Consider the following 57,671-nt stretch of genomic DNA (forward strand, 5'->3'; position numbering starts at 1 on the left):
GGGGGGGGGGGGGGGGGGGGTATAAATATCCTCTAACTCCAGATGATGAATTCTCTTATCTGGCTGAAGCGATCGACCAAGCGCTTCACAACCATGTTCTCGAGTTTGTCTATCAACCGATTGTGAACCACGTTCGTGGAGAGGTTTGTGCCCACGAGGCCTTGAGTCGTCCTCAGATTGACGGCCACGCAATTGCGCCAGATGTGTGGTTTCGTGCGGCGGTCGCGTGTAATCGGGCCCGAGAAGTGGACCAACTTGTTGTGACCCTCAGTATGCAATCTTTCGCCCTAGCGTGGTCCGAAACACCCCCTACTCCCTTATTTGTAAACGTAACTCCGAGCAGCTTGACGGAGAAGCTGTTTCTCGAGCACTTGGAATTTTTGTTTGAAAAAGGTATATGTTACCCTGAACAGTTGGTTATCGAAGTCGTCGAGTACATTCCCTATGATGTCGCTCATTTGTCTGCGGTTATTCAAACAGTTCGCTCACGAGGTGTGCGAATTGCGTTGGATGATGTGGGGATGGGTTCAAATACTTTCTCTTCGGTCGCCGTATTAGAACCAGACTGGGTCAAAGTAGACCGGACATTGATTCGCGGAATTTCAGGAACGCCAGCTAAGCAAGAGTTTTTATCACGACTCGTTCAAATCATGGGGTCAGGTGAACGGATTATTGCGGAGGGTATAGAGACGCATGAGGATTTAGAAACGATTAGATCTATGGGTATCTTCAAGAGTCAAGGATACTATTGGTCCGCGCCCTTGTCGGTACCGCAGATTCAGTCTTTGCTTCAAACCATCGAACAAAAAAGACATGAGTTACTTAAACTCGTGGAAACCACTGTATGGACCGATCCGACGGTACTAGCAAAGAGTGAGGAAGTCGACCGGTTGGTGACGTTATACTACCGGCTATGGAACAAGGCAAAGACAATATAAGGTGGATCTAAGGGTGTAGTATTGCTTGTTTCGGATTGAATACAGCATTCCGAGTTGGGGGCTATCATGTCGATGATGGATTCTGCAAAAGAGTTGATCGATCGCACGTTTCATTCGATGACGCAAAAAATGATGAACATGTTTCCTTCGATGCGCATTCGCCAAAAATTCCTCATGAATACTGGACTCGTGACGGTCCTTCTTATCGCAATGGGGGTTCTCAATGCGATCCTCATCACTCAAATACATCAATCGGTGAATCAATTAGAACAAGCTGCGAAAGTATTAAACCTTGTCCGCAAGTTTGACTATGATATCGTCACATCCGATAACGATGCAGCTCTGTATCTGCTGTCACCAAACGGACAAAACGCACAATACAACCTTCAAGATTACCAGAATGATTTAACTCAGGTAAAACAAGATTTATCTCTATTGGGATCTTATCCGATGGATGTTACAGATAAAGCCATTCTAAATTTATTTAGTTCGCAGTGGCAGCAAATCCTTGACCAGAACGAGAGTGCGTTTCGATTGGCCTCAACCAGTCTGTCGAATGCACAAGCAATGTTCACCAACAACACGTTACAACCGTTGATTCAAAGTCTTGCACAGTTAACGAGCGATGAAGACAGCGTGAAAAATGCCGCGGTTTCAAACGTCAACCATTTGCTTGCGCAAACTTTGATTTGGGATATGATCATCGCCTTCGTTGCCATCATGATGGGCCTCATAGGGAGTACGACACTCTCCGTGTCCATATCTCGGCCTATCATGCGCTTAAGACGGGTCGCGGATGAGATTGCACGCGGGAATTTGCGTGTCGATTCGGTCGAGGTACATACCCGGGATGAACTGGAGGATTTGGCGCGCGTCTTCAACGAGTTGGTCGCGAATCTGCGTTCACTGATTAAGGCGATTGCAGATGCATCGGAACACGTAGCTGCCAGCGCAGAAGAGTTGTCGGCGAGTACGGACGAACTTATGAAGGCGTCCGAGGAGATTACGCATTCTATCGAGCAAGTAGCCGCGGGCGCCGACCAGCAAACGAGGCAAATTCACGATACGTCTGAAGCTGCAAGAAATGTACGAGATGAGATCAGTCAGGTTTCCGAGTTGGCCGATGCGCTGAACAACACGGCAAGGCGAACAGAACAAGAAGCTGAAAATGGCATGAAGGTTATGGAAGACATGGAGTCCCAAATGATGACGATCCGAAGTCGAACGACGGAAGCTGTAGACGTGATGAGCCGTATGGAAAGAGAGTCGGAGAACATACGTCAAATTGCATCGACTATCATGCGAATCGCAGACGAGACCAATTTGCTCGCGCTCAACGCAGCCATTGAAGCCGCGCGAGCGGGTGAGCACGGCCGCGGGTTTGGCGTTGTAGCAGATGAAGTTCGCAGTCTCGCCAATGCTTCATCTGATGCTGCACGTGAGGTTCAAGAAATTGTACGCAAGGTGATGCAATCGGTATCCAACGTGTCTCAATCCATCGAAGCGGTCACGACGGAAGTTCAAGAGGGGGCGTCAGTAGCAGATGAAACGAAACGAACCTTCTCAAGCATTCGCCACGCGATGGGAGACGTGACGTTACGTATCAAGGATGTGGTTGATGTCACACGAAATATCGTCACGCAAGCCGAGCATATGACACATGATATGGCGGTTGTCGTGGAATTGGCGGGGCAAGCGGCGCGTGAATCCGAAAGTGTGGTGGCATCTGCACAACAACAGGCCGGATCCATGCAAGAAATCGCGTCGACCGCTGCGTCGCTAAGTCAACGTGCGCAGGAATTACAGATGATGATTGGGCAGTTCCGAGTGTAGGGGCTGTGTTGTTCGAGGTCGTCGACAAGAGTGTTATACAAAAAACAGAGTCACGAGCAGGATTCCGAACGAGCCAAGGATATATCAGATTTATTTTGCTATTATTTATATAAATTCTATTAGATAGGGTGAAGGTTCATGGCGCGTATTTTGGTTGCCGATGATGCTGCATTTATGAGGATGATGATTAAGGATATCCTCGTGAAACATGGACACGAAGTGGTTGGAGAAGCCTCTGACGGGGAACAAGCAGCGACGTTATACCAAGAATTGCATCCCGATTTGGTCACCATGGATATCACCATGCCGAATGTGGATGGAATTGAAGCAGTCAGGAGAATACGAGCAATGGATCCGCAAGCTCGCATCATCATGTGTTCAGCTATGGGGCAACAAGCGATGGTACTGGACGCAATTCGGGCCGGAGCGAAGGACTTTGTGGTGAAACCCTTCCAAGCAGATCGGGTGATAAACGCTGTCGAAAAGGCCTTACAATAAGGCCCACAGAAACACTCTGATATCTCTTGCGCTCAGAGGAGCGGCAAAAACGATAGTGAAACGAAGACCGTTTGGCGGCAGGCTGCGCAACGTTGGCCATGTAGGGATTCACGTTCATACATCAAGGAGGTTTCGTAGGTGCCACAAGCTGTGTTACCTGAGGTATTGAACACGTCGTTTGAAGCTGCGAAAGTGGTCTTTCCTGTACCTTTTGTTAGAGAGAAATTGGAGATCGTCAATCAATATATCCATAGCGAAGAACTTGGGGTGCTGATTGGCCTCACGCACGATCTGCAGGGTCGGCTGATTATCGAAGGTCGTGCACCCGTGTTTCAAGCGCTAGGTGTCGCGATGTATGGGATGGAATTAGCGGAAGCCATGTTGGAATCTTTTGTTGGCGAGATTGGGAATATGGTGGCGGGTAATATGTCAACGCGTCTTGCCGAGAATGGGATTCATGTGGAAATTAGCCCACCAACGGTCATCGTGGGTTCCACCAAGCTGACGGGTTTCGTTACGGCAGCGAAGGTTCCGCTACATCTGGAGAACATCGGGGTCATTTATGTGATTCTCATATTGGACGAATCAGAGTAAATGGACAGGCTATTCGTTGAACAGAGGACCGAGAGGAGATCACGCGGGTGTTTCTCAAGCAAAAGACGAATGTTGTTTTCGCTACGGAAAACAAAGATGACTATGTACATACAGACTTAGAGGCATTGAATGAAAAGCTGTCTTTTCTACAAGTCACGCAAGAGGATCTTGCCCGAGTTCGAGATGTTTCTTCATGGATAGAGCCTTATCTTGAACAGATCGTAAAGCGACAATACGACATCATTGAGAAGTTCCCCAACCTGAACAAGATCATCGTAGAACATAGTCACAGGGATCGCCTGGAACGTACCTTTGTCGATTATTTCAGAAGGCTATTTCGTGCGGATGTCGCGGACGGCGTATTTTGGCAAGAGAGAAAACGAATAGGTCGTGTTCATAGCCGTATTCACGTGACCGCGGACTGGTACATTGGTTCCTACATGCGGTTGTTTGAATATCTCATTCCGGCAGTCGTGAATCAATGGCACGGGAAACCGCGAGAACTGTCGGATACCTTGCTTGCGTGTTTGAAGATGGTATTCCTTGATATGCAGGTCATCATGGAAGCGTATGAAGAGGAAGAACTACAAGTTGGATATATAGAAAATGTATCAAACGTGTTAGAGCTCATTTTAGGAATCGAGGACATTCCCCCAACAAAAAATGCGATTGAAAAAGCCGTTTCGGATTCTGAAAATATCTCGGCTGCAACAGAACAACTATCTGCTTCTGTTCGCGAAGTGGCAGATTACGCTGTGAAGGCCGCGGAACACGGAGACCGCGTGATGCGGGACGCGCAAGCGGGCGGTGAAGTCGCGCGTACCGCTTTGGAAGGGATTGTTGCACTACGTCAAACGTTCGACCAGTTGCAACATCAATCGACTGCAGTGGTTTCGGCAGCTGAACGCATTTCAAGCGTCTTGGAGTTGATTCAAGAAATCGCAGAACAAACGCATGTCCTTTCGTTGAATGCCGGAATTGAAGCCGCAAGAGCAGGTGAACACGGCCGTGGCTTTCAGGTCATTGCCTCAGAAGTACGGGCCCTTGCGAATCAAACGAGAGACTCGATTCAGGAAACGATGGATGTCATTCAGAACGTCCAAGACGCAGCTCGAACGATGAACCAGGTCACCCAAACGGTCTCCTTGGAGCTGGCCGATAAAGTGGGTACAGCCCAACAGGCAATGGGAGTGATTGAGAGCATCGTTTCTGAAATCCACCACATCGTCGAATACATGGGGAATATTGCGGCGAGTGCCGAAGAACAAGCTGCAGCCACGGAAGATATAGCTACACGCGTGGTCGATATCATGGACGGTGTGACAGATGTCAAGCGAAGGATAGATGCTTTAGGGCAAGACATGTATCGAACCGGTGTGCAAGTCAACGATCTGCGCAATGCGATGGTCGAACGCATCGCGAGTGCCCGTCACGATCGGATGCTCCTTCGGATCGCCAAGACAGACCATCTTTTGTGGAAGTGGTGGTTGTACAACCATATGATGGGCTACCACGCCATGGAGGAGGAGCAGCTGAAAGACCACCACGAATGTCGTTTAGGAAAATGGTACGATGCCGCGAAGGGATATTCGAGTTTCGCAGCCAACCCGTTATTCCAGCGTCTTGACGAACCACACCAGAGGGTGCACCGACTGGCGTCCGAAATCTATCACGCGCTTCAGCAGGATATTCGCTCAGACGTCAGCGCAAAGATGCACGACTTGGAGGAAGCCTCGCAAGAAGTTGTACGACTTTTGGATGCCCTGTATGAAGAACTAGAGAGGCAATGATGATCATGATAGATACAGTCGTCAAACTCGGAGGTTTTATCGTTACTCGACTGCTGCTCCATCTCAAAGAAAGGGGGGAGCCATGTGAATCGTGAATACCTGGACGCGTTCTTGGCCGAGTCGACGGAAAATGTCGAGAAACTAGAAGATGGGTGCCTGGAGCTTGAACGCCAAGGTCCGGAGGCTAACCTTGTTGCTGAGCTTTTTCGCGCGGCGCACACACTAAAAGGCATGAGTGCCACGATGGGATTTTCTCGCCTGGCGGAGCTCACACATCGAGTCGAGGATGTGTTCGGTCTGTGGAGAGATCATCCTGAGAGCTTTCAGCCAGAGCAAGTGGATATCCTGTTCCAGGCGATTGACCGAATGCGGGTTCACCTCGAGGCCATTTCGACGTCTGGGAGTGAGCCCGATCTCAAAGACGACGATGTGATGGCTTCTCTACAAACTGCTTTTCAAGCGAGAGAACCATTGCACCCGAGTCAAAAAAACGGGTTAGAAGAGGACAGAGCGCGGTATGCAACGGAAGCCGAACGACAAGGCAAGGTCGCCTATCGGCTTCACATTCAACTCACCTCTGATTGCATGATGCCTGCCGTTCGGCTTGCGATGGTGTATCAGACGTTGAAGGATGCCGCGGACATTGCGGCAGCGGAACCGACGGAAGATGCGGTCTGGGCAGGAGATGTGCAAACGACAGAAGCGTATGTCGTCGTCTATTTAGAACGCGACGAGATCGAACGGATTCAGGAAAAGGTGCTCGACATTACGGATGTCGCTCGCTGCGATGCTGAAAGATGGGTTGCATCAAGAGGAAGCGCAAGTCAGCAGGATTCACGTGGGAAGTTCGCTTCTCAAGAAACCCGGTCGCAATCTATGTCAACCACTCCCGCAGAATCCGCGGCACGTCCCGGAAGCAACGATAGTCGACCCGACAGGTCGATCCGCGTTTCCGTGCGCCGAATGGACGCGCTTCTGAACACCATGAGTGAGATGGTCATCGCAAAAACTCGCCTGGATACGATTGCGGCTGCTTCGAACGATCCGGCGTTACGGGAGGCCGTGGAACGCTTGGATCGATTGACGAAGGACCTCCAGGATGAGGTGATGCAGCTGCGGATGGCTCCGGTTGAGTCGGTATTTCATCGTTATCCGCGAATGATGCGAGACCTGGAGCGGAAACTGAATCGGGAGTTCGACTTTGTCATGACGGGGCTCGAGACGGAAATGGACCGCATCGTGCTTGAAGAGATGGGCGAGGTCATTGTCCATTTGCTGCGCAACGCGGTTGACCACGGTCTTGAGCCTCCGGAGGTGCGTGAACAGCAGGGAAAGTCGCGTCGTGGAACCATTCGTTTGTCGGCCTATGCGTCTGGCGGACACATCTACATCGAGGTAGCGGATGACGGCGCGGGCATCGATCGAGCGCGCGTTCTTCAGTCCGCGATAACAAAAGGTGTGATCACACCCGAGGCAGGCGCGTCCATGTCCGACGAGGCCGTGTATGAACTGCTGTTTCAATCCGGGTTCAGTACAGCGAAAGAGGTGTCGGACATTTCCGGTCGGGGCGTTGGTCTTGATGCGGTGCGCGATAAAGTGGAGTCGCTCGGTGGGAAAATCCGCATCGATACGGAACTCGGTCGCGGCACGACGTTTGTGATCGAATTGCCACTTACACTCGCGATTCTTCCGGCGCTTCTCGTCTCCGTGCGAGGGCAGACGTTTGCGATTCCCACGGCGAATGTGGACGAGGTAGTGCGACTCCGAGAAGCAGACGTGCGGTATGTGCAAAACGAGTCTGTATATCCAAGCGGGGACAGGATTGTGCCGATTATCGACGTGGCGGAGTGGCTTGGACTTGGCGTGAGACGGTGGGTGTTTCCGCAGACTGCGGTGGTATGTCGGAATGGGGAGCAGAAGTTCGTGATGGTCGTCGATAGGGTTCTGGATGAATTGGAGATTGTGAACAAGCCTCTTGGTCGTTACCTGGAGGGTGTCCGTGGTTTTTCGGGAGCGACCATTCTCGGCGACGGCAAAGTGTCGCTCATTCTCGACGTGCGGTCCATTGGGCAATCCGCATGAGGGAAATCGAATGGATCAAGGAGGGATGCATGGTGGAGTCCTATGTGATCATGCGGGTGGGTGACCAGCGCTATGGCGCGCATGTATCACAGGTCCAATCGGTGGAACGGCTCGGGGAGATCACGCCTGTCCCGCGCACGTTGAGCTTCATCAAAGGCGTAATACACCTACGCGGTGCGGTCGTGCCAGTGATCGACCTCGCAGAACGCGTGGGATTGACGCACCGAGCGCAGGACGCCGACGAAATGCGTGTTGTGATCGCAGAAGTCGAAGATAGAGTTGTTGGCATGATTGTTGATGGCGTGGAAGACGTCGTTCAGATTCCACCAGAGACCATTGAACCTCCACCGGCCGTGGTAGGTGGTTTACAAGCGGTGTATCTCAAAGGCGTAGCTCGCGTAGGAGGTGGCCTGCTGGTTCTGCTCAACTTGAATCGCGTCTTTTCTGCGGCCGAATCGGAACAGCTGCAGCAGATTGAACAGTTCATCACGAGTTAAACCGGATCACATGTTTCGCAACAGATGGAAATACATAGTATGGGGGTTAACATGGCTCAACATCCATTCTCAAGACGCCAACTGCATCAGCAATGGCAGTCCGTTGAACGGGCCGCTCGAGAGGTCGAACGACTTATCACACACTACGGGGGACTGACGGACCAAGCCAAGCACGATATCCGAGCGAAACTAGATGAACTCTTAGGCGAACTCGAGTATTTCTTCCTCATTCGGAGAGATGGATATGCGGAAGTGCATACGAATCGACTGCGAGAAGGCGTCTATTTTACGGACGAAGTTGGGTTGAAGTGTGCCTCCATCACGGAGACGACCGCATTTGATTATCCTCGTAACACCGGAGAACGGATTATCGATATCTCCACACCGGTTTATGTCAATGGACAATCACCTTATGTCCTTCGTTCCGGACGTGTATTTCCAACTTTGAGTCGACGATTCAAAGGGCCTATCCCTTTTTTCTTAGCCCAATTAGCCGGCATTACATGCGCTCTTGTTGATCCCTCCATGCGTGCCGTATCTGTCGGGCTGTTTGGTGTTGCGACGGTTTTTGCGCTCATAGAGTTTGCTCGATTCGAAGTTCATTACAACAGCTGGCTCAAGTTCATGCGTGAAATCAGTCATGGTCGCCTCGGCAAACGTATGCATCCCAAGACACGTGATGAGTACGGACAATTGGCCTTTGAACTGAATAAGCTGGCGATCGGATTCGAAGATATGCTCCATAGGATGATGAATGCCTCAAGTCAATTGATGGATAGTGCTCAAGAACTCGAAAGCAGTGCGCAGCAAAGTACTGCTGCTCTGCAAAGCATTGCCGCTTCCATGCAAACCACCAGCGTCAGCGCTGAAGAACAAACGCAGCATATGCGAGACACGATGACCGAGGTGAACCATGTTCAGAAACAAATTCAGGAGCTCAACGATTTTATACAAGCTGTAGCGTCTACGGCAAAAGATGCAATGCAGCGAGCCGAAGAAGGAAATGCTTCGTCCGCACGTTGGGTAGAACGTTTGCAAGCCATTGTGGACCAAGCTACGAGCCTTTCGCAATCCATTGACTCGCTCGATCACATTATGTCCGTGATGGTGGATGCTCTCTCGACGATTCAGAAGATCACGCGGGACACGCATCTATTGGCCCTCAATGCATCCATTGAAGCCGCTCGAGCCGGCGAACATGGGAAAGGCTTCGCAGTTGTCGCAACGGAAGTGCGTAGGTTAGCCAATCTGTCCTCGGAGCATACCAAGCAAATCGAGACACAGGTTGCTCAAATACCCAACATTCTTGAGCAGGTACGCAATAACATGAGTCAAACAGCGACGTCTATCCAAGAGGGTATGACTGCCGCCACCGAAACAGGTAGTGTCCTGACAAATATTCATCACGCGATCTCAGATGTTGCAGAGGATACAGCGCATCTTCGCTCAGTGATTCACGATATATTCCAAAGCGGAAAAAATATGATCGAGATCTTAGAAAGCACTCATGCACTCTCGAACGTCGTACGAGAGCAAACCGAGTCAGTCAGTGCATCAACCGAAGAACAGTATGCGATTACGGAGGAAGTCGCACGAGCGGCATCGGTGGTATTCCAGTCAACGCGAGATCTACGCGCTATCATTGAACGTTTTGAGTTTCAATCGCCATAATGCATCGTTTACAGGCCGCTAGCACTAGGCAGGGCTAGCGGCACAGCACTACCCAGTGAATCGATGAATCGATGGATGGAACGGAGGGATAGGAGTGGCACTTGCCAACTGCCGCCGATGTGGGCGACTCTTCAATAAGACGGGCCACGATGTATGTCCGAGTTGTATCCATGAAGAGGAAAACAAAATTGCCGAGATCCGCGACTACCTGAGGCAACACCCTCTAGCCAACATCTACGAGGTCTCACAAGGCACTCGTGCGACATATGAAGAGATCGTCGATCTCATCCGTAGGGGCAAGCTTTTGCTACGTCAATATCCGAACATGACGTACCCATGTGAAAGATGTGGTGCACCAACGCAGTCTGGGCAGTTGTGTATGAATTGCGCACAAGAATTAAGCGCAGAGATTCAAATGGGCGAGAGAAAATATTCCGCCAAAAAACCATATAAAGAGAACCGTAACACGGGATTCTATAGTAAGGAATAAACTCTTTTGTTGGAAATTAGGGATTGTTCATGAACTGGAGATACACTGAGGAATCCGATGGTCGGCATCCGTACCACTGGTGTCTGTTAGACAACATTTAACCTACGCTCTGGCGTTCTACATGTGTGCGTAAAATCTCCTCGAGTGCTTGGGAGGATACCTGAAACGTGATGTTTCGCCTACGCAAGTGACGTATGAACTGAATCTTGCTATCTCCAAGCAAAAAAGCAGTGAGGGAAAATGTGTGATTTCCTTCCTTGATGTGTATGATTATAGGGGTATAATTTGATTCTGTAAATGATGTGTGTTCAGTGATATAGATAGCTTGATTCCAAGCTTGAATGAACTGCAGGCGTTCATCAGAAGACAGTTCTGCGCCATTCAAAGACACAGACTGAGTTTTGGATGATTCCAAGGTCGGATAAATTGACACGGACGATAGCCATCGATTGACCCATGCATTCGCTGGATTGATTAGAAGCACCAGCACAGGGATTACCACTGCAGCTAAGTATGCTGTCCAGGCTGGAATCGCCAAGTTCATAACTCCTTTCGGTACATACATGAGTCTTTAAGACGTAAAATGCCCCTTTCGCCCGGCTACGAGCAAGGTAAATAAAGGTATGAGCAGAAAACGCGTTCAAGATGAGAGGCTCCGTGTCAAGCATTGTAAAGGTAGCGCATGCCCGACTTCGACAGTTGGACATAGCACGTAGACTCATGGATGGATGTGGGATCCTATTGCGGCGCGGCTTGTCGGACTTATCCACAGGCATGCGCCGTGTTTTCATTTGTATTTTTGTAGGCATGCGTTTTGTTGTGGATAACTTTATTTTGTCGTTTACAAGTTCGTAGTACATGCCGTATCATGTGGGCATGTATATCCGAGTCATTCGCCGAAAAAACAAGAACGGTTCTGTCACCGGTTACGTTCAGTTGGCCCATAACTATCGCGATCCCAACACCGGCCAGCCCAAGGCCAAGGTCCTCTACACCTTCGGCCGCGAAGACGAAATCGACCTCGAGGCCCTCCGGCGCCTTGCCCAGAGCATCCATCGCTTCGTTGGCGACGAGTTTACCGCCGGACGTGGTCAGTCGGAGGGCATCCAAACCACGCTGCTGGATAGCCGTCCTATGGGAGGGGCGTATCTGCTAGACGAGCTGTGGCGACAGCTTGGATTGGATGAGGTCCTGCGAGAGCGGCTTGCCGACCGGAAGTTTAAGGCGGCTGTCGAGCGTGTCATCTTCGCCATGGTCGCCAATCGCGCGTTGGCGCCAAGCAGCAAGCTGGCCATGGAAGAATGGGTCGACCGTGAAGTGGCTCTCCCCGGGATGACCGAGTTGGACGTGTGGCAGGCATATCGGGCTATGGACTTTCTCCATGATGTGGCGGAAGACCTGCAATACGAGGTCTTCCGGCGAGTGAGCGATCTCTTGAACCTGGACGTGGACCTTCTGTTCTTTGACACGACCTCCACGTACTTCGAGACGGAGGACGAGTCGGACGACAGTCTGCGACGCAAGGGGTATTCCAAAGACCACCGGCCCGACTTGCCTCAGGTGGTGATCGGGCTTGCGGTGACGCGGGACGGCATCCCCGTCCGCTGCTGGACGTGGCCTGGCAACACAGCGGACATGAGCGTGGTCGAGGAGGTCAAACAGGACCTCATCGGTTGGCGGCTTGGTCGCGTGATCACGGTCGTGGATCGAGGTTTCGTCTCAGAGAGCAATTTGCGGATCCTGCAACGCGCCGGGGGTCACTACATCGCTGGGGAGAAGATGACCTCCGGGAAACCAGCGGTGGAAGCGGCGTTGGCGCGCCCTGGACGTTTTCGTGAGCTTCGTCCCAACCTGAAAGTGAAGGAGGTCGTGGTGGGAGACGGAGAGGCCCGGGTCCGTTACGTGTTGGCGTTCAATCCCGAGGAAGCCAAACGCGATGAGGCGCGGCGGGAGGCCATGTTGCGCGAGCTTCGGATGGAGTTGGAACGCCTCAAAGAGCTTCAGGGCGAAGCGCACACGAAGGCCCACTGTCGGCTTGCGAGCCATCCCACGTTCAAGCGTTATCTGAAACAGGACCGATGGGGGAACCTGCGAATTGACCCGGAGGCCGTGCGGCAAGCGGCTCATCTGGACGGGAAGTACCTGATCCGCACCTCCGACGACACGCTGTCGACGGAAGATGTCGCGCTGGGATACAAGCAGCTCCTGATGGTGGAGTCCGCGTTTCGGACGCTGAAGACGACGTTGGACATCCGTCCCATGTATCACCGGAAGGACGAGCGGATTCGTTCGCATGTGCTGCTTTGCTGGCTGGCCTTGTTGTTGGTGCGCATCGCGGAGGTCCAAACGGGGCGCACATGGTCTGACATCCGCTCTCACATGCAAGCGATGCATCAGGTGACGAAGAGCACGCCGGACGGGATGGTCGTGCAGCGCACGGAGACGACCGAGGCGCAGCGGGAGATCCTGCGAGCCTTGAGGATCAAAGAACCACCGAGGATCCTGAAGGTAGAACCTCGGGCACGAGGGCTGTAGACACTACACGAGTTATCCACAGGTCCCACGAACCTGCATGGGCAAAGGGTTCGTGGGACTTTGTATGACTACGAAGTGTCGAAGTCGGGGCATGAGTCGGGTTTTGTGTAAATTATAGTATTAGATGTGTCTATCTTCCCATTCACATCCAGCCCGCAGCAACGTTCATGTACGACTTTCATTCCAAGGGCATTTCCACCGAGCGAACAATCGCAACCGCGTGGCGACCGATGATCCGAATTCTACTGTGCGTGCATCCCATAGGGGAGCGACAAACCGTGGCTCTCACGGTCGCCGGCTCCGTCTGACGATTGGGGTTTAGGCACCACCGTCAAGCGAGCTCTGGCGGATGCTGACGCGATCGTATCGCAATATCTCCTCATTTTCGTGCTCCCGTGGCGTCGAAGTTCGATATGGATGTCTTGCGATTGCGCCTTGGGCCGCTCGCGTCATGAGCGCGCCGTGGGCTCGTCGGGGTGTGCATAGGGCGATGACGCCCGGTGCTCTTCAAAGAACGGCGCCAGGCGCGTCAAGTCCGGTTCTTGAAGCGTCTCTTCGATGAGCGGAAAGATGACCTGCTCCTCGAGATGGACGTGCGCCCGCAGGGCTGTCCCCAATTCCACCAGCACGGATGCGTCTCCGTCTTCGAGCGCGCGGCTCACCAGGCTCCTTATCTTGACGTGATCGAGGAGCATCTGCGCGATCTCGTCGCGATCGAGCGGACCATATTTGGCGTAGGAGGGAAGCAGGACCTCTTCCTCTTCCCGGAAGTGCGCTTGTCCCCCCTGTTCCCAGAACTGGCGAAGCTCCCGAAGGAGCGCCTCGGTGGACTGTTCCTGGCGGGTGAGGTGCATGGCGACGACGAGCGCGTAGTGGTGATGGCGAGACAGCGGCTGCAGCGCCTCGTGGCGGCGTTTCCCCATGTCCAGTCCTCCCTCGTGTGGCTTGCGGGACTTCCGTTATTCCGACATTTCGTTCATCGGATAGGGATCCGTCACGCCCGCATACTGGACCATGACGTCCATGCCGGATGCGGCGTGTTCGAGATCGTGACAATGGAACATCCAAAGCCCCGGGTTGTCGGCGCGAAATGCGATATCGTAGGATTCGCCGGGAAAGACGTTCAGCGTGTCGAGAAAGATGGGGCTCCCTTGGACCGGCCGTCCATCCCGGGTCAGCACCTGAAAGTCGTGCCCGTGCAGGTGCATTGGGTGGATGTAGGGGCTGTCGTTCACGATGTGCACGAGAACCGCGTCGCCCTTGTGCACGATGATGGGCGGGATGTTCGGGAACACGCGCCCGTTGATGGCGTAGACCATGCCGGTCTGCGACATGCCGACCGTGAGTTTCATGTTGTACCGGACCTGATACGCCTGATGGAGGCGGAACACGTTCTCGCCGGGTACGCGACCGCGCCCGTAGTCGGTGAAGTCGAACCAAGGTTCGTGCTCGATCGCGGCCGCCGAAATGCCTTGGAACGAAGCCCATGCGCCGGGACCGCCGATGGCCGCGCGCAGTTCCTGGCGCGCGGTGGCGTCGGGATCGGCCGATACGAGGTACGCGGCGCCGGACGGTGGAACGCGAAATTCCACGTCGTAGCGCTCGGCCGCGCCGATGGGCAGCAGGACGCCTTTCAGCCAGCCGGGGTTGGCGATGTCGTGCCCATCGAGCGCCACGACGCGAAAGGGCGCGCCGACGAGGGTTAACAGGTGCGTCATGTTGCCACTGTTCACGATGCGAAGCCGGACGAGATCGCCCGGTTTGGCGGGCAGGACGGTGTTCCCGTCCGCATTCTGGTTCACCGTGAAGGCGCCGTACATGCCCGCCATTTCGTCGAGCGCCGCAACGTCGTCGGCGGTCGGCGCGAATGTGCCCGTTCGGAGGAGAGGCCCTGGCAGCACGTGCAGCATGGAGGTGCTCGCCTTGTTCCCTGCGGCGGATCCCATCATGCCCATGCCGCCCGTCGAGCCTGTACCGCTCATCATGCCCTGGCTCATCATGCCACCGGCGGAGCCCGCATCCCGCGCACCGGAGTCGAGATTTTCCATCATGGCCTTGGCGGTGGACGCGTTCGGCCATTCGTGCAGGACCAGCGTGTAGTCTCGCTGAGCCGGATACAGCGGGTGCTTGGGCAGGACGACGATGGCGCCGTAGAGTCCCAGTCCCACCTCTTCGAAACTGTCGTCGTGCGAATGGTACCAGTACGTTCCGGGCTCGGTCGCCACAAACTCGTACGTGTACGATCCGCCTGGCGGGATGGGGTTCTGCGTGACACCCGGCACACCGTCTTCGGCGGCTGGGACCGGGATGCCGTGCCAATGCACCGTCAAAGGCACCGACAGGCGATTGTGCACTGTGACCTCCACCACGTCGCCTTGGTGCGCCATGAGCAGCGGGCCAGGCGCCGTGCCGTTGAAGGTCATCGCCCGCAGGGTTTCGCCACCGAACGTCAGGGTCCGGTACTCGGCGGTCAGCGTGAAGTGGTCGACCCGCGCGCCTTGGGGAACCCGCGGCTCAAACGCGCTGACCGGCGTATACGTTCCGCCGGGCCCGGGCACGCGGGCGAGCGGGGCATCGATGGCCTGGGTCGCCGTCCCGCGATGTGCTTCGTAAACGCCCATCACGCCGACCGCCACCGCGAGCGCCGCCGCTCCTGCAGCAATGCTGAGCTTCGCTCTGCGCCGCACCTTCGCACCTCCTGTCTTCCCTTTCTCGTCTGCCGTCGTGCGTCATCTTAAGCCCAGGTCTGGCGCGGATCAACGCGTACGGGTCGAGGGCGCCTGGTTCATGGCAACGAATTCGCCGATTTGTAAAGCTTGATATGTCTATCTGTTCGATCTCTTCTTGCGGGAGCATCGATGGATCATCGACAGTGGCTCGAGCACCATCGCTCTCCGAACGTGCTCCGCTCTGGGCGGGCGGTGGGATGCGCGGAACATCGCCCCGTGCTACCATGGACGTGAAGGGCGCTCCATTCGAAAGGGCGGATGAAAAGAATGCGCACGCGGACTGTTTTGGCTGTGGCCGCTGTGGCGATGGCCTGCGCGGGATGCGGGGCGACACCGCAGCCTTCAAAACCGCAGGCTCCGCTCATCACCTGGAACGCCGCGCATCGCCTCGTCGAGTGGACGGTGGTCGCTGGCGACGGCGGTGAAAATGGCGGCATGAATTTCGACGGCTACGCGAACGGCGAGATGACGCTCGTGGTGCCTGTGGGCTGGCGCGTCGAGATCCATTTCCAGAATGCGAGTTTCACGCCCCACAGCGCCATGGTGGTACCTGAATCCGTTCGCAATCGGTCCAGTTTTGACGCAAGTTTGATGGCCTTCCCGGGTGCCGAAACGCCGAATCCATCGGAAGGGAGCTCGAAGGGTGCGGCGGCAAACGTGGCGTTCACCGTTTCTCGGGCGGGGGACTATGCGCTCGTGTGCGCCGTTCCCGGTCATGCGCTCGCGGGCATGTGGGACAAGCTCGTGGTCTCGAGCCAAGCGAAGCAGCCGTCGCTGCTCGTGAACCGTTCGCCGTGAACGGCTCGACGGAGACGGGATGCCTGAACCGCGCCGAGTCTAAAATTTGGCCCCCCGCGCTGGCGAAAGGCTTGCGCTGCACGATTCGATCCGCCCGCCCCAACGCCTGGTCATCCGAGCGCCGTTTTGCTACACTGTCTTTGGTACGTCACAGCAGTGAAGGATGAAACACATGGCGCTCGAGAGGTTGAACGAATCCGAGGTGCGCGAACTGTTCCGCGCCATTCTGGCGCTTCAGAACGAGGACGAGTGTTACCGCTTCTTCGAGGATCTTTGCACGGTGGGGGAAGTGGAGTCGCTGGCGCAGCGGTTTGCGGTGGCGCGGATGCTTCGCGCGGGCGCCACGTATCACGCCATCGAGGAGGCGACGGGCGCGAGCACCGCGACCATCAGCCGAGTCAAGCGCTGTTTACATTACGGAGCGGACGGGTACCGCATCATCTTGGATCGGCTGTACGGGAAGCCCGCCGAAAGCGGATCCGGGAAATCGTAAAGGTGTGTTGGTTCCACTTGCATAATGACCAGTGTTTGGTGCAAACTGGTCCTAGCGGGCGATGAGCTGCGGCAGACATCCGCGTAGGCGCGGAGTGTTTGTCGCAGTTTGTTCATTTGACAAGTGGACAAAGGTCTAGTAAGCTCATTACGCGTGGATAAATTGTCTGTGTTATGGGGATAATTTGAACATCAGAGACAATTCTGCGAATGCGGAGTGCGCGGGAAACCCCGCCGCCCGAGTGGTCGGCGGTCAGGGAAGGTACAACACCGGCCGATGCCGGGGGAAGGACAAGGTGACGAGATCGTGAGTTTGTTGGAACAAGTGCAGGAACTTGGGCAACTGCTCCATCGCTCCAATGAGCAGGTGGAATTTCAAGAAGTCGCGGAATTTTTGAGCCGCCTGATGGAGTCCAACGTGTACATCGTTGGGCGCAAAGGCAAGATCCTCGGTTATGGTGTCGCCGAGCACGAGCTGACCGAGGAGTGGCTTCACATCATGACGCGGGACCAGCGGTTTCCTGGTGACTTCAACAAACACCTGCTGCGCGTCGAGCAGACGATTGCAAATCTGACGGACGAGCAGAAAAAGCCGCTCTACGTGTTCTCGCCTGAAGAAAACGAGTCGTTCCGCTCCAAGCATCTGATGATCACGCCCATCATCGGGGCGCGCGAGCGGCAGGGCACGCTTCTGTTCGCGAGATCGCAGCGGCCCTTCAACGAAGATGATCAGATCCTCGGCGAGTACGCGGCGACGGTTGTGGCGCTCGAGATTGTGCACTCCCGGCAACAGCAGAAGGAAGAGGAGAGCCGGCAGCGCGCGCTCACCCATCTGGCGGTGGAATCGCTCAGCTTCTCCGAGCTGCAGGCCGCCAAGTACCTGTTGGACGCGGTCCGCAACTCGCCAGAGGGCATCGTGGTGAGCAGCCAGATTGCAGATCAGCACGGTGTGACGCGCTCCGTGATTGTCAACAGCATTCGGAAGCTGGAGAGCGCGGGCACCATCGAAAGCCGCTCGCTCGGCATGAAGGGCACGCACCTGCGCATCCTGAACCCTTACGTGGAAGAGGAGATCAACCGCCAATTCGAGCGATGAGGCGGATGAGATCAGGCGGCCGAACCCCGCGACGGGATCGGCCGCCTGTTTGTGTACGCCGGTTTATTGACCGCGCATGACCGCGGGAAGCTGGTGGTAGTAATACGTCAGCGTCCGCAGGCCCTTGTCGAAGTTGTCGAGCGAGAAGTGCTCGTTGGGCGCGTGGAAGTTCTCGTCGTTCAGGCTGAAGCCCATCATCACGATGGGGATGTGCAGAAGCGTCGAGAACGTCTCCACCACGGGGATGGAGCCACCCATGCGCGTGAATACGGCCTTTTGGCCGTACGCGTGTTCGTAGGCGGAAGCGGCGAGCTGAAGCGCCGGGTGATCGTAGGGCGCGACGTACGGCTTGCCGCCGTCCTGGCGCACGAACGTGACGCGCGCACCCTTCGGCGCGTGCGCTTGCACGTGCCGCTCAACGAGGTCCAGGATCTCCTGCGGGTCCTGATCCGGCACGAGCCTGCACGTGATCTTGGCGTGTGCCTCGCAGGGGATGACGGTCTTCGTGCCTTCGCCCTGGAAGCCGCCCCAGATGCCGTTCAATTCCAGCGTCGGTCGGGCGCACATGCGCTCGAGCGCGGTATAGCCGGGCTCGCCCCAGACATCCGCGAGCTGCAGGGAACGCTTGAGTTCCTCTTCGTCGTGTCCCAGCTTGGCGAACTCCTCCCGCTCGGCTGCGGTGAGTGGGCGGACGCGATCGTAAAAGCCCTCCACGGCCACGCTGCCGTCCGGCCGGTGGAAGGTCGCGACCAGCTCGGCCACGGCTCGGGCGGCATTCGGCACGGCGCCGCCGTAGAGACCCGAGTGGAGGTCGGATGCGGCTGTGCGGACGTCAATTTGCGCCGCGGCAAGGCCGCGCAGGCCGTACACGACGGCGGGTTGGTTGGGCCCCACCAGGGTGGTGTCGGAGATGAGGACGAGATCGGCCTGAAACCGATCCCGCGTCCGCTCGAGGAAGCTGTGCAGGTGGGCCGAACCCACCTCCTCCTCGCCTTCGATGCAGAACTTCACGTTCACGGGCAGGCGCCCATGTACCTTCAGTATGGCGGAAAGGACGGCGATGTGCAGAAACGTGGGGCCCTTGTCGTCGCTCGCACCGCGCGCGTACAGCTGATTGTCCCGCACGGTCGGCGTGAAGGGCGGCGACTCCCACAGCTCGACGGGATCCACGGGCTGCACGTCGTAGTGGCCGTAGACGAGCACGGTGGGCTGGCCCTCCGCGTGGAGCCAGTCGGCGTATACGAGTGGGTGGCCGCCCGTCTCCATGAGTTGCACGTGTTCGAAGCCGGCGGACTTCAGCCGCTCGGCAATCCACTCCGCCGCGCGCCTGACGTCGCCGCGGTGTTCACTCAGGGCGCTCACGCTCGGGATGGACAGGAGTTCTTTCAGTTCCTCAAGTAGCGCGTCGCGCTCTCGCGCCAGATAGCTCTCGACCTCGCGAATGGCATCCAACGTGTCACGACTCCTCTCTCTGTCCTGCGTTCCAGTTCGAGCATAGCGTAATCTGCGGCGGATGGGAATCGACGTCGCAACGCATCCCTGGCCAGGGAAATTCTCATTACACCTTAAGGTTTACAGAGTTTTTTGCGATCCGGCCCGGGTGTATACTGTCTTTCGAAGCGAGAGCCGCTGGCGAGGGGAGACGAGATCGGCATGGACACCCAAGCAATTGCGAGTCATCTGCTGCAGCAGAGCGTCTGCATGTTCAAGGGGCGCATCTGCCATCCTGAGCCGCGGGCCATCCGAGAGATCATCGAGTGGACGCGCGCGGCCATTCTTCCGAACTATTTCGATGCTGAAGGTGGAAAGCACCTTTCCCATACCCTGGACCGCCTGCGCGCCGAGCTCGCCGAACAGGTGCACCGGGCGACGTATCAGTCCTGTTTGTCCTCCGGCACGCCAGACACGCAAAAGCGGGCCTGGGAGACGGCGGACGTGTACATCGAGTATCTCCCTCAGCTTCAGAGCCTCGTGTACGAGGACATCACCGAGACCGTGAATGGCGATCCGGCCGCGACGGGGTGCGACGAGGTCATCCTCACCTATCCCGGCATCTTCGCGCTCCTCGTGTATCGCGCGGCCAACGTGCTCTACCGCCACGGCGTGCCCCTCTTGCCCCGCATGATGACGGAATACGCGCACCGCGTGACCGGCGTGGATCTGCATCCGGGCGCCACCATCGGGCGGAGTATCATGATCGATCACGCCACGGGCATTGTCGTCGGCGAGACCGCCGTGGTGGGCAATCACGTGAAAATCTACCAGGGCGTCACGCTCGGCGCGCTGTACTTTCCAAAGGACGAGGAAGGCGAGTATCAGCGGCATGTCAAGCGCCACCCGACGGTGGAGGACTACGTGGTTTTGTACGCCAACTGCACCGTGCTCGGCGGCGAGACGGTCATCGGGCATCACAGCGTGATTGGTTCGAACGCGTGGGTGACGCAATCCGTGCTCCCATACAGCAAGGTGATCTACGAAGCGGAGAGCGTTGTGCGCACGCGCAATGCACATTCCTGAGCGCTTGTGCCCGTTTCCTTCGCCAAATGTGTGGCACTTCGACTGGACATGTGTTACAGTTGAAGTACCCCTTTACCCCTATATTGGGCCACCCAGGTGTGGGTGTGCCTTTTTTTGTGTGCTCATGCAGGGAGGTTGAGCCATGCCGTTTGCGGAACGATTCGACGCGCGCCTCTATTACGAGGTCCGCGGCGAAGGGCATCCTCTGCTTTTGATCATGGGCGTCGGCGGGAACATCCGCTGGTGGGGCTCCGGATTTGTGCGGCGACTGGCGGAGAAACACGCCGTGATCGCCTTCGACAACCGCGGCGCGGGCCAGTCGGAGGCCGATCCGGCGAAACCGTGGACGCTTGAGCAGATGGCGGACGACGCCCGCGCGGTGCTCGATGCTGCAGGCGTGGAGCGCGCGCACGTGCTGGGCTATTCGATGGGCGGGATGATTGCGCAGGAACTCGCGCTTCGCCATCCGAAGGCGGTCTCAAGCCTCGTGCTTGGCGCCACTTCGTGCGGAGGACCGCAGATGGTCCAGCCTGACGAAATCCAGCGCGAGATGCGATCCCGTCCGGCCAGCGTCGCCGAGCGCGCGGAGTGGTACATGCGTCTTTTCTTTCCGGAGGCGTTTCGCGCGAAGAACGAGGCGTACCTGCAAAGCGCCTTTCGACTGCTGCTTCGGGCGGACATGCCGGAGGAGGTGTATCAGGCGCAGCTCGACGCCGTGGATCGCTGGCGGGGGAGTTGGGACAGGCTGCCGGGCTTGACGTGCCCGGTGCTCGTGATGCACGGGTTAGAGGATCGCGTATTGCCGTACATCAACGGAGAGCGCCTCGCGTATCGCATCCCGGCCGCCAAGCTGAAGCTGTACGCGGGCTGCGGCCACGGCTTTGCCATGCAGGCGGGTGGCGCCGTCCTCCGCGACGTGCTGGCATTTTTGGACGGCGGTGGGGATGGTGTCGGGCGCGACGGCTAGGCCGTTCATGGTTCCCGCGCCTCGAGATGCTGGAGCAGCACGCGCTTCAACGCAAAGGGCATGAACATCTTCCTCCTCGCGAACGTGCCTATCCAACCAAAACGGGCGAGGACATCACTGCCCTCGCCCTTCTCTCTCAGCGCGCCACCGACAGCGTGAGCTTCTTGCCGTTCACGTCCCACTCCTTCGTCAGATCCGCGTCGGCGAGCGGCGCGTCGCTCCACTCGCGCACGAGCACCGTCTCGTCGATGCGCGCCCGATTCCTCGCGATGATATCGAGGAGTTCCGGCTCCCCTTCCGCGTGAAACCGCACGTGGTGCGTGACGCCGTAGTCGACCTCCTTGCGCATCATCTGCATCTTCGAGATGACCTCGCGCACGTAGCCCTCCTCAATGAGTTCCGGCGTGAGCCGCGTCTCGAGGCCGACAAACAGCCGGTTGTCCACCGTGACCAACCCCTCGAACTTGGCCTCAAAGCGTATCTCGGCGTGCTCCTGCGTCAGGGTCTCGCCTTCGAGCACCACCGCGCCTGTCTCCCGGAACGCGCGGATCTGCGCCTCGTCCGCGTTCTTCGCCGCCTCGTTCAACACAGGCGTCTTTCGGCCGAACGCCTTGCCCACCGCGTTCAGATTCAAATACAACGTCGGGCGCGCGATCTCGTCGAGATCGACGAAGCGGATCTCCTTCACATTCAACTCGTCCTGGATGACGTCCGCGAACTTGGCGATCACGTCCTGCTGCGCCTTCGGCACATACAGCGCCGCGAGCGGCTGGCGCGTCTTCAGCTTGCTCTCGTTGCGCAGATGCCGCCCCATCTCGACGACGCGCAGCACGAGCGCCATTTCGCGGATGAGCCCTTCGTCGATGAGGGACGCATCCGCCACAGGGAAGTCGCACAGGTGCACGCTCTCCGGCACGTCCGCCGCGTCGCCGCCCAGGCGCACGACGTTCTGGTAGATGTCCTCGGCCAAAAACGGCGTGATGGGCGCCGTGAGAAGCGCCACCGTCTTCAGCGCGTCGAACAGCGTGAGATAGGCCGCCACCTTGTCCTTCTCCATGCCGTCCGCCCAGAAGCGGTCGCGGTTGCGCCGCACGTACCACGTGGAGAGCTCGTCCACGAACGCCTGCAAGAGCCGCGCCGCCTGCGTGGCGTCGTAGCGTTCATACGCCTCGTCCACGCCCTGGATGGTCTGATGGAGGCGCGCCATGAGCCACCGGTCCATCAGCGGCCGCTCGGCCACCGGCACCTGCTCCACCTGATACGGGTTGAATCCGTCGATCCCGGCGTACAGCGCGTAGAACTGATGGATGTTCTGCAGCAGGTCGATGAATTTCGCCTTGGCCTCGGTCACCGCGCGGTGGTAGAAGAGCTGCGAATTCCACGGCTGCGTGTTCGACACGAAGTAGAAGCGCACCGCGTCAGCGCCGTGCTTGTCGAACGCCTCGAACGGATCGATCACGTTCCCCTTGGACTTCGACATCTTCTTGCCGTGCTCGTCGAGCACGTGGCCGAGCACCAGCACGTTCTTGTACGGCGCCTTGCCCGTGACCGCCGTGGAGATGGCCAGCAGGCTGTAGAACCAGCCGCGCGTCTGGTCGATGGCCTCGCAGACGAAGTCCGCCGGGTACAGGCGCTCGAACAGCTCGCGGTTCTCAAACGGATAGTGAAGCTGCGCAAACGGCATGGAGCCGGAGTCGAACCAGACGTCGATGACCTCCGGCACGCGCACCATGGTGCCGCGGCCGCAGCGGCAGGGCCACACCAGTTCGTCGATGTACGGCTTGTGCAGCTCCTGCGGCAGGCGCCCCGCCTTCGCCTCAAGCTCCGCGCGCGATCCGATGCACTCGATCTCCCCGCACGCGTCGCAGCGCCAGATGGGGAGCGGCGTGCCCCAGTAGCGCGATCTCGACAGGTTCCAGTCGATCACGTTCTCCAGGAAGTTGCCCATGCGCCCGTCGCGGATGTGCGGCGGGATCCAGTTGACCGACTGCGAGTTGGCGATGAGCGCATCCTTGAACTCCGTCGTGCGGATGAACCAGGAGTGAATCGCGTAGTAGATAAGCGGCGTGTCGCATCGCCAGCAGTGCGGGTAGCTGTGCTCATGCTTGTGCTTCTCGTACACCAGGTCGCGCGACGCGAGATCCTTGACGAGATCGACGTTCAAATCCTCGTCCTTGACAAACCGCCCCTCATAGTCGGACACGTCCTTTGTGAATCGGCCCGATTCGTCGACGAAGTTCACGAAGATGAGCCCCGCCGCCTGGCACGCCTTGTAGTCCTCTTCGCCGTGCGCGGGTGACATGTGGACGATGCCCGTGCCGGATTCGTCCGTCACGTGCGGCGACGCGATGACGATGTGCTTCTTGCCCTCCTGCACGACGTACGGGAAGACGGGCGTGTAGGCCGACCCGACGAGTTCGCGCCCGGACTTCTGCGCGATGATCCGGTCGCCATCCTCGAGATACTGACCTTGTAGCCCCTCGGCCACCCAGACGTTTTCATCGGTTTTCGCCTTGTGGATGAGGACGTAGGTCAGATCCTCGTTCACCGCGAGGCCCACGTTGGATGGCAACGTCCAGGGCGTCGTGGTCCAGGCGAGGAAGTAGGTCGGGCGGCTGTCCACGTCGTCCTTCGCGCGGAACTTGGCCGTGACGGAGAGATCCTTCACGTCCTTATAGCCCTGCGCCACCTCGTGGCTGGAGAGCGTCGTCTCGCAGTGCGGGCAGTACGGGCTCACGCGGTGGCCCTCCACGAGCCAGCCCTTGTCGTAAATGGTCTTCAGGAGATGCCAGACGGACTCGATGTAGTCGTCCGTCAGCGTCATGTAGGGGTGGTCGAGATCGATCCAGTAGCCGAGCCGCTCCGTGAGCTCGCGCCACACCTCCTCGTACTTGAACACGCTCTCCCGGCACGCCTGGACGAAGCGCTCGATGCCGAACGCCTGAATGTCCTTCTTGCCGCTCATGCCGAATTTCTTCTCAATTTCGATCTCGACGGGCAAACCGTGGGTATCCCATCCCGCCTTGCGCATGACGTGGTACCCCTTCATGGTGCGGTACCGGGGATATAGGTCCTTGAATACGCGCGTGAGCACGTGCCCGGGGTGCGGCAGACCGTTGGCCGTCGGGGGGCCCTCGTAAAACACCCACTCTGGCCGCCCTTCGCGCGCTTTCTCGCTCTTTTGGAAGATGTCCTCCCGCTTCCAGAATTCGAGGACGCGCTGTTCGCGCGACGTGGCCGGTTCCTTGGCGTCGACCTTCCGCATCGCCATCTGCATGGTTCACTCCTTGTTGGGATTTCGCCGGGGTTTTGCTTTTCACCGGACCTCACTCTAAAGAAAAGACAGGACTTCACTTAAAGAATAGGCAGGACTTCACTTACAATGAAGTTTCGAAACAAAAATTCACTTAAAGTGAAGTTCAAAACAAAAATAAAGATGCAACACAAAAACACTCGTCCGCCGGGGACGAGTGTTTGGGCAGCCGTATCCGGGCCTGCCGCTTTCGTCCGTTTCCTATTTTCGACGTATAGTATACTGTGGAGTGCAAAGATTGTACAGGGAAGCGGGGGACTTCGCGTGCAGGTGAGCGAGCGGGCGGTTCAAGAGCTGTCACGCCTTGCGCGGGAAGAGCTGGCGCGGGGCGAATTTCTTCGGATTGATCGCGCCTTTCGGTGCGGCGGGCCGCGGTTTCAGGTCGTGATCGACGACAGGACCGCGCCGCTCGATTCGGTCATCCGCCTGAGCAGCCCGGACGGGGACGTCGAGGTGACGGTGGGGCATGCGCTCGTCCAGTTGCTGGAGGGCATCACGCTGGATTACAGTGAGGAAGGCTTTGTGTTCGGGGAGTCGTCGCCGGTGGGCTGCTGACGCCCGGGTGCGGCGGACAAGCCGAGCACAGGAACTCATTCGCGACAAGGGCGTGTGGGCATGGCAAAGGCTGTGGTAATTCTGAGCGGGGGGCTCGACAGCGCGACGTGCATGGGCATCGCGCGCGCCGCGGGCTATGAGCTTTGTCCCGTCACGTTTGACTACGGGCAACGGCATCGGGTTGAACTGGAGTCGGCGAAAAAGGTCGCGGCGTTCTACGGCGTCAAGGACCACCGCATCGTGTCCATCGACTTTCTGCGCCAGATCGGCGGGAGCGCGCTGACCGATGAATCCATCGACGTGCCGACGGAGGGCGTGTCCCGCGAAATTCCGGTGACATACGTGCCCGGCAGAAACCTGCTCTTTCTCGCCATCGCGGCGTCGTACGCGGAAGTCATCGGCGCGGAAGCCATTTACATCGGCGTGAACGCGCTCGATTACAGCGGCTACCCGGACTGTCGGCCGGAGTTCATCGAAGGCGTGGAACATGTGTTGAGAATCGGCACGAAGGCGGGCGTCGAGGGGCGGCCCATTCGCATCGAGACGCCGCTTCTGCACTGGACGAAGGGCGAGATTGTGCGCAAGGGGCTGGAACTTGGGGTGCCATACGAGCTCACCACGTCGTGCTACCAGGGCGGCGAGGTGGCGTGTGGAGAGTGCGACAGCTGCCGGCTGCGCCTGAAGGGGTTTGCGGAGGCGGGCGCGAAGGATCCCATCCCGTATCGCCCCGGCTTCAACGACTAGCCCTGGAACGCCTGGATGAGTCGCCACGCCCGCTCGAGCTGGCGGCGCTTGTCGGGATCGGCCGTCACGTACGACTGGAGAAACGGCATGGCGTCGGGATGCATGCGGACGAAGAGGATGAGCCGCGCCTCGTCCTTGGTGAGGACAAGCTGCGTCACGCCGGGCGCGTCGCTCATTTCCTGTTCCGTCGGGCTCGGTTCCCAAGACGCCGGCCTGTCGCTGCCAGGCTGGCTCTCGCTCGGCGACGGCGTGGTCCGATGCGTCCCAGCGGCCTTTGCGGCAAGGTGCGGCGCAATCTGCGCCATCTCCACGCCGAGCGCCTCGGCAATTTGCGCGAGGGTGCGTTCGTCCGGTTGCCGCCGGTTGGTCTCGTACATGGCGATGGCGCTCGTCGAAAGGCGGGCGCGCTCGGCGAGCTTGGCCTGTGTCAGGCCGCGCTCCTTCCGCAGATGCGCGATGCGCTCGCCAACCGGGGGCGTGGGCGAGGACTGCGTCATGCCTGTTCCTCCTCTCCGGGTGTGTTGACCATGTGCAGCGCGATCCCGCCGAGCCGCTCGAGCATCGCGGCGCGCGCCGCCGGAGGAATGCCAGCCTCCTCGAGAGCTTGGGACATGCATCGGAGCCAGTGCTCCGCGTGGCGCACGGTGATGGGAAACGGCAGGTGCCGAGCCCGAAGCATCGGGTGACCGCGGCGTTCGGTGTAGAGCCTCGGCCCGCCGAACAGTTGCGTCAAAAACCAGTACTGCCGCTCTTTGACCTCGTCAAACGTCGGCGGAAACAGCGGCCTCAGGAGTTCGTCTTGTGCGACGCGATCGTAGAAGGCCTCGACGAGCCTGCGAAAGGTGCTCGCGCCGCCCACGGCGTCGTAAAGCGTTGTGGTTTCCACAGAGGTCCACCCTCCTCTTCCGAACAGTATACCGAAAGCGAAGATGTTGCGCAGCGAAGGGCTTCTTCCGAAGAACCTCATGTCCCCGAGCTTTTTCCCATGACTACTTCGGGCGGTATAATAGACCTGTACTGCAAGGAGGGACGGCGCGTGAACCCGTATGATCATGCGCATGCCCTGGCGAGGGCCATTCGCGAGTGGGAGCCGTATCAGCGCGCGAAGCGGGCCAAGGAGGCCATCGAGCGGGACGAGCCGACGAAGCAGATGGTGATCGACTTCTATCGGCGCCAGTACCAGCTCGAGGTGAAGCGGCTCCGCGGCGAAGAGCCTGCGCAGGAGGAGCTTGAGACGCTGCACAAGCTGTTCGAGATCGTGCAGTTGAATCAGGACGCGCGGGCGTACCTGGAGGCCGATCTCGAGCTTCAGCGCCTGTGGATGGACGTCCAGCGCATCGTCTCCGAGCCGCTGGAGGACGTCCGCCTTACGTCGCTGGACGAAATCATGAGGGAAGTGGGGCGAGAGTCGTGAAACTGACGTACCATGGTCAGTCCTGTTTCGTGATCGAAAGCGGAGAACATCGCCTGGTCATCGATCCGTTTTTGAGCGGCAACCCGAACGCGGTGGCGAAACCGGAGGACATCAAGGTGCAGTGGGTGGTCCTCACGCATGGCCATGCCGATCACGTCCTCGACGCGGAGACCATCGCGCGCAACAACAACGCGACCATCATCGCGGCGAACGAGCTGGCTGTTTACTACGCGAGCAAGGGGCTGAACGTCCATCCGATGGGCATCGGCGGCAAGCGGGACTTCCCGTTCGGCCGCGTGAAGGTCACGCTCGCGTTCCACGGTTCCGGCGTGGAGACGGAGAACGGCTTGGTGTACGTCGGCCCGCCGGTCGGCTTCCTGCTGACCCTGGAGGGCAAGACCATCTACCACGCCGGGGACACCGGGCTGTTTGGCGACATGAAGATCCTCGGCGAATTGAACACCATCGATCTCGCGCTGCTCCCCATCGGCGACAACTTCACCATGGGCCCGGACGACGCGCTGATTGCCGCGGAGTGGCTCAAGGCGAAAAAGGTCATTCCGATGCACTACAACACGTTCCCGCTCATCGCGCAGGACGGTGCAAAGTTTGTCGCGGACTGCAAGGCGCGCGGGATCGACGCGCTGGAGCTCAAAATCGGCGAGACGTTCGAGTTGTAATACGTGGAAATGGACGGCAGGTTCCGCGAAGGCGGCGCCTGCCGTTTTTGACGTTGCCTCCTCCGTTTTCTCGCCCCGGTCCTATCCCTCGAACCGCCCCTCATTCCAATCTTGGATATTCTTGTTGATCTACGAGATTCCATCGCGTAGAATGGGATCCAACAACAACCGATGATGCGCGCGGCGAGAGAGGTCCACGCGCATCGGAAGAGAGGAGCGTGGCGAATGGCGCGTTGGGTTCGCTGGGTCGCCGCAGGGCTGTTCGGCGTGGCGGTGGCAGATGTGGCGTGGTTCACGTACGCCGCGCCGCGGCACGCAAAGCTGACGCCGGTCATGAGCGAAAGGCAGGCCGTGGATGAACTGCACATCGAGCGCATCACGTTCCGGCCAGCGTCCGCCCCGTACGGTACGGTGCATCATCTGTCACTGCCGGGCTGCCAGGTCTGGTCCATCGACGGGCACGCGCTCTGCGTCGTGCAGTATCCGTCCATGAAGGCGGACGGATCGTTCACCGGCGCCTCGCGCATCGACGTGGTCGACGCCGATACGGGTCATGTCGAAGAGGCCATCTCGATGCCGCGGGGGCTGCAGGCGAACGCCGCATACCTCACCGATCGTTGGCTGGTGTGGCAAACGGGACCCGACGGCGGCAGTGGGATGCGGCAGCTGTGGGCGGAGGCGCGAGCGACCGGCACGCGCTTTGTGATTCGGTCCGCCGAGCGCGGAGTGCAGGAAGGCGATGTCGTGGGCCTCAAGGTGGTGGGGGATACGGCCTATTGGCTGAGCGTGCAACAGGACAAGCGCGACGTTCAGACCACCGTCTGGGCGTACAATCTCACCACTCGCACAGGGCACCAGATTGTCACAGAGGACAGCGAGCGGGACGGGCGGGCCGTGCTATCGATGGCCGTGGGAGAGCGGGCGCTGTGGTTGGTGGAGGCAATATCGAAGCATCCGTTCGATCCGTCCACCTCTGCGCGACTGGTGCGCATTAGCCTTTCGTCGTCAGGCCCTGTGAACCGGACGGCCGTCCCCCTCTGGCACCCGGGCACGCTCTACGCGGCGACCGACGAGACCGCCATCTTGCAGTTGAACGCGAATCCAAAGCTGAACTCACCTGAGAACCCCGCGCCCTATCCCTTGTTCGCGTACAGGTTGGGCGCATCCGTCTTGGAGCAGTGGACGGATGGAGAGGCGGGGACGGCAAGCGGCGACGCCACCTGGCTCGCCGTCGATCAGAGCGACGCAGGCGGAGGGCGCGCGCTTTTGCTCCACCGGCCGTCGCAAACCGAGACCGCGCTTCCGGCACCCTTTTCCTACACGGACGGACATTGGGTCGCCTGGTGGGACGGGGCCGGGCATCTCGCGTGGGCCGCGCTCACCTGACGCGAACGAAAAGGCGCCGCCTCGGGCCAACGGCCCGGACGGCGCCTTTTCGTCAGTGCGCGCGATCCGCCATCTTCACCATAATGCTCGCGATGGAGCGGCGCTCTTCATCGTCCGCCACGTTCCACATTTCCTTCAGCAGCTGTTGCTCGGGGTTTTTGGGATCCACCTTGCTCGCCAAAAACTCGCCCACCTTCGTGGCGATGTTCGCGAGCTGATCCTGATTTAGACCGGCTTCCTTGGCGCGATCGACGTGTTCTCCGAGAAATTGCTTCCAGTTCTCGAAGGTCTCCATGACGCCCATGGCTCATCCTCCTCCAGGTGCATTGGTTTCGTGCTCAATGTTCCCCGATGGCGCGCGGGTCATGCGGTGTGGCGCTGTGCATGTTTTGAAAGCGCAGCGCATATATGTCGGACAGGCAAAGGAGGAGGACGGTATGCGGAGAAAAGTGGGCGTGCCGAGACAGGTGCGGACGTACTCGGCCATCTATGGGCTTGCGGCGCTCGCGCTGGCGGCGTACGGCGTGCCGCGCCTGCCGAAGCTCGAGCACGGCGTCGCGGGCACCTTTTCGGCGCTTTGGCTGCTTCTGCTGGCGCTCTACATCGCGGCGAATCTGTACTTCTGGCTCGGGGCGGATCGCGAACGGGCGCGGCAGCTTGAAGAGGCGGCGGTTCAGAGCCCCGATCGGGACGAGCGCCCGGGGCGCACGCGGCTTCGCGCGCGGGGATGAGAGCAGGCGGCTCGTCACGACCGCCTGCTCGTCCACGCCACCAGGCCAATGGCCAGGGCGAGGCACGCCAGAATCGTCACAATCGGGTCAAGGTTGCCGTGCAAAGGATCCGTCACGGTGTTTCCTCCTCATCATCCAAACGTTCGAGCGACGTGCCGCGGGCGTGCACGTCGTCCCTCTGCCCGGAAAGCGAGCGGCCCAGGCGGATGGCGCTCGGGCCGAACTTGGCCCGCACTTCGTCGATGGCGCGCTCGAGCTTCTCCAGTCGCTCGTCCCTCGGCTCGGTCGCGATGGGCACGGCGTCCCACAGGTGAAGCTGCACGCCCTGCCCGTCGCGCGGCACCAGGCCCTCCACCGAGACCCCGAGCAGTCGAACCGGCTCGACCGGCCAAATCCGTTCAAACAGTGCCCTCGCGGCTTGAAAAAGTTCACCGGTGTGGCGCACGTAGGTCGCCAGGGTGTCCTGGTGGCGCGAGGTGCGCATCCGGCGATCCCGCACGGCCACGGCGACCACGCGGCCCATCAGGCCGTAGCCCCGCATGCGCGACGCGACGCGATCGCACAAGTCCATCACGACGCCCTCCACCTCGGCAAACGACCGCGCGTCCTTGGCCAAGGTCATCGAGTGGCCCACGCTCTTCGGCGGCTGAGGCTCCGTCTCGAGCGGGCGCGGATCGATGCCATTGGCGCGCGCCTTCAGCTCGGCAGCCCGCGGCCCGAGCGTGCGGGCGAGGACATCAAGCGACTGCACGGCGAGATCGCCAATGGTGACGATGCCGAGGCGCTTAAGCCTCTTCGCAGTGCTCGGGCCGACGCCGTGCATATGCTCGATGGCGAGCGGCCACAGTAAGCTGCGAATGTGGTCGGTGCGAAGCTCCGTGATGCCCATCGGCTTTTTCATGTCGCTCGCCATCTTGGCCAGGAACTTGTTGGACGCCACGCCGATGCTTGACGGAAGCCCAAGCGAGTCGAGCAGGCGGGCCTGAATGGCGCGGGCGAGACGGACCGGCCTGTCCCCGCCCGGCACGCGCGTGACGTCCGCGTAACACTCGTCAATGCTGACGATCTCGACATCCGGCGTGAACTCGCGCACGATGGCGAACACCTTGCGCGCATAAGCGCGGTACAGCCGAAAGTCGGGCCGCACAAGGATAAGCTCCGGGCAGCGCGCCAGAGCCTGGTGGACCGGCATGGGCGGCTTGACCCCTCGGGCTCGGGCCTCGTAGCTCGCGGTGACGACGATGCCGTGGCGCGTGGCCGGATTGCCCGCGACAGCGATGGCCTTGCCCGCATAGCGCGCTGGATCGACGGCGGCGTGACACGAAGCATAAAAGGCGTTCATGTCGATGTGAAGGATTTGCCGCTGCGAAATGCGAAATCACCTCTAGGCATCAGTGTACCGCAAGCCAGGGATATTCGCGTACGAACTTCGCGCAAGCTTTCACGGCCTCCGCGACAGATGTTCGGCTCCCATGCGGACGCATGCGGTACAATGCGTGTTGGACAACCTGATTTGAGCGACAAATTGAGCGATAAGTCGCACGTATGAAAAGGAGACTGTGTGTGCAGAGCAAGGAACAGCGCTTGATGCGCATTCGCGAGATTGTGAGCCAGAACGAGATTGAGACCCAGGAGGACCTGGTGCACGCGCTCGAGGAGGCGGGATTCCCCGTCACGCAGGCCACCATCTCGCGGGATATCAAGGAACTGCAACTCGTGAAGGTGGTGGGTTCAAACGGCAAGTACAAGTACGCCCTGCCCACCGCGGTGAACAAGGTCTCGGTGGATGCGCTGCAGCGTCGCTTGGCAGAGGTGTTCATCTCGCACGCGCGCGCCAACAATCTCATCGTCATCAAAGTGGCGCCCGGGAATGCGCACGCCATTGGCGCGCTGATGGACGCGCTGGATCCGCCTGGGCTGCTCGGCACCATTTGCGGGGACGACACCATGCTGCTCGTGTGCCAGGACGAGGAGGCCGCCGTCCGGCTGCTCCACGAGACGTTGAACATCGGGTGACGCTGGCGTTTCGCGTTTTCCGAGTTATACTATAGAAGTTGGCATATTTCTGCTGCGGCCTCGGCTGCGGTGCGTGAGGAGATTGGCCATGCCATTGTACAACTCGATTCTCGATCTCGTCGGTCACACGCCGGTCGTTCGCCTGAACCGCCTGCCGGACCCGAACGGCGCGAGCGTCTACGTGAAGCTCGAAGGCAAGAATCCGGCCGGCAGCGTGAAGGATCGGCCGGCCTTGAACATGATTTTGGAGGCGGAGCGGCAGGGCAAGCTCATCCCGGGCAAGAGCACCGTCATCGAGGCGACGTCCGGCAACACGGGCATCGGACTCGCCATGGTCTGCGCCGCCAAGGGGTATCGCTGCATCATCACGATGCCCGAGAACGCCACAGAGGAGCGCGTCAAATTGCTCAAGGCGTACGGTGCCGAGGTGCACCTGACGCCGGAGTCGAAGCGGATGAAGGGGGCCATCGATCTCGCCGAGGAACTCGCTGCGCGCATTCCGCACAGCTTCATTCCGGCCCAGTTTGACAATCCGTCAAATCCCGATGCACACCGCAAGACGACGGCGCTCGAAATCATCGAGGACTTCGAGGGCAAGCTGGACGCGCTTGTGTTGACCGCCGGCACGGGCGGCACGGTGACGGGCACGGGCGAAGTGCTGAAGCAGCGCATTCCGGGAATCAAAATTTACGTCGTGGAGCCGAAGGGCTCGCCCGTCCTTTCGGGCGGTCAGCCGGGTCCGCACAAGATCCCCGGAACCGGTCCGGGTTTTGTGCCGCGCATCCTGAACCGCGAGGCGTTTGACGAGATTCTGCTGATTGAAGATCACGACGCGCAGATGATGGCGCGCCGCGTCGCCGCCGAAGAGGGAATTCTGCTCGGAGCTTCCGGGGCCGCGTCGGTTTTTCACGGACTTCGCGTCGCGGCGGAACTGCCGAAGGAGGCGCGCGTGCTCTGCATGGCGCCAGATACCGGGGAGAGGTATCTTTCGTCCGATTTGTACCAGAGTTGACGCGCCTTGCATCGAAATTTCCGCGCTACAAGCGCAAAGATAGGTCTCAAGACTCATGTGACAACCGGGCGGACCGGATATACTGTCGGTGTGGTGTAGTTGACCTTGTTCTACACTGTACCTATCCCTGACTGCCCGGTCGTGCGGGAAACCCCGTCTCAAGCGAGAGACGGGGTTTTTGCTGCTTTGAGGTTCGAGTGACAGGACGCGGAAGCCTGGCGTCGCATACCCCTACCCGGGTCTCCTGTCCCGGGGGCATGGCGCAGGAACGGAATTGCGAGATGGGCCCGCCGCACCTGAAAAGGGCGCCGCATGTAGCGGCGCCCGCATCCTAGCTCGACAGTCCAGCCTGGAGCGTGCCGGTCATCTTCGCCAGGATCTTTGTGGCCGTCTTCAGGTCCGACACCTTCTGTTGTTCGAGTTGCGTCATATCGAGCAGTGCGGCGAGAAGTTCGCTGTTATCGCCGGCGGCGTGGGCCTGCTGAAGGAGCTGGAAATCGGCAGAGACCTGCGCCTGTGTGTACAGCGCATCCTCGAGGTACGAGACGACGGCGGTGGAATCCGGCGTCTGCTGCGTCAAAATGTCGAGATCGCCCACCTGGACGAACAGTTGAAGCGCGTCGATGTACGCGTTGACGGCGGCTTGCAGTTGAGCCTGCGCCTGCTTGTCGCTCTGCGTGGCCTGCTTGTAGGACTGGAGCGTCTGCTGAAGCGCCTGGTCAATGGCCTCGGGCGACGTGGGAAGCGACTGCGTCGGCAGCGGCGGATGCGAGATCTGCGTCGGATGAATGTTTTCATACGGCGCTATGGCCTGCTCAAACTGCGTGATGATCTGGTGGATGTTCGGCCGAGTGCCATTGCCCGCGGGCGCACCGTCGGTTCCGTTTCCTGTGGTGTTGGCGACGGCCAAAAGCACGGCGCCTGGCGTGGTGTACGCTTGGGCGACAGGCGCTCCGGTGAAAGACAGGAGACTGACGGATGCCGCGATGGCAAGAAAAAGACCCCGATTCACAGAAGTCACCTCGATTGTGTGGTATCACATTCATTCGTCACATCGAGGTGAAACTGTGGGGGTCCGTCGCAGGACTCTGTCACTTTCCGGCGGACTGGCGCAGCCGCTCGACGCCATACGCCGTCAGAAATGCGGCTGCCGTGATGGCGAGGTGCTGCGAGAAGTGGGCCACCGGCTGCGCGTCGTCGATCACGCCCGGCAAATACGTTGCAGCGAGCGCCGCTGCGCCGACGTAGGCTGCACCGGCGTGAAGCCAGGTTGAACGCTTCATGAGCGCGCCACCTCCTCCGCATCGGCGGCACTGTACTCGCGCTCTTCGGTCCGATGGCGCGCCGCGCTCTGCGCCGCATAGCGGGCGGCTTCGAAGCCCAGCAATCCGCCGGATACGAGGAACAGCACGTGCGCCAAGGCGTGATGAATGATGGATGCGTCCGCCCACGCGTCGACGCTGGGCCATACGCCTACCGCCCATGCTGCGAGGGCCGCGACGATGGTCAACGGGATCTTCAAAGGCAATCGACCTCCCTGCGAGTGTTTCAAGACTGACGCTCCTTACAAGTTTGCTCGCAGAGATGAAAAGTTAAACGTGGTGGCCGCTCACGGCGCGCTTTGTCGGAATCGCCCGATGACCTCCGTCGTGTCGAGGATGGTGATGAATGCGTCGGGATCGAGCGACTGGACGATCTCCTTGAGATCCGCAATTTCCAGGTGCGTCATGGCGCAGAGCAGCACGCCGCGCTCGCGCTGTGTGTACGCGCCGTACGCGCGCATGACCGTGGAGCCGCGCACGAGCCGCTGGCCGATGGCGCTCGCCACCTCGCTCGGCTTGGACGTCACAATGAGCGCCGTCTTCCGCTGCTGGAAGTGCATCAGGCCGGAAACGACGCGGGAGGCGGCGTACATGCTGACGAGCGTGTACAAGCCCGCTGGCACGCCGAACACCAGCATGGACAAAAGGACGATGGCGGCGTTCATCACGAAGCTCACAGAGCCGATGTTGCGCCCCGTCAGGCGGTGCACCACGAGGCTCACGATGTCCGTTCCGCCCATGGAACCGCCGACGCGGATGACGAGCCCGGACGAGAGCCCGGTGAGCACGCCGCCGTACAGGCCCATGAGCAGGGGATCCGTCGGCGTGGCAAAATGGAGCCGCACAAAATCGGCGAGCGCGGAGAAGCCGAGGATGGCAATGCCGGTCTGAAAGATGAACCTGCGCCCGAGGTATCGATAGCCGAGGATGAAAAGCGGGATATTGAACACGAAGTACATGGTGCCCACGCCGAGCGCGGGAGCGTAGTGATGGAGGATCTGCGCCACGCCGGTCACGCCGCCGGCGAGGATGTGGGCGGGGGTGAGGAAGTTGTTGACCGCGACGGCGCCCACCAAGTCGGAAAAGAGGATGACCGCGATGCGCCACGTCCAATCGAGCACAGGATGGGAGGCGCCGCGCATGCCGACCATTCGGCGCATGTCTTCATATACGCGCATGACTCATGTCTCCTCGTCGCTCATGCTTTGCCACCATTCTACACGGATTTTGAAGGCAATTGACGACAGGTTCGTGAAAGCTATGATCAAGCTAGATTCTAAGCCGCGAGGGACCGCGTGGCGGTCCGAGGAGGATCCGTGACGACCAAACATCAGCAAATCCTGGAGTACATCCGATCGCTGCCGGTTGGATCCCAGATTTCCGTCCGCAAGATCGCGCGCGTGTTGAACGTGTCCGAGGGGACGGCCTACCGCGCCATCAAGGAGGCTGAGGCGGAAGGCTTCGTGTCCACCCTGGACCGGATTGGCACGGTGCGCGTGGAAAAGAAGGAGAAGGAGCAAATTGAGCGCCTGACCTTTGCCGAGGTGGTGCGCATCGTGGAAGGAACGGTGCTCGGCGGCAAGGAAGGGCTGCATAAGACTCTCAGTCGCTTCGTCATTGGCGCCATGCGCACCGAGTCCATCAGCCGGTACCTGAGCCCCGGATGTCTGATGATTGTCGGCAACCGGGAGCAGGTGCAGCGGATGTCGCTCAAGAGCGGCGCCGCGGTGCTCATCACGGGTGGTTTCACGGCCTCGCCCATGGTCGAGAAGCTCGCCAACGAGTACCAATTGCCGCTGATCTCGTGTTCGTACGACACGTTCACGACCGCTTCGCTCATCAACCGAGCTCTTTACGATCGGCTGATCAAAAAAGACATCCTGTACGTGGAGGATGTGCTTCAAGATCAGCCGCTCGTCAGCCTGCGCCCCGACGACACCGTGCGCAAGTACTATCACCTTGTCGAGGAGTCCGGCCATTCGCGCATGCCGGTGGTGGACGCCAACGGTCGGCTCGTCGGGATCATCAGTCCGCGCGACGTCGCCGAGGCGGAGCTCGACGCTCCGGTCTCCCGCTACATGACGCGCAACCCGGTGTCCGTCACGCCGAAGACCACCATCGCCTCTGCAGCGCACCGGATGGCGTTCGAGGGCTTCGAGATCATGCCCGTGGTGAAGGACAAGGACGTAATTGGCGTGATCACGCGCCAGGACGTCATTCGGGCGCTCCAGATCATGAACCGACAGCCGCAGGTGGGGGAAACCGTCGAGGACGTTGTGGTGCGTGACTTCAGCGTGGCCCAGAGCCCAGACGGCTCCACGGTGTTGCGAGGCCAGGTCACGCCGCAGATGACGACTTCAGGCGGCACGCTCGCGACGGGATCGCTCACGACCATCATTCAGGAGGCGGCGCGCGTCTGCCTGCGCAGGGCGCGGCACGTCGATATGCTCATTGAGAACGTGACGTTGTACGTGCTTCGGCCCGTGCCGGTCGATACCACCATCGACGCGCGGGCGCGCGTGCTGAACGATGGACGGCGCTACGCCAAGGTGGAGGTCGAGATCGCGGACAAGAGCGACGTGTTCGCGAAGGCGCTCGTCACCGCGCAGTGGATCGAGAGGTGAGCACGGTGGACTTTGTGCACCTGCACGTGCATTCCGCGTTTTCGTTTCGCGAGAGCCTGTTGCGCGTGGAGGACGTCGTCCAGGCTGCCAAGGCCTGTGAGATGCCGGCTGTGGCCATCACGGACACCAACGCGATGTACGGGGCGCTTGGCTTCTATCGACGGGCGCGCGCGGAAGGACTTGCCCCCATTCTCGGCATGCAGATGTCGCTCGCAATCGGCGAGGAGGAAGTTGCGCCCGGGCGGGCGGCCGAATCGCTCGATACGGTGGTGGTGCTCGCCATGGGCACCTCGGGCTACCGCCGGCTCACGCGCCTTGCGACTCGCGCCCGCTGGAAGCGGCAGGTTCCGCACGTGACCATCCGCGAACTCGCGGAGTGTTCGGATGGGCTGGTGGTGCTCTGTGGTGGACCGGAATCGCGCCTGTTCGATCTCCTCGCCCGGGGCGAGACGGATGCGGCCGAGCGGCGACTTTTGCAGGTGGCCAATGCCGTGCCCGCCGGGCAGTTGTTCGTCGAAGTGCAGGATCACGGCCTTCGGCGGGAGCGCGAGGGACTGCCCGGGCTCATTCAGCTGGCCAAGCGCTATGATGTGCCGCTAGTCGCAACGCAAGACGTCCGCTATCTCGCGCGCGAGGACGCGCCGTGGCACCGCGCGTACGCGCAGCTCGCGCGGGCGGATGCGGCCGAGCGGTTCGCGACGGACGAGTTCCACTTTGCGACGAAGGCGGAGATGGCGGACCGGTTCGCCAACTTGCCGGAGGCCCTCGAGCGGACGGCCGAGATCGCCGAGATGTGCGCGCTCGACCTGCCGCTTCATCAGGTGCGGATGCCGCGCTACGCGACGAAGGACGGCCGGCCGGCGGACGAGGTGCTGCGCGAGGCCGCGCGCGCGGGCGCCGCGAGGCGGTACGGGGCCCTTGCGCCCGAGGTGGAGGCGCGGCTCGAGCGGGAACTGGATGTCATCTGCCGCATGGGCTACGCCGATTACTTTCTTGTGGTGGCGGACTTCATCCGACACGCGCACCAACAGGGCATCTCCACGGGGCCGGGCCGCGGATCGGCGGCGGGCAGCCTCGTCGCGTACGCGCTTCGCATTACGGACGTGGATCCCATTCGACACAAGCTTCTGTTCGAGCGGTTTCTGAATCCCGCGCGCGTGTCGCTGCCGGACATCGACACGGACTTCGAGTTTGAGCGGCGCGGCGAGGTCATCCGCTACGTGATGGAGAAGTACGGGCGCGATCGCGTCGCTCAAATTGGCACCTTCGGCACGCTGCAGGCCCGGGCGGCCTTGCGGGATGCGGGCCGCATGACGGGGGCAGATACGGCGCTCGTCGATCGCCTGGCGAAGCTCGTGCCGGGTGTGGTGCACGCATCGCTCGACGGGGCGTATCAGGAGTCCGCGGGGTTTCGGGAACTCGTCGACGGCAGCCCGGAAGCCAGGCGGCTGTTTGAGGCGGCAAAGCGGATTGAGGATCTGCCGCACCACACGTCGGTTCACGCGGCCGGCGTCATCATCTCGCCCGAGCCCATCGCGGACTGGATTCCGCTCGATCTCGCCGCGGACGACACGCCCGTCACGGCGTATCCGATGGAGGACGTGGAGGCGCTCGGGTTCGTGAAGATGGACTTCCTCGGCCTCAAGACGCTGACGCTCATCGATCGCTGTCTCGAGTCGATTCGCAAGCGCACGGGCGTGACCATCGATTGGCGGCAGGTGGACGAGGGCGACAAGGCGACGTACGCCCTGCTTACCCGCGCGGATACCAACGGCGTCTTTCAGCTCGAGTCTGCCGGCATGCGGCGCGTGTTGCGGGAGCTTCGCCCCACCAGCCTGGACGACGTGATCGCCGTCATTTCGCTCAACCGCCCGGGGCCGATGGAGAACATTCCCGCCTTCTGCGACGCGAAACACGGGCGGCGCCCCGTCACGTATCCGCACCCGGATCTCGAGCCCATTCTCGCAGACACCTACGGGGTCATCGTGTATCAGGAGCAGATCATGCAGATTGCGAGCCGGATGGCGGGGTTTTCCCTGGCGGAGGCGGATCTGTTGCGGCGGGCGGTGTCAAAAAAGAAGCGGGAGATTTTGGACGAGGAGCGCGCCCGCTTTGTCGATGGGTGCGTGCAGCGCGGGTACAGCGAGGATACGGCGCGCGAGGTGTACGATCTCATCGTGCGCTTCGCGGATTACGGATTCAATCGCTCCCACGCGGCGGCGTACGCGGTGCTCGCGTTTCGAACCGCGTACCTGCGGGCGCACTTTCTGCCGGATTTTCTGGCGGCGCTCCTCACGCTCTCGATGGGGGCGCCCGACAAGATCCGGCTTTACGAGCAGGACGCGAGGCGCCACGGCATCCAGGTGAGGCCCCCGTCGCTCCTGCGGAGCGGGCGCGGATACACCGTGGAAGAGGACGGGAGCCTGCGCGCCGGACTCATCTCCATTCGAAACGTCGGGGAGGCGGCGGTCGATCACATTCTGTCTCTGCGGGCCGAGCAGCCATTTGCGTCGCTGATCGATTTCCTGCGGCGCATCGAGCCGCGCATCGTCAATCGCAAGGCGCTCGACAGCCTCTTTGCGGCGGGGGCGCTGGACGAGTTTTTCCCAGACGACGCTACGCGCGACGTGCGCCGCCAGATGTACGAGGAGGCGCTTCTGCGAGCGGAGGAGAGTCGGCAGTGGGCGGCGCTGGACCTGTTCGTCGAAGCGGAGGCAAAAAATGCTCCCGACGCGGGCGGGAGCGCGCGAGCCGCATCCGCCAAGCGACTGTACATCCGGTACCGCAGCCGGGGCGGCGCGCAGGTGTTGCGGGAGATCCAGCGGCTGCTCGCGATGTCTCCCGGGGAGACGGAAGTCGCGCTCTACGACGCATCGACGGGTCGCGCGCGGCTGCTCGGCCCGCGCTACCGCGTCGAGGTGACGCAGGACCTGGTGGCGGCGCTCGAAGAGCGCGTGGGGCTCGGCAATGTTCGCCTGAGATGAGTTCATCAGCTCGCGCCCTGGTTTCTGCGTGCCCCTGTTCGGACAGACATGGTATAATGCGGCCAAGAGTGATTACGATGCTTGCTAGGAGCGTAAGAGCCATGTGGACGGTCATCTACATCGCACCGACACCTCAGCAGGCGGAGCGGATCCGCCTGAGGATGACGGAGGAAGGCTTCCTAGTCAAGGTGAAGAAGGCGCGCGGCGCGAAAGAGCAATACGAGATTCTGATTCCAGAGAGCGAGCTCGACGAGGCGCAGGACGTCCTGAGAGACATCCTGCACTCGTCGTTGTCGTGACGGCGCGCTTCGGGCGCAACAGCGGGGTTAAAGAGGTGGGGTTGTGTTAAAAGATCTGTTCAACCGACGGCGTCAGTACGTCACGGTGGGGACGGGCGAGGAGGCGCCTGAGGCGCGGCCGGCAAGGCCTGCGGTGGAGCGGGATGTGCCGAAGGGCCTCGTGCAAAAGTGCGATGGCTGCGGCGCGCTCATTTTGGCGAAGGAACTGCAGAAGCATCTGTACACTTGCCCGGAGTGCAATCACCACTTCCGAATCGGAGCGCGCACGCGCATCGAGATCACGGCCGACGAGGGGACGTTCCGCGAAATGGATGCGCGTTTGGCCTCGACGAATCCGCTTGGCTTCCCTCAGTACGAGGAGAAGCTGGAGGCGGCCATGCGCGCCACCGGGCTTCTCGAGGGCGTGGTGACGGGCGAGGCCGAGATCGACGGCGTGCCCATTGTCATCGGTGCGATGGATCCGGGCTTCATGATGGGCAGCATGGGATCCGCGGTAGGCGAGCGCATCGCGCGGGCGATGGAGCGAGCGGCGGAGAGCAAGCGCCCGCTTGTTTTGTTCACGGCCTCCGGCGGCGCGCGGATGCAGGAGGGCATTCTGTCGCTCATGCAGATGGCCAAGACCAGCGTGGCACTCACGCGGATGGCCGAGGCGCGGGTGTTGTTCATCTCAGTCATCACGCATCCCACCACGGGCGGCGTGAGCGCGAGCTTCGCGAGCCTGGGTGACGTCATTGTGGCGGAGCCGGGCGCCATGTTTGGGTTCGCAGGCCGGCGCGTGGTGGAACAGACCATGCGGCAGAGCCTTCCTGACGATTTTCAGACCGCGGAGTTCAACCTGAAGCACGGGATGATCGACAAGGTCGTGCACCGAAAGCAGATGCGCCAGACGCTCGGAGCGCTGGTGCGTATTCACACCGCTCGGGGGTGGGCGCATGGCGAATGAGCTGGATTTCGAGCGACCCATTGCCGAGCTGAAGGCGAAGATCGCCGAGCTCAAGTCGTTCATGGAGAAGAACGAGATCGACCTGCAAGGTGAAGTCGACAAGCTGGAGGAGCGGCTCAAGGAGCTTACGGAGAGCACGTACACGAATCTCACGCCGTGGCAGCGCGTGCAGCTCGCCCGCCAGATTGGCCGGCCCACCACGCTCGATTACATCCGCGGGCTGTGCGACGAGTTCGTCGAGCTGCACGGAGACCGCCACTTTGCGGATGACCTGACCATCGTTGGCGGCGTGGGGCTCATCGCGGGCCAGCCGGTGACCGTCATCGGCCCTCAGAAGGGGCGGGACACGAAGGAGAACATTCGCCGCAACTTCGGCATGGCCAATCCCGAGGGGTACCGGAAGGCGCTTCGACTCATGAAGCAGGCGGAGAAATTCGGCCGGCCGGTCATCTTCTTCATCGACACGCCGGGCGCCTACGCGGGCATGTCGGCGGAAGAGCGCGGGCAGAGCGTGGCCATCGCCGAGAACCTCCTCGCCATGGCCGGCCTCCGCGTGCCCATGCTGTCCATTGTCACCGGCGAGGGCGGCAGCGGCGGTGCGCTCGGGCTCGGAATCACGGATCGGATTTACATGCTCGACTACGCGTGGTACTGCGTCATCGCGCCGGAGTCGGCGGCCGCCATCCTGTGGAAGGACGCGAAGCTCGGGCCGAAGGCCGCCGAAGTGATGCGGCTCACGGCCAGGGATCTGCTCGATCTCGGCGTCATCGACCGCATCATCGAGGAGCCGATGGGCGGCGCCCAGAAGGATCCGGAGTGGATGGTGCGGAAGGTGCGGGAGGTCGTGATCGACGGGTTGCGGGAGCTTTTGTCCGTGCCTATTGATGAACTGCTTGAGGCGCGCTACCATAAGTATCGGCAAATGGGAACCTACGTCGAACGGCCGTGAAGCGGTGTCCGGCGCCGCCGGACTTTCCGCTTCTTCCTTTGTGTGCGTGCGCACGGAGGCGAGGTCGAAAGTTTCGCGAAGAGAGGGTTAGCCATGCGAAAGACGAAGATTGTCGCCACCATTGGCCCTGCGAGCGAATCGCTCGACATGTTGACCAAGCTGATTGAGGCCGGTTTGGATGTCGCCCGACTCAACTTCTCTCACGGTACATACGAAGAGCACGCCGAGCGCATCCGGCGCATTCGCGAGGCGTCGGCCCGCGTGGGCAAGCACGTCGGCATCATGCTCGACATCAAGGGACCGAAAATTCGCACGGGCAAGATCCAAGGCGGCCAGGTGGAGCTGAAGGACGGGGACGAAATCGTCCTCACCATCGATCCGGTCGAGTACGGCACGAACGAGCGCGTGTGGATTTCCTACGAAGGACTCGTGGAAGATGTGTATCCAGGCGCGCCGATTCGAATTGACGATGGGCTCATTGGACTCGAGGTCACCCAGGTCAAGGGCCACGACATTCACTGTCGCGTGACGAACGGCGGCGTGCTGAAGGACAACAAGGGCATCAACGTCCCCGGCGTGACGCTCAGGATCCCGGGCGTCACGGAGAAGGACAAGGCGGACATCCGCTTCGGCATCGAGCACGGCGTCGACATGATCGCGGCGTCGTTCGTGCGAAAGGCGGCGGACGTGCTCGAGGTGCGCCGAATTCTCGAGGAACACAACTATCAGGCCGACATCATCTCCAAGATTGAGACGCGCGAGGGGCTGGATCGGCTCGACGAGATCGCCCAGGTGTCGGACGGCATGATGGTGGCCCGCGGTGACCTCGGTGTGGAAATTCCGACGGAAGAGGTGCCGCTCGCGCAGAAGCGGATCATCGCCATCTGCAACCGGTACGGCAAGCCGGTCATCACGGCGACGCAGATGCTCGATTCGATGCAGCGCAATCCTCGGCCCACGCGCGCCGAGGCGAGCGATGTGGCGAACGCCATCTTCGACGGCACGGACGCCATCATGCTCTCGGGCGAAACTGCCGCCGGGCGCTATCCACTGGAATCCGTGCGCACCATGGCGCAGATCGCGGAGCGGGCCGAGGCCGCCATCGCGCACGACGAGGTGGCCTATCGGCACCGCACGGAGGTCACGCACACCGTGTCCGACTCGCTCGCGCACGCCGTGCGCACCCTTGCGGCCGATCTCGACGTGATCTCCATCATCACGGCGACGACGTCCGGTCATACCGCCCGCTGCGTGTCCAAGCACCGGCCCATGACGCCCGTCATCGCGGTCACGCCGTTCGATCACGTCGCGCGGCGCCTGACGCTCTACTGGGGCGTTCTCCCCGTGGTCGTGCCGGACATCGCGGGGACGACCGACGAGTTGCTCGCGAGTTCCGTTCAGGGAGCGCTCTCGACGGGCCACGTGCACAAGGGCGATCGCGTCATCATCATGGGCGGCATTCCCGCAGGCACCGCGGGCACGACGAACTTCATGAAGGTGCACACGGTTTAAGAGCTTCGCCTCGAGACCGGATACAGGTGCATGGCGCGGAATTCCCTGCTTTGAAGGGGAATTCCGCTTTCGTTTATGATGAAGAGCGAATGGCGCTGGCCAGGCGTCAGCCAGGCTTGGGGAACAGACCGCATTTGAACCGAATTTGAACAGTTGGGAGAATGATGTCCATGAAACGCGTGTTGTCGGGCATTCAGCCCTCTGGCACCCTGACCATCGGAAACTACCTCGGTGCGATTCGAAACTTCGTGAAGCTGCAGGGCGAGGCGGATTGTCTGTTCTGCGTCGTCGACATGCACGCCATCACGGTGCCGCAGGACCCGGAGGCGCTCCGCCACAACACCCGTTCGGTGGCGGCGTTATACCTGGCGTCGGGCATTGACCCTGCGAAGGCGACGGTGTTTGTCCAATCCCACGTCCCGCAGCACGCCGAACTCGGCTGGATCCTGCAGTGCTTCACCTACCACGGCGAGCTCGAGCGCATGACGCAGTTCAAGGACAAATCGAACCGCCACGAGGTGGTGACGGCGGGGCTCTTCACGTATCCCGCGCTGATGGCCGCGGACATTCTGCTCTACAACGCGCATCTCGTGCCGGTCGGCGAGGATCAGAAACAGCACCTGGAACTCACGCGCGACGTCGCGGGCCGCTTCAATCGTCGATTCGGAGACACGTTCGTGGTGCCCGAACCCTACATCCCGGAGATTGGCGGGCGCATCATGAGCCTTGAAGACCCGCAGAAGAAGATGAGCAAGAGCGACGAAAGTGCGAATGCGTACATCTCCATGCTGGATGATCCGGATACGCTACGTAGAAAAATCAGCCGCGCGGTGACGGACTCGGAGCGGGAGGTCCGCTTCGACCCGGAGCGGAAGCCTGCGGTCAGCAACCTGATGACCATTTATGCGCTGTGTGCCGACGTATCGCTCGAAGACGTAGAGCGGAGATTCGAGGGCCAGGGCTATGGGCCGTTCAAGAAGGAACTGGCCGAAGTCGTGATTGAGCGCTTGGCGCCCATTCAGGCTCGCTATGAGGAGCTCATGGCGTCGAGCGAGCTCGACGACGTGCTGCGCAAGGGGGCCGAGCGGGCGCGGGAACTTGCCGCGGCCACGCTCCGGGATGTGCAGCGCAAGCTCGGCTTTCTGCAGGTCTGAGCCGCGCCGGGCGACCCGCAGCGCGGGCGCAAGGAGGGATGCGGAATGCGGCTTTTGGTGGTGGAGGACGAGGCGGCGCTGCAGCGGGAGCTCGTGAAGCTGTTTCAGCAGCGCGGCTACACTGTGGACGCCGTCGACACGGTGTTCGCGGCGGTGGAGCACGGGATGAGCGGCGCGTACGACTGCATCGTGCTCGATTACATGCTGCCGGACGGGGACGGTATTGAGGCGCTCACGCAATTGCGCGAGGCGGGGTGCACCACCCCCATCCTCATGCTCACGGTGAAGAATGATCCAAAGGATCGCGTGCTGGGGCTCAACAAGGGCGCGGACGACTATCTGGGCAAGCCGTTCCATCCTGACGAACTTCTGGCCCGAGTGGGGGCGCTCGTCCGCCGCTCGCCCGCGCTTACCGACGACGAGGTGCTCGAGCACGGGCGCGCGAAACTGCACACGCGGTCGCGCAGCCTCGAGTACGAAGGGCGCACGCTCGAGCTCACGAGCAAGGAGTTCGCACTGATGGAGGCGCTCTTTCGCCACAAGCACCAGGTCATGACGCGAGACCAGCTCATTGCCAAGGTCTGGGGACCGGACGCGGAGGTGGCGGACAGCGCCCTTGACACCTATATCTACTTTCTGCGCAGGAAGTGTTCCAACATCGGCTGGAAAAACGCCATTGTCACCGTGCGCGGCCGGGGCTATGCGCTGCAGCCGGAGGGCGAGTGACCCATGTTCCGCCGCATGTATGTCACCGTGGCGAGCCTGCTCATCGTGAGCACGGGGCTTCTCCTCGTCCTCGTCGGTCTCGCGGTGTATCGAGAGCTCACGAACGACGTGGCGCGCGACGCGGAACAGGCGATGGCGGACGCCGTTCCCGCCGTGGAGCGGGCGCTCACCGAGAGCGTGTACCGGGACGGACTCGGGCCCCCCGTCCGGGACGATCTCGGCAACACCATCTTCTACTACGCCGTGGGCCCAGCGGCCGTCGCCCATTCGCCGCACGCGCCGGTGCCGTTCTCCGTCGTGCACGGCGAGGCGGTGCTCAAGCACTTCGTGACGTTCACGTACGACAACGAGCCGTATCGGCTGTACACCGTGGTCGTGCCGGATCCCACCGTCGAGCCCGACCTGATTCAGACCGCCGTCGGCCGAACGGGGGGGACCTCACCTGAGGGACTTCTCGCCACCAGCGCATTGAAATCCGCTGTGCGGGCGATAGGGGATGGAAATGCAGCCGCCCTTGCGCCGACGCGATCGACCGTTGTGCTCTACATGTACTGTCTCATCACGCAGGAAAGGTCCATGCTCACGCACACGCTCCACCTGATGGAATTCATCGGCGGCGCGGGATTCCTGCTCGCTCTCGCGGGCGATCTCGTCCTGGCCCGGCGGCTCGTCCAGCCCGCTTTCCAGACGTGGGCCGCTTACCAGGAGGCGGTGCTGGAGCTGTCGCACGAGCTCCAGACGCCCATCGCCACCGCGAGCGCGATGCTCGCCAACCGCGAGGTGCCCGAGGACGCTGCCAACGAAATCAGGCGCGAGCTGGACCGCGCGTCCAAGATGATCTCGGACATGCTTTACCTCTCGAAGCTGCGCTCAGGCTTGGTTGACGATCCGCCGGAACCGGTGGCGGTGTCGGATCTCACGCCGGAAATTGCCGAGCGGTATCAGCCTGTCGCGCGCGCGGAGGGCATCGAGCTTCGAGGACAGGCCGAAGAGGGGCTCTTCGTCTACACCAACCAGGCTGAGTGGGAGCGGCTGGTGAGCACGCTGCTGAAAAACGTGATCGACCACGCCAGGCGCCCGTCGACCGCCGTCTGGTCCCTGTATCGGCAAGGGCAGTGGGCGGTGCTTGCGGTCGAGAACGACGTGGCAGAGCGTGCGGGAGAAAGACCTCGCGCGCCGGAGCGCGGTGTGGGACTGCAGATTGTCGAGCGGCTCGTCCACCGGATGCGCGGGCGTTTGCGCATCGACTCGGACGAAGATCGATTTTTTGTCGAGTTGCACGTGCCGCTGTTGCGCCCGCATTGAGAGCGATTGCATGAGCGGGCCGGCGTGCTATATGATGGGTGAGGATGCACTGCGAGACAAGGGCGGGCGGCGGCAAGCTGCGCCGCTTCTTGTTGCGCACGGTCATCGAGAGAGAACGCATCGAGATTGGGAGGGCCTGCCATGCCGACGTTTGAGAGGTATCAACTGCCAACGGAGGGCGAACCCATTGCGTTGGTGGACGGGAAATTGAACGTGCCGGATCACCCAATTATTCCGTTTATCGAAGGAGACGGCACAGGGCCGGATATCTGGCGGGCGTCGCAGCGCGTGTTCGACGCCGCCGTCGAGAAGGCGTATGGCGGTAAGCGCAAGATCGCCTGGTACGAGGTGTACGCTGGCGAGAAGGCATACAACATGTTTGGCGAATGGCTGCCGCAGGATACGTTGACCGCGCTGTCGGAATATATCGTCAGCATCAAGGGGCCCTTGACCACGCCGGTGGGCGGCGGCATCCGTTCGCTGAACGTGGCGGTCCGCCAGGAGCTGGACCTGTACGTCTGCCAGCGCCCAGTGCGTTACTTCCAAGGCGTTCCTTCGCCCGTGAAACATCCTGAACTCGTGGACATGGTGATTTTCCGCGAAAACTCGGAGGACATTTACGCCGGGATCGAGTGGCAGGCGGGCACGCCTGAGGTGCAGAAGGTCATCGAGTTCCTCCAGAAGGAGATGGGTGTCAAGAAGATCCGCTTCCCGGAGACGTCCGGCATCGGCGTGAAGCCCGTCTCCCGCGAGGGCACGGACCGCCTCGTTCGGGCTGCCATCGAATACGCCCTGCGCCACAAGCGCAAGAGCGTCACGCTCGTCCACAAGGGCAACATCATGAAGTTCACCGAGGGCGCGTTCAAGAACTGGGGCTACGAGCTCGCCGAGCGCGAATTCTCGGACAAGGTGTTCACGTGGGCGCAGTATGACCGCATCAAGGCCGACAAGGGCCAGGAGGCCGCGGACGCCGCCCAGAAGGAGGCCGTGGAGGCCGGGAAGATCATCGTGAAGGACGTGATCGCCGACGCCTTCCTGCAGCAGATCCTTACGCGTCCGGCCGAGTACGACGTCATCGCCACCCTCAACCTGAATGGCGACTATATCTCGGACGCGCTCGCCGCGCAGGTCGGCGGCATTGGCATTGCGCCGGGCGCCAACATTAACTATGAAACGGGGCACGCGGTCTTCGAGGCGACGCACGGTACGGCGCCGAAGTACGCGGGGCTCGACAAGGTGAACCCGGGCTCGGTGATTCTCTCGGGCGTCATGATGTTCGAGTACATGGGCTGGCAAGAGGCTGCTGATCTCATCACCCGCGCGATGGAGAAGACCATTGCGCAGAAGACCGTCACGTACGACTTTGCCCGCCTGATGGAGGGCGCGACCGAGGTGAAGTGCTCCGAGTTCGGCGATCACATCATCAAAAATATGGACTGAGGAGCGGTTCGCATGTTGGAGAGGAAGAAAATCTCGGTGATCGGCGCCGGATTCACGGGCGCCACCACGGCGTTTTTGCTGGCGGCCAAGGAACTTGGTGACGTGGTCCTCGTGGACATCCCGTCGCTCGAAAATCCCACCAAAGGCAAGGCGCTCGACATGCTCGAGGCCATGCCCGTGCTCGGGAGCGATGCCCACGTCGTGGGGACGTCCGATTACGAGGACACGGCCGGATCGGACCTCGTCATCATCACGGCGGGATTGCCCCGCAAACCCGGGATGAGCCGGGACGATCTCGTCAACACCAACGCGAACATCGTGAAGTCGGTCACCGAGCAGGTGGTGCGGTACTCGCCGGACGCCTGTCTCATCGTCCTCTCCAACCCCGTGGACGCCATGACGTACGTGGCGTACAAGACGAGCGGATTTCCGAAGCAGCGCGTCATCGGGCAGGCAGGCGTGCTCGACACGGCCCGCTTCAACACGTTTGTGGCGATGGAGCTCGGCGTGTCCGTGGAGGACGTGCGCGGCTTTGTCCTCGGCGTGCATGGCGACCACATGGTGCCGCTCGTCCGCTACGCGAACGTCGGCGGCGTGCCGCTTGAAAAGCTGCTCCCGAAGGAGCGGATTGACGCCATCGTCGAGCGCACCCGGAACGGGGGCGGCGAAATTGTCAGCCTGATGGGCAACGCGAGCGCGTATTACGCCCCGGCCGCATCGCTGCTGCAGATGGCGGAGTCCATTCTGAAGGATAAGCGGCGTGTGTTGCCCGCCATCGCGTATCTCGAAGGAGAATACGGCTATCGGGATCTCACGCTCGGCGTTCCGACGGTGCTCGGCAAAGGCGGGATTGAACGCATCCTGGAACTCGATCTTCTGCCGGAGGAAAAGGCGGCGCTCGACAAGTCCGCCGAGTCCGTGCGCAGGCTGATCTCCGTGATCTCCTGATCTGAAGCAGACGGGCGAAAGCCAAGGGGCCTGTGTCCCTTGGCTTTCGCTTTTAGACGGTGCGGGTCGAGCGCTCGAACGCCCTCAGACGTTCGCCTTGCCGACGGCAGGACTCCTCGTGCACGAGTGTCCAGAGCGCCGAGAGGAAGGGCGGGTTCAGCCCAAGCGCGGCACCCGCTTCAAGGTAGCGAGCCCGCACCTCCTGGGCGCGATCGGGTTGTACCACCGCTTGACGCCGGAGTGCCTTGTGTTCGGCAATTTCGTCGGCGATGGCGAAGCGCCGGGCCAAGAATGTAAGAATTTGTTCGTCGATGGCATCAATGGCGCGGCGCAGGTCGCGAAGTTCTTCGTCCAGTGGGCGCTGCACGCAGGCTCGCTCCTTTCCTGTGTTGTGGCGGGCAGGTGTGTGCATCAACGCAAAAACGCCCGCCCCCATAGGGGCGAGCGTTGCTCGCGGTACCACCCTGCGACGGGTGTCTGCGCACCCGCCTTTCACTTCGTTGGGATAACGATGGGCGTTCGCCCACCGGCGCTGGCTACTTGCGGCGCGCGACCACCCATCGCGCGGTTCACCAGGCGGCTCCAGAGTGAACTTCCATCCGCGGGCCGGACCAGTTCGCACCGAACACTGGCTCTCTGCACCGTCCCCGCGGATCTACTCTCTCCTTCATGGCCTTCGAACGATTGAATTTTGTAAACATGGTAACCAATTCGGTGAAGTTTGTCAACGAGTTATCTGCCCGAAGTTTGTCAATGAGTTATCTGCCCAATGAGGCTTGAGTCCGCGTTTCCAGACATCAGACGACGCGGACCGACCTTGGGAATGTGTTAGAATGGAGCGGGACAACAGAGCGCCCGACGGCGCGGAGTCTGGGGTGGGCTATGCCATCGTCCAAACTGGTCTTGATTGATGGGAACAGCATTCTCTATCGCGCGTTTTTCGCGCTGCCGCCGCTCACTGCGCGGGACGGTACGCCTACGAACGCCGTGTACGGATTCACGACGATGCTCCTGCGGCTTCTGTCGGACGAGAACCCGACACATCTTGCAGTCGCATTTGATAAATCCAAAGTCACGTTTCGTCATGCCGATTTCGCAGCCTACAAAGGGACGAGACAGGAGACGCCGGATGAGCTGGTGCAGCAGTTTCCGCTCGCGCGCCGCACCCTCGAGGCGCTGTCCATCCCGATGATCGAGATCGACCAATACGAGGCGGATGATGTCATCGGTACGCTCGCCAAGCGGGCGGCGGAGGCAGGCTTTGAAGTCCGCGTGGTCTCCGGAGACAAGGATCTCCTGCAACTGGTGGATTCCCACGTGCATGTGCTTCTCACGCGCAAAGGCATCACCGAGATGGAGCACTTTGACGAGCAGGCGGTGGCCCAGCGCTATCCGGGCCTCAAACCCGCGCAGGTCATCGATCTGAAGGGCTTGATGGGCGATCCGTCCGACAACATCCCGGGAGTCCCGGGAGTCGGAGAAAAGACGGCGCTCAAGTTGCTCGCGTCCTTTGGAACGGTCGAGGGGGTCTACGAGCACCTCGAGGAGGTGCAGGGCCAGAAGCTGCGCGAGCGTCTCGAGCAGCATCGGGACGACGCGTTTCTGTCAAAGCGCCTCGCCACCATCGCATGTGATGCGCCTGTGGAGGTCGATCTCGACTCCCTGCGCTACGAAGGGCCGGATCCCGCCCGCGCACTTGCCTGGTTTCGAGAACTCGATTTTCGGTCCCTCGTCGACAAAATTTCCGAGGAAATGAGCCACGATTCGACGTCACCTCAGCCGTCTGCAGAGCCAGGCCGCCCGTCCACCGCGTGGGACGGCTTTGCTTACGACGTAATCGAGGACGTGCAGGCGTGGCGGGAGGCCGTCTCTGCGTTCAATGAGCCGGTGGGTGTCATGATGGACTTCGCACATCCAGACTATCACGTGGCGGAAATCCGCGGGATGGCGGTGGCGGCGCCGAAGCGAGCATACTACATCCGTTTCGGCGAGCGACTAGAGTTGAGCGACGTCCGGCCGTGGCTGGTGTCCGAACGGCCCAAGGTGGCGTTTGACCTAAAGTCGATGGCGTTTGCGCTGGATGCGCACGGCATCGGGCTGACGCCCGAGTGCGGCTGGCAGGACGTGAAGCTCGCCGCATATCTGCTCAATCCCCAGGATGGCGACGTGGAGCTGTCCGAGGTGTTCGCACGCGAGCGGGGTCAGGAACTGCCTCCGCGGGAGGATGCAACACGGGAAAAGTGGCTCGCCTACACCGCATCCCATCTGCCGCCGCTGTTTGAGTCCCTTGCGTATACCATCCGTATGCAGGAGATGGAACGCCTGTATCAGGAAGTCGAGCTTCCATTGGCGTTCGTCCTGGCCAAGATGGAGATCACGGGATTCTATGTGAACCGCGAGAAACTGCAGGCGTTCGGCGAGGGACTGACTGAACGGATTGAGCGGATCACGCAGGAGATTTACGAGCTCGCGGGCACGTCGTTTAATCTGAACTCTCCCAAGCAGCTCGGCGAAATTCTGTTTGACAAACTTGGCCTGCCTGCACTGAAGAAGACGAAGACAGGATATTCGACGAGCGCCGACGTGCTGGAGAAGCTCGCGCCGATGCACGAGATCGTCCAAAAGATCTTGGATTACCGCATGCTGGCCAAATTGCAGTCGACGTACGTCGAGGGACTGTTGAAGGTGATCCGCAGAGAGACCGGACGAGTGCACACGCGGTTTCATCAGACGCTCACCGCCACCGGCAGGCTCTCGAGCAGCGAGCCGAATTTGCAGAATATCCCCATTCGGCTCGAGGAGGGTCGCCGGCTGCGCCAAGTGTTCGAGCCGACCTATAAGGATTGGGTGATCTTTGCCGCCGACTATTCGCAGATTGAGCTGCGCATTCTGGCTCATCTGTCTGGGGACGAGGCCCTCATTGACGCGTTTCGCCACGACATGGACATCCACACGCGCACGGCGGCGGACGTGTTTGAGGTTCCGCCGGAGCAGGTGACGAGCCTGATGCGCCGTCAGGCGAAGGCTGTAAATTTTGGGATTGTGTACGGGATCAGCGATTTCGGGCTCTCGCAGAACCTGAACATCCCGCAAAAAGAGGCGAAGCGGTTCATCGAGAATTATTTCGAGAAGTTTCCCGGCGTGAAGCGGTACATGGACGAGATCGTCAGGCAAGCGCGCGAACGCGGCTACGTCACGACGCTGATGAATCGCAGGCGATATCTGCCTGACATTCACAGCCGCAATTATCAGATGCGAAGCTTCGCGGAGCGCACCGCGATGAACACGCCCATTCAGGGCAGCGCCGCGGATCTGATCAAGCTCGCGATGGTGCGAATCGATCGCGCGATGCGCGACGCCCAGATGGACGCGCGCATGTTGCTCCAGGTGCACGACGAGCTCATTTTCGAGTGCCCCAAGGACGAATTGCCTGCGCTGGAGGTTCTCGTGCGCGACAACATGGAGAACGCCATGACGCTGTCCGTGCCGCTGAAGGTGGATACCGCGCATGGCCCGACGTGGTACGACGCCAAGTGAGGAGGGATGGAGCATGCCGGAGTTGCCGGAGGTGGAGACCGTGCGGCGTCACCTCGCGGAGCGTATTGAGGGCGATGTCATTCGCGGCGTGGAAGTCCGCCTTTCGCGCATCGTGCGTCATCCCGCGGTGGACGCCTTTGCCGATCGCCTGAGGGAGCGTGCCATTCGCCGCGTGGAACGGCGAGGAAAGTATCTCCTCTTCCAAATGGATGGCGTCCTGCTCGTTTCTCATCTGCGCATGGAGGGGCGCTACGCCGTGGCGGATCCGTCGGAGCCGGAGGCTCCGCACACGCACGTGATCTTTCGCCTGGGGTCTGGCCGCGAGTTGCGCTACGCGGACGTGCGCCAGTTCGGCACGATGGATGCCGTGCTTGAAGGAGAGCCGCTTCCAAGAGGTCTCGCGGAGCTCGGACCGGAGCCGTTCGATCCGTCCCTCAATGGCGCTGCTTTGGGCAGGCTGTGGCGGGGGCGGCGCGCGCCCATCAAGAGCCTGTTGCTGGATCAGCGGCAGATTGCGGGGCTTGGCAACATCTACGTGGACGAAGCGCTGTTTGCCGCGGGCATTCACCCGTTGACGCCCGCCGGGTTGGTGGGGGCCGAAGCGCTGGATGAGCTCCTTCGCGAAATCCGCGATGTGCTTTCGCGCGCCATCCGCGAGGGCGGATCGTCGGTTCGGTCGTTTCGCGACGGCTACGGTCGGCATGGGGGCTTTCAGATTCAGCTGGCCGTCTACGGACGCACGGGTGAGCCCTGCCCGCGCTGCGGGGGGACGATTCAGAAGGTAAAAGTGGCCGGGCGAGGCACGCACGTGTGCCCCGCATGTCAACGCAATCCAATCGCCCGAACGGCGGAAACGGGGGTGAACGCGTGAGAGGCAAGATCATTGGTTTGACCGGAGGCATCGGTACTGGGAAGAGCACGGTGTCTCAGATGCTGCGCGATCTCGGCGCGTTCGTCGTGGACGCAGACGTGTGGGCGCGCAGGGTGGTGGAGCCCGGCAGCGATGGTCTGCGCGCGATTGTCGAGGCTTTCGGAGACGAGGTGCTGCAGCCGGACGGGACGCTTGACCGCAAGAGACTCGGGGCCATCGTCTTCCAGGACGAGGATATGAGATTGAAGCTCAATCAAATTGTGCATCCACGCGTACAGCAGGGAATGTGGCAGGAGACGGCGGATTACTGGCAGCAGCACCCTGGCGAACCTGTGGTGTGGGACGTGCCGCTTCTCATCGAGGGGACGGCGAAGCGATTCGTGGACGAGATCGTCGTCGTGTATGCGAGCCCCACGACTCAGCTTCGGCGTGTGATGGAACGGGACGGCTTGAGCGAGGAGGAAGCCATGCGCCGAATTCGCGCCCAGATGCCGATCGACGAAAAGCGTGCCATTGCCACCCACATCATCGAAAACGACGGACCTCTGGAATTCACGCGAGAGCAGGTGCAGGCGCTATGGCAAAAACTTCGGACAGAAAACCGAAGCGGCCATTCTTCCTCTCGCTGAGCCTCCGCCAGCTCATTGCGGGGGTCTTGCTCATCGCCGTCCTCGTGACCATTTCCACGAACGGTTTCTGGCGGGTCATGTATCCCATTCAGTATCAGGCTCAGATTCAGCAATCGGCTCGGTTTGCGGACGTGGATCCGCTTCTCATCGCGAGCATCATCCGCGTGGAGAGCAAGTTTCGCACTGAGGACGTCTCGCACGCAGGCGCCGTGGGGCTGATGCAGCTGATGCCGCAGACGGCCGAGTGGATCGCGGAGATGCTGCGGAATCAGACGTCGGGATCGGGCGGCGCGCTTCGCAAGCTGCCGAAGGACGCGAAAAAGCTGGCGAGCCCCGAGTACAACATCCTGATAGGCAGTTGGTACGTGAAAAGCCTGATCGACGACTTTCACGGCAACGTCGTGGCGGCGGTCGCGGCGTACAACGCGGGCCCGCGGCGCGTGTCACAGTGGCTATCGGACGGGGTGTGGAACGGCAAGCTCCAGGACATCGATCAGATCCCCGTGGGGGAGACGCGCCACTTCGTCGATCGCGTCTTCTACAACTACGATCTGTACAAGAAAATCTACGGGGGAGATCCCGCCTGGCGCTTGCCTGTGAACGAGTAGGAGGCGGTGAAGGTGGAGAGCCGGAACCGAGCGGTGGCCTGTCTGCAAGCGGCGCGGGCACTGCGCAGCGTGGGACAGGGCGTGGCCATCGTCGATATGGCGCTCCTGCTCAAGGCGCTGGGCTGGCGCGCCACGGCGATTGGAGGGGTCCTGTCCGCGGCCGGTGTGGTGGGGGCCGCGCTCATTTTGCTCTGTGGCCCCTTGTCGGACCGCATCGGGCGAAAACCGTTTCTGCTCGCCTATGAGTGCATGACGTGTGCGGCGGCGCTCGCGGTGGCCCTTTCTCGCAATCCGGCGCTGCTCACCGCGGCCATTGTGCTCACGGGCCTCGGCCGCGGGCAAAATGGCGCCGCGGGGCCGTTTACGCCCGTGGAACAGGCGTGGATGGCCGAGAACGTTCCGCGGGATCGGCGAAGCCGGGTGTTCAGCGCGAACACGGCCATTGGTTTCTTCGGGGTGGCTGCAGGTTGCCTGCTCGCGGGACTGGATCATGTCTGGCGGAACGCGTTGCCTGGAGCCCTTGCGTTTCGACCGCTCTTTTGCGGCATTGCCGGGCTGTCGCTCGCCTGCGCATTCATTGTGTGGCTCGCGCCAGGCGGCGGGATGGCTGGCCAACGGAGGGCCGCTTTGCGCGGGCAAGCCCCATCTTCCCGACAGGTGGAGCGGCCCGCTTCGGACCGAATGCGCTTTCGTCCCGATCCGCAGCGAAAGGCCGAAAACCGGAATATCGCCAGGCTTGCGTTTGTCAACGTGCTGAACGGGCTCGGCGTCGGCTTCGTGGGCCCGATGATGTCCTACTGGTTTGCGACGAAATTCGGGGCGACGAGCGGCGAGATCGGCGGGACCTTGGCCGCGTCCTTTGCTGTCACCGGAATCGCGGCGCTTGTCTCGGGATACCTGTCCGCCCGCTTCGGCATGGTGCGTGCGGTGGTCTGGCTTCGACTCGCGGGTGTGGGCCTGATGTGTGCGCTTCCGTTCATGCCCACGTTCGCGCTCGCCTCGGTCCTGTATGCCGCGCGATCCGCCCTGAGCCGGGGCACGCAGGGCGCTCGATCCGCGCTCGGCGCGAGCCTGACGGGCGACGATCGGCGGGGATTTTCACTGAGCATGAACTCGTTTTTCACGCGAGCGGCTTCGGCCGTGGGGCCCACGATATCGGGATGGCTCTTGGACGAAGGCAGCCTGGCGCTTCCGTTTGTGTTTGCGGCTGGGTTGCAGCTCGTCTCCACCGTCCTGTACGGCGTTTTCTTCCGGGGCTACGATGTGGAGCGACGGGCGTGACGAGCGAAGCGTCAGAGGACTTCCCCGGGTGAGGGATCTGTCATGACCTGAATTCCAACCCTCCGAAGCGCATCGCACGCTTCCACGAGTTGATCCTCTCGGTCAAACTGCACGCGGTGATAGTGGAAGCCGCCGGTCAGACTCGAGAGAAGCGCCGCCTTTTCCGCACGCACTTTCTCAAGGAACACGTCCACGTCGCGCCGCGAGGTGATGAGGAGATGCCCGACAATTTCACCGTAGATGACGTGTTCCACCCGCACGTCGAGCACGCGGACGCCGTGATCGACCAGGGTGTACAGTTCGTCCTTCGTCTGATCCGGCGTATGGGAGACGGCGATGACGGTTTCGCGGGCCGGCGAAGGGCGGTTCAGCCAGTACCCTTTGGGCGTGGCGTAGATGGGTTCGCCGGCGGCGCGCAGGAGCGCGATGTCGTGGACGACGACCTGGCGTGTGACGCCGAGCGCCTCGGCGAGCGCCTGTCCCGGCACGGGGGATTCGGCGCGCTGCAAGATGTCCAATAGACGCGACTGTCGCTCGGTCGGCACGGTGGATCCCTCCCTCTTCTCGTCGTCACTCCGGTCCACGTACGTGGGGGTGCTCACGCGAAGAAGGGGTCCGGAATATCTCCGAACCCCTTTTCCCTATGCTCTTCTGGTGTCGAGAGCGGGACTTGAACCCGCACGGGTTACCCCACACGCCCCTCAAACGTGCGCGTCTGCCAATTCCGCCATCTCGACATGGCTTCAAAAGCGAGTCACGATGACGATTATAGTCGGCTGAGACGAGTGTGTCAAGCGTGATGAGCGAATTTCCTTTCCGGTCTTCATGGCAAAGGTTGAGCTCTCGGGTGCACCCACGCGTCGAATCAGAAGCGCCGCCAGGGAACTTGCGCGCGTCACCACCCGTCCATGCGTGCGGGTGGCGTTCGCGAGATCTGGACACTCTGCGGAGGGAAGGGTACGATGATTTACAACCAGCGGCATGCAATAGCACAGAGATCGATCGACCTTCTAAGCGAGGAGCGTGTGGCATGAGGGAGCGTCGAGAGGGGGCGCTCGCTGCGGTCGTGGTGGTGGTGTTGGTGGCCTTTGCCGTGGGTTCGTGGCTGTGGACGCGCCGGCTTGAGCCGAGAGCCCGCGAGGCCGAATGGTGGGCACAGGG

At 60.8% G+C, this 57,671-nt stretch carries 55 protein-coding genes and 1 tRNA gene (1 of these 56 running past the window's edge); 40 read left to right on the forward strand and 16 right to left on the reverse strand.

All coding sequences use genetic code 11. The features are described 5' to 3' along the window. From AMA01_RS03310 to AMA01_RS13510, 9 genes are all read left to right on the forward strand, one after another. A partial coding sequence (locus AMA01_RS03310) for an EAL domain-containing protein (RefSeq protein ID WP_067847280.1) occupies positions 1–938 on the forward strand: 938 nt, incomplete at its 5' end. A 66-nt stretch (positions 939–1,004) separates the two neighbouring features. Then, positions 1,005–2,771 carry a methyl-accepting chemotaxis protein gene (locus AMA01_RS03315; protein ID WP_067847283.1) on the forward strand — a complete coding sequence of 589 codons (1,767 nt, stop codon included), beginning with the start codon at positions 1,005–1,007 and terminating at the stop codon, positions 2,769–2,771. A 138-nt stretch (positions 2,772–2,909) separates the two neighbouring features. Then, positions 2,910–3,269 carry a response regulator gene (locus tag AMA01_RS03320; RefSeq protein ID WP_067847286.1) on the forward strand — a complete coding sequence of 120 codons (360 nt, stop codon included), beginning with the start codon at positions 2,910–2,912 and terminating at the stop codon, positions 3,267–3,269. Positions 3,270–3,407: 138 nt separating this feature from the next. Then, positions 3,408–3,863: a chemotaxis protein CheX gene (locus AMA01_RS03325; RefSeq protein ID WP_067847289.1), complete on the forward strand. Its 456-nt coding sequence runs from the start codon at positions 3,408–3,410 to the stop codon at positions 3,861–3,863. Positions 3,864–3,910: 47 nt separating this feature from the next. Further along, positions 3,911–5,653 carry a protoglobin domain-containing protein gene (locus AMA01_RS03330; RefSeq protein ID WP_067847292.1) on the forward strand — a complete coding sequence of 581 codons (1,743 nt, stop codon included), beginning with the start codon at positions 3,911–3,913 and terminating at the stop codon, positions 5,651–5,653. Between the two features lie 84 nt (positions 5,654–5,737). Further along, entirely contained in the window at positions 5,738–7,735 is a 1,998-nt protein-coding gene (locus AMA01_RS14185) for a chemotaxis protein CheA (protein ID WP_067847295.1), read from the forward strand. 29 nt (positions 7,736–7,764) lie between these two features. Beyond that, positions 7,765–8,232 (forward strand): chemotaxis protein CheW, encoded by a 468-nt coding sequence (locus AMA01_RS03340; protein ID WP_067847298.1) that lies wholly within the window; start codon positions 7,765–7,767, stop codon positions 8,230–8,232. Positions 8,233–8,283: 51 nt separating this feature from the next. Then, a complete protein-coding gene (locus tag AMA01_RS03345; RefSeq protein WP_067847510.1) occupies positions 8,284–9,903 on the forward strand; it encodes a methyl-accepting chemotaxis protein in 1,620 nt (539 codons plus the stop codon). A 94-nt stretch (positions 9,904–9,997) separates the two neighbouring features. Further along, positions 9,998–10,393, forward strand: a complete 396-nt coding sequence (locus tag AMA01_RS13510; protein WP_082743924.1) for a TIGR03826 family flagellar region protein — start codon at positions 9,998–10,000, stop codon at positions 10,391–10,393. Between the two features lie 97 nt (positions 10,394–10,490). Here AMA01_RS13510 and AMA01_RS13810 read toward each other — a convergent pair whose 3' ends face one another. Continuing rightward, positions 10,491–10,931: a YfmQ family protein gene (locus tag AMA01_RS13810; protein WP_195868448.1), complete on the reverse strand. Its 441-nt coding sequence runs from the start codon at positions 10,929–10,931 to the stop codon at positions 10,491–10,493. Positions 10,932–11,269: 338 nt separating this feature from the next. Here AMA01_RS13810 and AMA01_RS03350 point away from each other — a divergent pair, with 338 nt between their 5' ends. Beyond that, positions 11,270–12,928, forward strand: a complete 1,659-nt coding sequence (locus AMA01_RS03350) for an IS1634 family transposase (RefSeq protein ID WP_446698012.1) — start codon at positions 11,270–11,272, stop codon at positions 12,926–12,928. A 449-nt stretch (positions 12,929–13,377) separates the two neighbouring features. Here AMA01_RS03350 and AMA01_RS03355 read toward each other — a convergent pair whose 3' ends face one another. Together AMA01_RS03355 and AMA01_RS03360 are read right to left on the reverse strand one after the other, a co-directional pair. Then, complete coding sequence (locus AMA01_RS03355) at positions 13,378–13,851, reverse strand: hemerythrin domain-containing protein (RefSeq protein ID WP_067847304.1); 474 nt, start codon at positions 13,849–13,851, stop codon at positions 13,378–13,380. A 36-nt stretch (positions 13,852–13,887) separates the two neighbouring features. Further along, positions 13,888–15,615, reverse strand: coding sequence for a multicopper oxidase family protein (locus tag AMA01_RS03360; protein ID WP_067847307.1), 1,728 nt, complete (start codon positions 15,613–15,615; stop codon positions 13,888–13,890). Between the two features lie 309 nt (positions 15,616–15,924). Between AMA01_RS03360 and AMA01_RS03365 the strand changes: the two genes are divergently transcribed. The 3 genes from AMA01_RS03365 to codY all read left to right on the forward strand — a co-directional run bounded on the left by AMA01_RS03365 (position 15,925) and on the right by codY (position 18,043). Further along, positions 15,925–16,455, forward strand: coding sequence for a sulfocyanin-like copper-binding protein (locus AMA01_RS03365; protein WP_231862805.1), 531 nt, complete (start codon positions 15,925–15,927; stop codon positions 16,453–16,455). A gap of 172 nt (positions 16,456–16,627) precedes the next feature. Beyond that, positions 16,628–16,948, forward strand: coding sequence for a YerC/YecD family TrpR-related protein (locus tag AMA01_RS03370; RefSeq protein ID WP_067847313.1), 321 nt, complete (start codon positions 16,628–16,630; stop codon positions 16,946–16,948). Between the two features lie 306 nt (positions 16,949–17,254). Next, positions 17,255–18,043 (forward strand): GTP-sensing pleiotropic transcriptional regulator CodY, encoded by a 789-nt coding sequence (gene codY / locus AMA01_RS03375; RefSeq protein WP_067847513.1) that lies wholly within the window; start codon positions 17,255–17,257, stop codon positions 18,041–18,043. 63 nt (positions 18,044–18,106) lie between these two features. Here codY and AMA01_RS03380 read toward each other — a convergent pair whose 3' ends face one another. Then, complete coding sequence (locus AMA01_RS03380; RefSeq protein ID WP_067847316.1) at positions 18,107–19,495, reverse strand: dipeptidase; 1,389 nt, start codon at positions 19,493–19,495, stop codon at positions 18,107–18,109. 201 nt (positions 19,496–19,696) lie between these two features. On the opposite strand from AMA01_RS03380, the gene AMA01_RS03385 reads away from it, so the two are divergent. Both AMA01_RS03385 and AMA01_RS03390 read left to right on the forward strand, forming a co-directional pair. Next, a complete protein-coding gene (locus AMA01_RS03385; RefSeq protein ID WP_067847317.1) occupies positions 19,697–20,560 on the forward strand; it encodes a serine O-acetyltransferase in 864 nt (287 codons plus the stop codon). Between the two features lie 142 nt (positions 20,561–20,702). Beyond that, entirely contained in the window at positions 20,703–21,527 is an 825-nt protein-coding gene (locus tag AMA01_RS03390; protein ID WP_067847320.1) for an alpha/beta fold hydrolase, read from the forward strand. Positions 21,528–21,663: 136 nt separating this feature from the next. Here AMA01_RS03390 and ileS read toward each other — a convergent pair whose 3' ends face one another. Then, complete coding sequence (gene ileS, locus AMA01_RS03395) at positions 21,664–24,804, reverse strand: isoleucine--tRNA ligase (protein WP_067847323.1); 3,141 nt, start codon at positions 24,802–24,804, stop codon at positions 21,664–21,666. 300 nt (positions 24,805–25,104) lie between these two features. Here ileS and AMA01_RS03400 point away from each other — a divergent pair, with 300 nt between their 5' ends. Next, on the forward strand, positions 25,105–25,395 hold the full coding sequence (locus AMA01_RS03400; protein ID WP_067847326.1) for an iron-sulfur cluster assembly protein: 291 nt from the start codon (positions 25,105–25,107) through the stop codon (positions 25,393–25,395). A 60-nt stretch (positions 25,396–25,455) separates the two neighbouring features. Further along, complete coding sequence (queC, locus tag AMA01_RS03405) at positions 25,456–26,139, forward strand: 7-cyano-7-deazaguanine synthase QueC (RefSeq protein WP_067847329.1); 684 nt, start codon at positions 25,456–25,458, stop codon at positions 26,137–26,139. Here the strand turns inward: queC and AMA01_RS03410 are convergent. Further along, positions 26,136–26,636, reverse strand: coding sequence for a helix-turn-helix domain-containing protein (locus AMA01_RS03410; protein WP_067847332.1), 501 nt, complete (start codon positions 26,634–26,636; stop codon positions 26,136–26,138). The genes queC and AMA01_RS03410 overlap by 4 nt on opposite strands. Then, positions 26,633–27,025 carry a globin domain-containing protein gene (locus tag AMA01_RS03415; protein ID WP_067847335.1) on the reverse strand — a complete coding sequence of 131 codons (393 nt, stop codon included), beginning with the start codon at positions 27,023–27,025 and terminating at the stop codon, positions 26,633–26,635. Before AMA01_RS03415 ends, AMA01_RS03410 begins: the two co-directional genes overlap by 4 nt. A gap of 150 nt (positions 27,026–27,175) precedes the next feature. Here AMA01_RS03415 and AMA01_RS03420 point away from each other — a divergent pair, with 150 nt between their 5' ends. The 3 genes from AMA01_RS03420 to AMA01_RS03430 all read left to right on the forward strand — a co-directional run bounded on the left by AMA01_RS03420 (position 27,176) and on the right by AMA01_RS03430 (position 29,619). Further along, positions 27,176–27,553, forward strand: coding sequence for a YlbF family regulator (locus AMA01_RS03420; protein ID WP_067847338.1), 378 nt, complete (start codon positions 27,176–27,178; stop codon positions 27,551–27,553). Continuing rightward, on the forward strand, positions 27,550–28,233 hold the full coding sequence (locus AMA01_RS03425) for a metal-dependent hydrolase (RefSeq protein ID WP_067847341.1): 684 nt from the start codon (positions 27,550–27,552) through the stop codon (positions 28,231–28,233). Before AMA01_RS03420 ends, AMA01_RS03425 begins: the two co-directional genes overlap by 4 nt. A gap of 225 nt (positions 28,234–28,458) precedes the next feature. Next, the gene (locus AMA01_RS03430) at positions 28,459–29,619 is read left to right on the forward strand and encodes a hypothetical protein (protein ID WP_067847344.1); all 1,161 of its coding nucleotides are present in this window, start codon (positions 28,459–28,461) and stop codon (positions 29,617–29,619) included. A 52-nt stretch (positions 29,620–29,671) separates the two neighbouring features. Here the strand turns inward: AMA01_RS03430 and AMA01_RS03435 are convergent, their stop codons facing one another. Next, complete coding sequence (locus AMA01_RS03435) at positions 29,672–29,923, reverse strand: DUF3243 domain-containing protein (protein ID WP_067847347.1); 252 nt, start codon at positions 29,921–29,923, stop codon at positions 29,672–29,674. Positions 29,924–30,056: 133 nt separating this feature from the next. Here AMA01_RS03435 and AMA01_RS03440 point away from each other — a divergent pair, with 133 nt between their 5' ends. After that, positions 30,057–30,350 carry a hypothetical protein gene (locus AMA01_RS03440; RefSeq protein WP_067847349.1) on the forward strand — a complete coding sequence of 98 codons (294 nt, stop codon included), beginning with the start codon at positions 30,057–30,059 and terminating at the stop codon, positions 30,348–30,350. Positions 30,351–30,462: 112 nt separating this feature from the next. On the opposite strand, the gene AMA01_RS03445 is transcribed toward AMA01_RS03440, so the two are convergent. After that, a complete protein-coding gene (locus AMA01_RS03445) occupies positions 30,463–31,722 on the reverse strand; it encodes a DNA polymerase IV (RefSeq protein ID WP_307188449.1) in 1,260 nt (419 codons plus the stop codon). Between the two features lie 173 nt (positions 31,723–31,895). Between AMA01_RS03445 and argR the strand changes: the two genes are divergently transcribed. Both argR and cysK read left to right on the forward strand, forming a co-directional pair. Beyond that, positions 31,896–32,366, forward strand: coding sequence for an arginine repressor (gene argR, locus AMA01_RS03450; RefSeq protein ID WP_067847354.1), 471 nt, complete (start codon positions 31,896–31,898; stop codon positions 32,364–32,366). A gap of 88 nt (positions 32,367–32,454) precedes the next feature. Beyond that, entirely contained in the window at positions 32,455–33,378 is a 924-nt protein-coding gene (gene cysK, locus AMA01_RS03455; RefSeq protein WP_067847357.1) for a cysteine synthase A, read from the forward strand. A 331-nt stretch (positions 33,379–33,709) separates the two neighbouring features. On the opposite strand, the gene AMA01_RS03460 is transcribed toward cysK, so the two are convergent. From AMA01_RS03460 to AMA01_RS03475, 4 genes are all read right to left on the reverse strand, one after another. Next, a complete protein-coding gene (locus tag AMA01_RS03460; RefSeq protein ID WP_067847360.1) occupies positions 33,710–34,390 on the reverse strand; it encodes a hypothetical protein in 681 nt (226 codons plus the stop codon). A gap of 79 nt (positions 34,391–34,469) precedes the next feature. Further along, the gene (locus AMA01_RS03465; protein WP_067847362.1) at positions 34,470–34,661 is read right to left on the reverse strand and encodes a hypothetical protein; all 192 of its coding nucleotides are present in this window, start codon (positions 34,659–34,661) and stop codon (positions 34,470–34,472) included. Further along, entirely contained in the window at positions 34,658–34,900 is a 243-nt protein-coding gene (locus AMA01_RS03470; RefSeq protein ID WP_067847365.1) for a hypothetical protein, read from the reverse strand. Before AMA01_RS03470 ends, AMA01_RS03465 begins: the two co-directional genes overlap by 4 nt. Before the next feature lie 87 nt (positions 34,901–34,987). Beyond that, a complete protein-coding gene (locus AMA01_RS03475) occupies positions 34,988–35,878 on the reverse strand; it encodes a YitT family protein (RefSeq protein WP_067847368.1) in 891 nt (296 codons plus the stop codon). Between the two features lie 138 nt (positions 35,879–36,016). Between AMA01_RS03475 and AMA01_RS03480 the strand changes: the two genes are divergently transcribed. The 11 genes from AMA01_RS03480 (at position 36,017) to mdh (ending at position 49,584) form a co-directional block, all read left to right on the forward strand. Next, complete coding sequence (locus AMA01_RS03480) at positions 36,017–37,324, forward strand: DRTGG domain-containing protein (RefSeq protein ID WP_067847371.1); 1,308 nt, start codon at positions 36,017–36,019, stop codon at positions 37,322–37,324. Positions 37,325–37,329: 5 nt separating this feature from the next. Continuing rightward, positions 37,330–40,308: a DNA polymerase III subunit alpha gene (gene dnaE / locus AMA01_RS03485; RefSeq protein WP_067847517.1), complete on the forward strand. Its 2,979-nt coding sequence runs from the start codon at positions 37,330–37,332 to the stop codon at positions 40,306–40,308. A gap of 101 nt (positions 40,309–40,409) precedes the next feature. Next, on the forward strand, positions 40,410–40,607 hold the full coding sequence (locus AMA01_RS03490) for a glutamate decarboxylase (protein WP_067847374.1): 198 nt from the start codon (positions 40,410–40,412) through the stop codon (positions 40,605–40,607). A 43-nt stretch (positions 40,608–40,650) separates the two neighbouring features. Then, positions 40,651–41,550, forward strand: coding sequence for an acetyl-CoA carboxylase, carboxyltransferase subunit beta (gene accD / locus AMA01_RS03495; protein ID WP_067847377.1), 900 nt, complete (start codon positions 40,651–40,653; stop codon positions 41,548–41,550). After that, positions 41,540–42,499, forward strand: a complete 960-nt coding sequence (locus tag AMA01_RS03500; RefSeq protein ID WP_067847380.1) for an acetyl-CoA carboxylase carboxyltransferase subunit alpha — start codon at positions 41,540–41,542, stop codon at positions 42,497–42,499. The genes accD and AMA01_RS03500 overlap by 11 nt, the downstream gene beginning before the upstream one ends. Before the next feature lie 93 nt (positions 42,500–42,592). Next, the gene (gene pyk / locus AMA01_RS03505; RefSeq protein ID WP_067847383.1) at positions 42,593–44,011 is read left to right on the forward strand and encodes a pyruvate kinase; all 1,419 of its coding nucleotides are present in this window, start codon (positions 42,593–42,595) and stop codon (positions 44,009–44,011) included. A 170-nt stretch (positions 44,012–44,181) separates the two neighbouring features. Then, complete coding sequence (gene trpS, locus AMA01_RS03510) at positions 44,182–45,165, forward strand: tryptophan--tRNA ligase (RefSeq protein ID WP_082743930.1); 984 nt, start codon at positions 44,182–44,184, stop codon at positions 45,163–45,165. 45 nt (positions 45,166–45,210) lie between these two features. After that, positions 45,211–45,891, forward strand: coding sequence for a response regulator transcription factor (locus tag AMA01_RS03515; RefSeq protein WP_067847386.1), 681 nt, complete (start codon positions 45,211–45,213; stop codon positions 45,889–45,891). Between the two features lie 3 nt (positions 45,892–45,894). Then, positions 45,895–47,196 carry a sensor histidine kinase gene (locus AMA01_RS03520; RefSeq protein WP_067847389.1) on the forward strand — a complete coding sequence of 434 codons (1,302 nt, stop codon included), beginning with the start codon at positions 45,895–45,897 and terminating at the stop codon, positions 47,194–47,196. Between the two features lie 141 nt (positions 47,197–47,337). Next, a complete protein-coding gene (gene icd / locus AMA01_RS03525) occupies positions 47,338–48,636 on the forward strand; it encodes an NADP-dependent isocitrate dehydrogenase (protein WP_067847392.1) in 1,299 nt (432 codons plus the stop codon). 12 nt (positions 48,637–48,648) lie between these two features. Then, positions 48,649–49,584 carry a malate dehydrogenase gene (mdh, locus tag AMA01_RS03530; RefSeq protein WP_067847395.1) on the forward strand — a complete coding sequence of 312 codons (936 nt, stop codon included), beginning with the start codon at positions 48,649–48,651 and terminating at the stop codon, positions 49,582–49,584. A gap of 52 nt (positions 49,585–49,636) precedes the next feature. Here the strand turns inward: mdh and AMA01_RS03535 are convergent, their stop codons facing one another. After that, complete coding sequence (locus AMA01_RS03535; RefSeq protein WP_067847398.1) at positions 49,637–49,951, reverse strand: chorismate mutase; 315 nt, start codon at positions 49,949–49,951, stop codon at positions 49,637–49,639. 515 nt (positions 49,952–50,466) lie between these two features. Here AMA01_RS03535 and polA point away from each other — a divergent pair. Genes polA through AMA01_RS03560 form a run of 5 tightly spaced genes read left to right on the forward strand, consistent with a single transcriptional unit; the run spans position 50,467 to position 56,510 of the window. Beyond that, positions 50,467–53,121 carry a DNA polymerase I gene (polA, locus tag AMA01_RS03540; protein WP_067847402.1) on the forward strand — a complete coding sequence of 885 codons (2,655 nt, stop codon included), beginning with the start codon at positions 50,467–50,469 and terminating at the stop codon, positions 53,119–53,121. A 13-nt stretch (positions 53,122–53,134) separates the two neighbouring features. Beyond that, positions 53,135–53,992: a bifunctional DNA-formamidopyrimidine glycosylase/DNA-(apurinic or apyrimidinic site) lyase gene (gene mutM, locus AMA01_RS03545; RefSeq protein ID WP_067847405.1), complete on the forward strand. Its 858-nt coding sequence runs from the start codon at positions 53,135–53,137 to the stop codon at positions 53,990–53,992. Then, complete coding sequence (coaE, locus tag AMA01_RS03550) at positions 53,989–54,621, forward strand: dephospho-CoA kinase (RefSeq protein ID WP_156468405.1); 633 nt, start codon at positions 53,989–53,991, stop codon at positions 54,619–54,621. The genes mutM and coaE overlap by 4 nt, the downstream gene beginning before the upstream one ends. Then, a complete protein-coding gene (locus AMA01_RS03555) occupies positions 54,570–55,229 on the forward strand; it encodes a lytic transglycosylase domain-containing protein (RefSeq protein WP_067847407.1) in 660 nt (219 codons plus the stop codon). Before coaE ends, AMA01_RS03555 begins: the two co-directional genes overlap by 52 nt. 12 nt (positions 55,230–55,241) lie before the next feature. Beyond that, positions 55,242–56,510, forward strand: a complete 1,269-nt coding sequence (locus AMA01_RS03560) for an MFS transporter (RefSeq protein WP_231862806.1) — start codon at positions 55,242–55,244, stop codon at positions 56,508–56,510. 11 nt (positions 56,511–56,521) lie between these two features. Here the strand turns inward: AMA01_RS03560 and AMA01_RS03565 are convergent, their stop codons facing one another. Next, positions 56,522–57,055, reverse strand: a complete 534-nt coding sequence (locus tag AMA01_RS03565; RefSeq protein ID WP_067847413.1) for a transcription repressor NadR — start codon at positions 57,053–57,055, stop codon at positions 56,522–56,524. Positions 57,056–57,162: 107 nt separating this feature from the next. Beyond that, positions 57,163–57,247 (reverse strand) — tRNA-Leu (locus AMA01_RS03570). A 293-nt stretch (positions 57,248–57,540) separates the two neighbouring features. On the opposite strand from AMA01_RS03570, the gene AMA01_RS03575 reads away from it, so the two are divergent. After that, positions 57,541–57,671 carry the beginning of a hypothetical protein gene (locus AMA01_RS03575; RefSeq protein WP_067847416.1) on the forward strand. 751 nt of this gene lie beyond the right edge of the window, so 131 of the gene's 882 nt are visible here — the first part of the coding sequence; its start codon is at positions 57,541–57,543; its stop codon lies beyond the right edge, outside the window.

Source organism: Alicyclobacillus mali NBRC 102425, assembly GCF_001570745.1.
GTDB classification, from domain to species: Bacteria; Bacillota; Bacilli; order Alicyclobacillales; family Alicyclobacillaceae; genus Alicyclobacillus; species Alicyclobacillus mali.

What these genes read in the sequence shown, in the direction of transcription:
- AMA01_RS03315 (WP_067847283.1), top strand. Translation starts at nt 1,005, where the DNA reads ATGTCGATGATGGATTCTGCAAAAGAGTTGATCGATCGCACGTTTCAT.
- AMA01_RS03320 (WP_067847286.1), top strand. Translation starts at nt 2,910, where the DNA reads ATGGCGCGTATTTTGGTTGCCGATGATGCTGCATTTATGAGGATGATG.
- AMA01_RS03340 (WP_067847298.1), top strand. Translation starts at nt 7,765, where the DNA reads ATGGTGGAGTCCTATGTGATCATGCGGGTGGGTGACCAGCGCTATGGC.
- AMA01_RS03345 (WP_067847510.1), top strand. Translation starts at nt 8,284, where the DNA reads ATGGCTCAACATCCATTCTCAAGACGCCAACTGCATCAGCAATGGCAG.
- AMA01_RS03350 (WP_446698012.1), top strand. Translation starts at nt 11,270, where the DNA reads ATGTATATCCGAGTCATTCGCCGAAAAAACAAGAACGGTTCTGTCACC.
- AMA01_RS03355 (WP_067847304.1), bottom strand. Translation starts at nt 13,851, where the DNA reads ATGGGGAAACGCCGCCACGAGGCGCTGCAGCCGCTGTCTCGCCATCAC.
- AMA01_RS03365 (WP_231862805.1), top strand. Translation starts at nt 15,925, where the DNA reads ATGCGCACGCGGACTGTTTTGGCTGTGGCCGCTGTGGCGATGGCCTGC.
- AMA01_RS03370 (WP_067847313.1), top strand. Translation starts at nt 16,628, where the DNA reads ATGGCGCTCGAGAGGTTGAACGAATCCGAGGTGCGCGAACTGTTCCGC.
- AMA01_RS03385 (WP_067847317.1), top strand. Translation starts at nt 19,697, where the DNA reads ATGGACACCCAAGCAATTGCGAGTCATCTGCTGCAGCAGAGCGTCTGC.
- AMA01_RS03390 (WP_067847320.1), top strand. Translation starts at nt 20,703, where the DNA reads ATGCCGTTTGCGGAACGATTCGACGCGCGCCTCTATTACGAGGTCCGC.
- ileS (WP_067847323.1), bottom strand. Translation starts at nt 24,804, where the DNA reads ATGCAGATGGCGATGCGGAAGGTCGACGCCAAGGAACCGGCCACGTCG.
- queC (WP_067847329.1), top strand. Translation starts at nt 25,456, where the DNA reads ATGGCAAAGGCTGTGGTAATTCTGAGCGGGGGGCTCGACAGCGCGACG.
- AMA01_RS03410 (WP_067847332.1), bottom strand. Translation starts at nt 26,636, where the DNA reads ATGACGCAGTCCTCGCCCACGCCCCCGGTTGGCGAGCGCATCGCGCAT.
- AMA01_RS03430 (WP_067847344.1), top strand. Translation starts at nt 28,459, where the DNA reads ATGGCGCGTTGGGTTCGCTGGGTCGCCGCAGGGCTGTTCGGCGTGGCG.
- AMA01_RS03435 (WP_067847347.1), bottom strand. Translation starts at nt 29,923, where the DNA reads ATGGGCGTCATGGAGACCTTCGAGAACTGGAAGCAATTTCTCGGAGAA.
- AMA01_RS03440 (WP_067847349.1), top strand. Translation starts at nt 30,057, where the DNA reads ATGCGGAGAAAAGTGGGCGTGCCGAGACAGGTGCGGACGTACTCGGCC.
- argR (WP_067847354.1), top strand. Translation starts at nt 31,896, where the DNA reads ATGAAAAGGAGACTGTGTGTGCAGAGCAAGGAACAGCGCTTGATGCGC.
- cysK (WP_067847357.1), top strand. Translation starts at nt 32,455, where the DNA reads ATGCCATTGTACAACTCGATTCTCGATCTCGTCGGTCACACGCCGGTC.
- AMA01_RS03465 (WP_067847362.1), bottom strand. Translation starts at nt 34,661, where the DNA reads ATGAAGCGTTCAACCTGGCTTCACGCCGGTGCAGCCTACGTCGGCGCA.
- AMA01_RS03475 (WP_067847368.1), bottom strand. Translation starts at nt 35,878, where the DNA reads ATGCGCGTATATGAAGACATGCGCCGAATGGTCGGCATGCGCGGCGCC.
- AMA01_RS03490 (WP_067847374.1), top strand. Translation starts at nt 40,410, where the DNA reads ATGTGGACGGTCATCTACATCGCACCGACACCTCAGCAGGCGGAGCGG.
- AMA01_RS03500 (WP_067847380.1), top strand. Translation starts at nt 41,540, where the DNA reads ATGGCGAATGAGCTGGATTTCGAGCGACCCATTGCCGAGCTGAAGGCG.
- pyk (WP_067847383.1), top strand. Translation starts at nt 42,593, where the DNA reads ATGCGAAAGACGAAGATTGTCGCCACCATTGGCCCTGCGAGCGAATCG.
- trpS (WP_082743930.1), top strand. Translation starts at nt 44,182, where the DNA reads ATGAAACGCGTGTTGTCGGGCATTCAGCCCTCTGGCACCCTGACCATC.
- AMA01_RS03515 (WP_067847386.1), top strand. Translation starts at nt 45,211, where the DNA reads ATGCGGCTTTTGGTGGTGGAGGACGAGGCGGCGCTGCAGCGGGAGCTC.
- AMA01_RS03520 (WP_067847389.1), top strand. Translation starts at nt 45,895, where the DNA reads ATGTTCCGCCGCATGTATGTCACCGTGGCGAGCCTGCTCATCGTGAGC.
- icd (WP_067847392.1), top strand. Translation starts at nt 47,338, where the DNA reads ATGCCGACGTTTGAGAGGTATCAACTGCCAACGGAGGGCGAACCCATT.
- mdh (WP_067847395.1), top strand. Translation starts at nt 48,649, where the DNA reads ATGTTGGAGAGGAAGAAAATCTCGGTGATCGGCGCCGGATTCACGGGC.
- polA (WP_067847402.1), top strand. Translation starts at nt 50,467, where the DNA reads ATGCCATCGTCCAAACTGGTCTTGATTGATGGGAACAGCATTCTCTAT.
- mutM (WP_067847405.1), top strand. Translation starts at nt 53,135, where the DNA reads ATGCCGGAGTTGCCGGAGGTGGAGACCGTGCGGCGTCACCTCGCGGAG.
- AMA01_RS03555 (WP_067847407.1), top strand. Translation starts at nt 54,570, where the DNA reads ATGGCAAAAACTTCGGACAGAAAACCGAAGCGGCCATTCTTCCTCTCG.